We start from the raw sequence: 41,509 nt of genomic DNA on the forward strand, positions 1-41,509 counted from the left end.
CAGAATAAAACCGATATCGCAGCCAATAAAACTGCACTCAAAAAACAGGAAACCGCGATTGTTAACAATCATCTAAATATCACAGAAAACCGCCAAAACATTGCGACTAACAAAACTCGTATTGATGAATTGTATAAATTCAACAACAACTTAAAAACTAGCGTGACACAAAATACTGCGCGGATCAGCAATCTGGAAGGTCGAGTTGATCGACTTGAGAAGAAAATGCAGCGCAACTTTGCATCGCAGGCTGCATTAACTGGCTTGTTCCAACCATATAATATCGGTAAATTTAATCTTAGTGCAGCGGTAGGCGGTTACAACTCAGAAACGGCTTTTGCAATCGGTACCGGTTATCGTTTCAACCGAAACGTTGCCGCCAAAGCAGGGATTGCGATGACGCCAAGTAGCAGCAGCATTAGTTACAATGCTGGCGTAAACTTTGAATGGTAATTCAGCTAAGAATATCGCTTTATATCAACGAGGAGTAAATCAGCCTTAGACAAGCATAAAAAACTACCGGTATCCCGCTAGGATACTGGTAGTTTAATTGTAGATAAAAACCACTGCGGTAAAACATTTAGCGTTTTTTTGCCAGCATATAAAAGTATGCCTTTATTTATCAATTAACGAAATTGCTGGGTCAGCGGCACTTCGGCGTCGGGTTCGTGTGTAATGCGGTTACGCAAGTCACGACGAATCACTTCAATGGTCCAGAACCAGAAAATATGACCGACTAATTCCGAAACATGCTCATACCATGGCCATTCAGACACCGGTGGCGTTAAGCCCAATGCCGGGAATGAAATGTAGTGAACGCATAAATTGGCAATAAGACCGGCGCCGATACCTTGCCAGAATTTGATTTTAGGGAAACGTTCGGCAACCAAACAATAGCCGATAGCAAACACTAAGGAGAAAGTGATATGCGTTACGCCGATCCAGTCAAAACCATAGTCGGCAAAGGTAAATGCAGCCTGAGTGGGATCAATACCAAGATAATCGCGCAAGAAAACATGCGGCGGGTTTAAAAATGCGCGCGAACATTGCTCCAGCGCGGCTGCCTGTGCGGCAACTTGATCCGCGGCGGAATTTAGCGCGTCCAACACTGGCTGCGGACAGGCGGCGGTGAATAAATCTTTTGGACTGCGCGGTGGGAACGGATGTTCTGCACCCCATTTAACAAAGGCAGAAACAAGACCTGCAATAATACCGACAAACACAGCCAAGCCGTAACGGCGACGTGCCGGATCGGTCTGAACAAATAAACCTGACATAGATACTCCGATTTCAATAAAGAAAAGAATAGACTGTATGTAATACAGCGCTCATAAATAATACGATTTTAATAAAAATCGTGCTGATCTTAAGCAATCAGTTAGAATAGTCAAGGGCTTTCTGCCTAGAAGGTGGTAGTAAAACAGCAAAACCCGCCCCTATCAATTGAATTCGTTCAACTTTCGGGGGCGGATTAAAAAACAGTGAAAAATTTCACCGCACTTTTACGGTGGGGCTAATCAGAATTTTGCCGCCAGCATGGCTTCCAGTTTTTCCTGATCAGCGGCGAATTTACGGATCCCTTCCGCCAGTTTTTCCACCGCCATGGCATCGCTGTTATGCTGCCAGTAAAACTCGCTTTCCGTTAATGGTTGCGGTTTAGCCTGCACCTCGCCACAAAAGGCCAGTTTACGCTCAAGTGCGGTTTGATTTTCCTGCAATGCTTTCAGTAACGGCGGCGCAATTGTCAATCGGTCGCAACCGGCAAGTTCGGTAATTTCACCGACATTGCGGAAACTGGCGCCCATCACCACGGTTTGATAGCCGTGTTGTTTGTAGTAATTGTAGATTTTGGTAACCGAAATCACGCCCGGATCTTGCGCTGGCGCATAGTCTTTTTTCTCGCCATTGGCTTTATACCAGTCCAAAATGCGTCCCACAAACGGTGAAATCAAATACACGCCCGCCTCTGCACAAGCGCGCGCTTGCGCTTCGGAGAATAATAAGGTCAGATTACAGTTGATGCCTTCTTTTTCCAGAATTTCCGCCGCGCGGATACCCTGCCACGTGGAGGCGATTTTGATTAAAATACGCTCATTTGAGATGCTAGCTTCATTATAAAGACGAATTAATTTGCGCGCTTTTGCCACCGTCGCCTCGGTGTTGTACGACAATCTGGCATCCACTTCGGTAGAAACCCGTCCCGGCACGATTTTCAGAATTTCTAGACCGATATTCACCGCCAGTTTATCTTCCGCATCAATCAGCTGTTGGGCTTTATCTTGGCTCTGCGTTTTTGCATACGCAATTGCCTCATCGATTAGCGGGGCATATTGCGGCAGGGCGGATGCGCTTAAAATTAATGAAGGATTGGTGGTGGCATCCTGCGGTCGGTATTGTTTGATAGCGTCGATATCACCGGTATCGGCAACTACAACGGTCATACTGCGAAGTGCGTCTAATTGTGTGGTCATAATTTTCCTCATTGATTATGGTTTCATTATGGATAATTGATTATTACAATAACACATCTTTGTTATGATGAAACGGATATTTTGGCTTTAACAGCAATAGGCAGATGCTGTCTGATTTTCAGGTCGCTTATCATAGGCGAAGCCGATAAAAATAACCGTGATCTCAATCACAGTATTTGGAGTAAAACATGGCGATACGTTGTGCTTGGTGCGAAAATGCACAGATTTATCTGGACTATCACGATCAGGAATGGGGCAAACCGCAATACGACAGTCTGAAATTATTTGAAAAACTCTGTTTGGAGGGTCAGCAAGCGGGATTGTCTTGGATTACGGTGCTGAAAAAACGTGAACATTATCGGCGGGCATTTTATGGCTTTGAGCCGACCAAAATTGCGCAAATGCACGAACAGGACATTGATCGGCTGATGCAAAACCCCGGACTTATCCGCCACCGCGCCAAGCTGGAAGCAATTATCAAAAATGCCAAGGCTTATCTGGCAATGGAAAAGTGCGGTGAAAATTTCAGCGATTTTATTTGGTCGTTTGTCAATCATCAGCCGCAAATCAATGACAGACCCGATTTAGACAGCATTCCGACACGCACACCAACCTCCGCATTAATGTCCAAAGCGCTGAAGAAAAGAGGCTTCGTATTTGTAGGCGAGACAACCTGTTATGCATTTATGCAATCGATGGGATTGGTAGACGATCACCTCAACGACTGCTTCTGCAAGCATAAATAACATGCTTTTTAACCGAATTTTCTTTATAATCAAGCAAATTTTACCTCACGGATAAACGGTTAACCGATGAAAAGAAACTATTACACCTTGCTTTCGCTGTCTGTTCTGACCGCATTCTATAGCGCGCACAGCCGGGCGGATTTACAACAACAATGTTTAATCGGCGTACCGCATTTCAGCGGCGAAGTTATTCAAGGCGATCCGAACGATCAGCCGGTTTATATTGAAGCGGATCGCGCGGAACTCAACCAGCCCACCAGCGCACGTTATGAAGGCGGGGTGGATATCAAACAGGGCAACCGTCATCTGCAATCCGCTATTGCGGAAGTGCGGCAATCCGGCGAAGGCGATAACGTTCAGCGTTATGCGTATGCCAAAGGCGGTTTCGATTACAAAGACAATTTAATCAACCTGACCGGCGATAATGCGAAAATTCATTTAAACAGCAAAGACAGCGATATTGAAAACGCCGATTATCAGCTGGTGAACCGTCAAGGGCGCGGAAAAGCAGAGCACGTGGAACTGCGCGGCGATTACCGACTGATGAAAAACGCCACGTTCACATCCTGTCTGCCGAACGATAATGCTTGGGCAATTGATGCCAGCGAAATGCGCCAATATATTCAGGAAGAATATGTGGAAATGTGGCACGCGCGTTTTAAAGTGCAGGGCGTGCCGATTTTCTATACGCCTTATTTGCAGTTGCCGATAGGCGATCGACGCCGTTCCGGCTTATTGATACCCAATGCTGGCAGTTCGAGCCGCGACGGTTACTGGTATTCACAGCCAGTGTACTGGAACATCGCGCCCAACTTCGACGCCACCATTACCCCGAAATACATGTCGCACCGCGGCTGGCAAATGAACGGTGAGTTTCGTTATTTGACCGCGCTCGGCGAAGGAAAAATCGCGGGCGAATATTTAAACGACGATCGCTATAAAGACTTTACCGACGACAACCGTTCCCGCCATTTATTCCACTGGCAGCACAGTTCCCGTTTTCTGAAAGACTGGCGCTTAAATGTGAATTACACCCGCGTCAGCGATAAACGCTATTTCAACGATTTTGATTCCGACTACGGCAGCAGCACCGACGGTTATGCCGATCAAACCGCGCGTATCGCCTATTATCAGCCGAATTATAATCTCGCGATTTCGGCAAAACAGTTCCAAGTGTTTGATGAAGCCAGTATCGGGCCTTACCGTGCTTTACCGCAAATTGATTTTAATTATTACAAAAACAATCTGGCGGACGGCTTACTGGATTTCAAACTGTTCTCACAAGCGGTACGTTTTGAAAACGACAGCTCGCGGATGCCGAAAGCTTGGCGTTTTCACGTAGAACCGAGCCTGACATTACCGCTGTCCAATCATTATGGTAGCTTAAATATTGAAACCAAACTGTACGCCACCCATTACAATCAGACTAAAGGCAGCGCAAGCGATGCGGAAGAAGTGCAAAGATCCGTCAATCGGGTACTGCCGCAAGTAAAAGTCGATTTACAAACCTTGTTGGCAAGCCGACAAAGTTTTATCGACGGCTACACCCAGACCATCGAACCGCGCGTACAATATTTATATCGCCCTTACAAAGACCAAAGCAATATCGGTTCTCAACTAAATTCTCAATATCTGGGCTTCGGTTATGATTCCGTCTTGCTGCAACAGGATTATTATTCGTTATTCCGTGACCGCCGTTACAGCGGCCTTGACCGTATCGCCTCCGCCAACCAGTTCACTGTCGGCGGTACCACTCGTTTTTATGACCAACAAGCCAATGAACGCTTTAACCTGTCACTGGGGCAAATTTACTATATCCGCGATTCCCGCATTGATGACGACGCCCAGAACAGCACGCACGGTTCATCGTCTTCTTGGGCGCTGGAATCAAATTGGCGTATCTCACCACAATGGAATTGGCGCGGCAGCTATCAATACGACACCAGCCTGAACCAAACCTCGCTGGCCAATACCACGCTGGAATTTAACCCGCAGGGCAACAATCTGGTGCAGCTGAATTACCGTTATGCTAGTCAGGCTTATATCGACCAAAACCTGACCTCCAGCATTAACCGCTATAATCAGGATATTAAACAGCTCGGTGTCGTTGCCGCGTGGGAAGTGACCGATAACTGGGCAGTGGTCGGACGTTATTATCAGGATCTGGCACTGAAAAAACCAGTGGAACAATATCTCGGCGTACAATATAACGCCTGCTGCTGGGCAGTCGGTGTTGGGGTAAGACGCTATGTCACCAGCCGCACCAATCAAAAGGATGACGAAGTGTTATACGATCACGGCATCGGTTTCACCTTTGAGCTGCGCGGTTTGGGCAACGATCACCGCAGTGGCATCGAAGACATGCTGAAAAAAGGCAAACTGCCTTATATTCAACCGTTCAGCCTATAAGCGGCAAACAAAAACGGCGGAATACTCATCCGCCGTTTTAGCCGATAGGCACTGCCGAAAAACACAAAAAACCGACCGCACTTTTCTTTTTGCGCTAACCTCTCTAAATAAGATTCGCCGGCAACACTATTCCGCCTGATGCAAATAAATATCAAAACGGTGATTTTTAGTCTCGCGGCTAAAGTGCGGTGCTTTTTGCGCAAGAAAATCGGCATAATCGGAGCGTTTCACCACTACGCGTCGACGCGCCAAACGCAGCGCCGGCAGCAGTAATTGATCTGCATCGTCGTCTGCGCCGACCAAATGCTGAAAAAGGCGCATTTCTTTTTTCACCAAGGCACTTTTCGGTTTATGCGGATACATCGGATCCAAATACACGACATCAGCGCAATCGGCGACAGGATCGAGCGCCGCAATATGCCCGCGCGGCAGCAAGTGCATATTGTGCCGCATCATCGTCCCGATTTCCGCATCCTGATAAGCGCGTCGCAAACCGTCTTGTAACAACAAATAGACCACCGGATGACGCTCCAGCAAACGCACGTGGCAGCCGATGGCAGCCAATACAAAAGCATCGCGCCCCAGCCCTGCGGTCGCATCAATCACCGTCGGCATATAATCTTTTTTGATTCCCACCGCTTTAGCAATGGCTTCACCACGCCCGCCGCCGAATTTACGCCGATGAGCCAGCACACCGCCGACAAAATCCACATAGACCGCCCCCAGTTTCGGTTCGTCCAGTCGGCGCAACTCCAAACGCGCGTCACCGTTGACCTCGCATTGCACCAGCGCCAGCTGACTGCGCGAATCATGAATCAGCCCATTTTGCGCACAAAGTGCGGTGAAATTTTCGCGGTTTTCGGTTTCACAACGCAGTTGAATCGCTATTTTTTGATCAGCCATACGCCGCTTTCCATATGATCGGTATAAGGAAATTGATCGAACAACGCCGCTTTTTCAATGCGGTGTGTACGGCATAAAGTGCGTAAATTTTCGCACAGGCTGTCAGGATTGCAGGAAATATACAAAATGCGCTCATAATGGCTTACCAGCGCCAGCGTGCCGGCATCCAACCCGGCGCGCGGCGGATCCACCAAAATCGTGCTGCATTGATAATCCCGCAGATTAATCCCCTGCAAACGATTAAACGCGCGCACACCGTTCATCGCTTGGGTAAATTCTTCCGCCGACATGCGGATAATCTGCAAATTATCAATGCCGTTTGCCGCAATATTAAATTGCGCCGCCGCAACCGAAGACTTGGCAATTTCCGTTGCCAGCACCCGACGAAAATTGTGCGCCAGCGCAATGGAAAAGTTGCCGTTGCCACAATATAATTCCAGCAAATCGCCCTGACTGTGGCGTGTGCAGGCTTGCGCCCATTGCAGCATTTTGCCGTTCACCGCCGCATTGGGTTGGGTAAAGCTGTTTTCCACCTGCCGATAAATATAATCTTTGCCGTTGACGGTCAGCACTTCGTCAATAAAATCCTGATGTAAACAAAGTTTCTGCTTGCTGGCACGTCCAATCAGTTCAACGGCAAATCCCTGTTGTTGCAAATCCATTTTCAGCTCTGTTGCCGCCTGTAGCCATGTCTGATCCAGTGGCTTGTGATAAAGCAGACTGACAATAATCTTGTTGCTTAAGGTGCTGAGATAATCAATCTGAAACAAACGCCAGCGCAGCACCTCTTGCGCTTTTAGGCGCGGCACAAGCGCTTGCATCATGCGATTGATCAAACGGGATGCGACGGGAAAGTTGTCGATGCGACAACGCCGCCGAGTTTGTGGATCAAACATAATGTGGTACAGATCGTCGTTATCGTGCCACACTCTAAACTCCGCGCGCATACGATAATGTTGCGGCGGCGAGTCAAACACCTCGATCTCCGGCGGATCAAAAGGCGCTAAAAGTGCGGTCAGTTTTTTGTGTTTTTCCGCCAATAGCGCGGTATATTCGTCAATCGGTAAAGTTTGCATGAAAATTATCAACAGTTGCTAATATAAAAAAACAAAAGGCTTGAAATGCTCAAGCCCTTAGTCTGTGTAATGCGCTCTTTATTCCGCAGAAAAGTCGTCCAGATTATCCGCGCCAACCACGCCGGACAAGGTATAGACGCGCTTGGTGCTGGAAATGCGGGAGCGATATTTATTCCACGTTTTTTCAAAGAAGGTTTCTGCCGGACGCTTGCCCTGACAGAATGCCACAAAAGCTTTTTCTTCTTCGGTAACCGGTTTGCGTTCGCCCAGCTCCAAGGCTTTAAACGCCTGACCGTACTGTTCCAGTGCCTGAGATTCTTTAATGGTGTAATCACCGTGGCGTGCGAAACCGCGCGGGTAATGCTTGTCGTCAAAAAAACGACGGGTAACGCTAAAACTTTCAGCCATAATATCCTCAAATTATCAGTAGTAAAAACGGCAGGCATTAAACCAATTTTTTACCGTTTTTGCAATTTTTTTGTTATTTTTGCAGCAAAGCCTTGACAGTTTCCACATATTCCTGCACAAAACCGTCCGCGCTGCGGGTTAAACCTTCCGGATTAACGCGGAACTTGCCGTTTACGTAGAAATCCGGCACGCCATGCACTTGTAATTTCTCCGCCAGTTTAACCTGTTGATTCACCAAACCGTTTACCGCAAAACTGTTGATACCGCCGTCAAACTGTTCTGCGGTTACGCCGTTATCCAAAAAGATCTTACGTACCGCATCTTGTGAAGGTGCGGATTGATCTCTGTCCGCCACCGCTTTTTTGGCAGCTTCAAACAACGGCGCTTTTACTTTATCTTCAACCCCCAGCGCCATCGCCAACGCCCACGCGCGGGTTAAATTTTCAGACTGAAAGCCCAAGAAGGTAACATGATATTGTTTAAACTTCGTGCCTTCTGGTAAGGCGTCTTTCACTTTTTGCGGAATGCCGTATTCCATCTCAAAGGAATAACAGTGCGGGCAATAAAAAGAGAAAAACTCCACCACTTCTGGCTGCAACGAACGCTCCGTATTCAGCGCGATATATTGTTTGCCTTCCGTTAAATCCAATGCCTGCGCATTGGCGATAAATAACAATGATGTTAATGCAAAAAGAAATTTTTTGATCATGAGATTATGTCCTTATTTATTTAAGAATGCCGCGCGCTTTTAATAGCGCGGTTTTAAAATCGTCTTCATAGTCTTTTTTGATTCCCGGAATGGGTTCGCTTTTATCTTTACCGTACATTTTCAGATGATAAATGATCACCTCGTCGGTCAACTCTGAAACGGGTTTATCAAAACCGGCTTCCGCGGCGATTTTCTGCAAAATCTGGATTAAATGCAAATCCGGATCGTTAGACCAGTAGGGTTGTAGAAGTTCCAACACTTCGTGCAAACGATGACATTTCATAAAGTTTTCCTTATTATGTGCAAAATCTTCCCGATCATACTTGAATTACGATGAGAATAAAACATGGCAATCACAATTAGTGCGGTAATTTTAGCCGGCGGACGGGCGACACGCATGGGCGGCGCCGACAAAGGGTTGCAGCTGTTTCGCGGCGAACCGCTGTTTATGCACGTTTATCGCCGTCTGTCCGCTCAAGTCGAGGACATTTCCCTTAACGCCAATCGCAATCGGCAACGCTACCGCGCAAGCGGGCTGCCGGTTTTTGCCGACCGACTGCCGGGTTTTCAGGGACCGTTAAGCGGCATGCTGACCGCGTTGGAGCGGGCGCACACTGAATTTGTGCTGTTCGTGCCCTGCGATACGCCTTTTCTGCCGGCGGATCTGCGCATAAAGCTGCAAAGTGCGGTGGAAAAATCGCACGTTTTTGCCGCCTACGCCCATGACGGTGAACGCGAACACCCCACCTGCTGTCTGCTTGCCGTCGCCTTGAAAGACAAATTAGAGGCTTATCTGCGCCGCGGACATCGTCGGATATTGCAATTTCTGCGCGAAAACGACGCGCAAGCGGTGGATTTCAGCCAACAGCCAACCGCCTTCACCAATATAAATACCACCGCGGATCTGGAAAGGTGATGCAGCTCACATAACGGTAGTACATTTTTGCTTTTTTATCGCCCCTATAATCAGTATAATGCTCGGCATGATTTTCAATCGGGAAGACCAATATGTTTAAGAAATTGTCCATCGTGTTAATGGTTGCCGTGCTTTCTGCATGTTCCGTTTCCTCTTATATTCCGTTTATGGGTGACAAAAAACCCGTCATCAATTTAGATAAAGATCAAATCGATCAAAAATCCTATGCCACAGCCTATGCCGCCACAGTGGAAACTTACTCAGGCCGCGTTAATCAGGATTACGACGTCAACTCTTTCGCCAGCGGCGCTAACGATTGGTATCTCGGACGCATTTTAGTGCCGATCGACAAAGTCAAAGCCAATCTGTACCAGGGCGGGCATGATAGCAATATTTACGCCTATTACAGCGGCGTGGTGTTTGCCTCGGAACTGCAAAACAACTTTAACCGCCTGAGCACCGACTGCTGGCGCCACATTGATCAGCCAAGCGCAACGCAAGGGATTTACGACGCCATGCTGGATTTACAACACAATAAAGTGCGGTCGGAAAACGACGAATATATCGTGCAAGGCAGCGAACAAATCCTGCGGTTGTGCACCGGCAAATAATCAGGACATAAAAAAGCTGTTGATGTCATGCCTATCATATCAACAGCTTTCTATTTTTAATCATAGGCTGAAAGGTTTTTGCTTATAAATTTATTTATCCGCATTTCAGTCAACCTAAAACCATAGACACACATAAGGAGAAGGAATGTTTAATTTACCCGAAGATAACATTCATTTATCTGCACAGGCAAGCAACAAACAGCAGGCGATTGAACTGGCGGCACAAGCATTAGAACAAGCCGGTTACGTGGAAAGCGGTTACTTACAAGGCATGCTGGAACGCGAAACGCAAACATCCACTTATCTGGGTAACGGCATCGCCATTCCGCACGGTACAGTAAATACCCGTTCCATGGTAAAAAATACCGGCGTTCAGGTTTTTCAGTTCCCGCAGGGCATTGAATGGGGCGAAGGCAATACCGCTTACATCGTTATCGGGATTGCCGCCCGTTCCGACGAACATTTAGCGCTGCTGCGTCAGTTAACTCACGTATTAGGCGACGAAGACACCGCGGCAAAACTCGCTACCTTGCAGGATGTCGGTCAATTCCGCGCCATTCTGACCGGCGAACAGGCATTCGGCGTCCAGCCGGACGATCTTAGTCTGAATGTAGAAACACAAAGTCTGCTCACCCTTGTGGCAATCAACGCCGGCAAACTGCAAGCACAAAGTGCGGTAAATAATCACTTCGTTTCCGAAGTGATCGGCACTCCCGCCTTGCCGTTAGGTAACGGCTTATGGCTAAGCGATGCGGTAGCCGGCAATGAAAAAAACGCACTGGCATTCAGCCGTCCGAACACATCGTTTGACAACAACGGCAAACCCGTACGAGGCGTTTTAACCGTTGCCGCCCTAAATGATCAGATTAACCCGACGTTGTTGCGCTTATTAGACGCACAAGTGCAGCAAGCATTGTTAACCGGCAGTGTCGAACAAATTGTCGCGGCGTTAAACGGTACGTCGCAACCGGCAACAAACGTCACGCCAGAAACCACCGCAACAGCGCCGGCCGGCACAGTCACCGGAACATTCACCATTCGCAACGAACACGGTTTACATGCTCGTCCGGCGGCAGTACTGGTCAATGAAGTCAAAAAATTCAATGCTAAAATCACCGTTGAAAATCTCAGCCGCCAAACTGCTGCGGTGAGCGCCAAAAGTCTGATGAAAATCGTCGCGTTAGGCGTCACGCAAGGTCATCGCCTGCGCTTTGTGGCGGAAGGCGAAGACGCCCTACTGGCGGTTGAAGCGATCGGCAAAGTGATTGCAGACGGGTTGGGCGAAGCAGTCTCGGCCGTGCCGCCGCAGCAGGCAGATACGATTGAGACGGCACAGCAGCCGATTCAAACCGCCGCTGCTGTAGAACAGGCGGAAGATGTGCCGTCAGATAGCGTAGAAGGCGTGTTCGTGATTAACAATGAACACGGTCTACATGCGCGCCCCGCTGCTATGCTGGTGAATGAGGTGAAAAAATATAATGCTTCCGTAGCGGTGCAGAATTTGGATCGCGAAGGTCCGCTAGTCAGCGCCAAAAGCTTGATGAAAATCGTCGCACTCGGCGTGGTGAAAGGACATCGACTGCGTTTTGTTGCAAGCGGTGAAGAGGCGCAAAAAGCCATCGACGGTATCGGTGCGGCAATTAATGCCGGCTTAGGCGAATAAGGAGCAGGCTATGGCAACAGTTGCAACAATTACGTTAAATACCGCTTATGACTTGGTCGGTCGCCTTAAACGTATTGAACGCGGCGAAGTCAACAGCGTAGAAACGCTCGGCTTGTTCCCGGCGGGCAAAGGCATTAATGTGGCAAAAGTTCTGAAAGATTTAGGGCTGGACGTTGCGGTCGGCGGTTTTCTGGGGCAAGACAATCAGGGAGATTTTGAAGCCATGTTCAGCCGCCTCGGGCTGGAAGATAAATTCCACCGCGTTGCTGGCAAAACCCGGATTAATGTCAAAATTACCGAAACCGAAGCCGATGTAACAGATTTGAATTTTTCCGGTTATCAAATCGACGCGGCAGATTGGCAGGCGTTCGTACGGGATTCACTGAGCTATTGCCGAAATTACGACATTATTGCGGTATGTGGCAGTCTACCCCATGGTGTTTCGCCGCAACAGTTCGCCGACTGGTTACAGCAACTGCATGACGCCGGCGTAAAAGTGGTGCTGGACAGCAGTAATCAAGCACTCACCGCCGGTTTGCAGGCTAATCCTTGGCTGGTTAAACCGAATCATCGCGAATTGGAGGCTTGGATCGGACATTCGCTGCCGACCCTTGCGGATATTATCGCGGCAGCCAAGAAACTGAAAGCGCAAGGCATCGCTAATGTGATTATTTCCATGGGGGCGGAAGGTTCTTTATGGTTAAGCGACAAGGCTATCATTCAAGCCCGCCCACCGAAATGTAAAAATGTTGTCAGCACCGTGGGGGCTGGCGATTCTATGGTTGCCGGTCTAATCTACGGGTTCAGTAAGCAACTTGCGCCGCAGGAAACGCTCGCCTTTGCCAGTGCGGTGTCCGCGTTCGCGGTGTCGCAAAGTAATGTCGGAGTCAGCGATCCGGCATTATTAACGCCAATTTTAAACGACGTACAGATCAAATTAATCGAAGGGTAAATTTCAATGAACATTTTTCTTACCAACGCAGCCAATATCGGTAATGCAAAAGCATTTTTACTCCGACAAACCGTCGCCACCGCGGCACAACAGCAGGGTCATCAGATTGTTGAAGATGCTGCGCAGGCGGAGTTAGCTATCAGTTTCGGCGGTATGGCGAATAACCCGCAATTAGCGGGCAAAAAGGTCTTTGTCGCCGATCCGCAGCAGGCTTTCAGTGCGCCGGAAGCGTGCGTGCGCCAGGCATTGACTGAAGCCGTAGATTATACTGCGCCAAGCGCCGAAAGTGCGGTCAATTCCGGCGCAGCTTCCGCTAGCGGAGTGAAAAACATCGTGGCGGTCACTGCCTGCCCGACCGGCGTAGCGCATACGTTTATGTCGGCAGAGGCGATTGAAACTTACGCCAAAGCACAGGGCTGGAATATCAAAGTGGAAACCCGCGGTCAGGTGGGTGTCGGTAATCCGGTTTCGGCGCAAGAAATCGCCGCGGCGGATCTGGTCTTTGTCGCCGCCGATATTGATGTGGACTTAAGTAAATTCAGCGGTAAACCGATGTATCGTACCTCAACCGGTCTGGCATTGAAAAAAACTGCACAGGAATTCGCAAAAGCCTTTAGCGAAGCACAAATCTACAACGGCGCCGCGCAATCAGCGGTGAAGAGCGAAAGTGAAAACAGCACGCAAGAGAAAAAAGGACTTTACCGTCACTTAATGACCGGCGTTTCTCACATGTTGCCGTTAGTTGTGGCGGGCGGTTTACTGATCGCCATTTCCTTTATGTTCGGGATTGAAGCCTTTAAAGATCCGAATATTGCCGGCGGTTTACCGACTGCGTTAATGGAGATCGGCGGCGGTGCGGCATTCCACCTGATGATCGCGGTATTCGCCGGTTACGTGGCGTTTTCAATCGCGGATCGTCCGGGGCTGGCGGTCGGTCTTATCGGCGGTATGCTTGCTACTACGGCGGGTGCAGGGATTTTGGGCGGAATTATCGCCGGTTTTCTGGCGGGCTATGTGGTGAAATTACTAAACGACAGCATTCACCTGTCGCCGAGTCTCAGCTCACTCAAACCGATTTTAATCCTGCCGTTGCTGGGTTCCGCCATTGTCGGGCTGGCCATGGTATATATTATCAACCCGCCGGTGAAAGCCTTGATGGACGCGCTGGTGAACTGGCTCAACACTATGGGACAGGTTAATGCGGTGTCACTGGGTGTCATCCTCGGTGCAATGATGTGTGTGGACATGGGCGGTCCGGTCAATAAAGCGGCCTACACGTTCGGTACCGGCTTAATCGCCTCCGGCGTTTATACTCCGATGGCGGCGGTGATGGCAGCCGGTATGGTACCGCCAATCGGCATGACCATCGCAACGCTGCTGGCGCGCCGTAAATTTACCGTTAACCAGCGTGACGCCGGCAAAGCCTCTTTTGTTTTAGGGTTATGCTTTATCTCTGAGGGCGCATTGCCGTTTGTGGCGGCGGATCCTATCCGCGTGATCGTATCGAGCATTATCGGCGGCGCAACTGCCGGCGCGATTTCATTAGGCTTGGGCATTACGTTACAGGCGCCGCACGGCGGGTTATTCGTGATTCCGTTCGTTTCGCAGCCGTTAATGTATCTGGCAGCGATTGCAATCGGCGCAGTGGTAACCGGTGTAATTTATTCAATCATCAAACCGAAAATCGCCTAAAAAACCACCGCACTTTTCTGAATAAACCCGGCTTATCGTCGGGTTTATTTTTCCTGAATATTTACAGGTTACGCCGTCGTTGTTACTATTAGCGCGTTTGCCTCACAAAGGAAAAAGAATGGATAAATATAATAAATTTCGGATTGAATGGGATTGTCGGCGCGGGATGCTGGAGCTGGATAAAGTGATTATGCCGTTCTTCCAACACCATTTCGACGATTTAGCGGATGAAAAAAAAGACGTTTTCCTGCGCCTGTTAACCGCCACCGACTTACAGCTGTTCTCATGGTTTTTCAATCGGGTGCCGGCGCCTGACCTTGAATTACGGCAAATGGTGACCTATATACAGGAAAAATTAAATTTAACGCATTAGTCGATCTTTACAAAAAAGATTGAACTTTTTACAGTTTACATTCTCTAACTAACTGCAAGAGCTTGCTGTCTTTATATTAAGGCTTGTTAGAGGTGATATAAGAGGTTATATGGCTGAACAGCTAACGGATCAGGCTTTGGTAGAAAGGGTGCAGCAGGGAGATAAGAAAGCGTTCAATTTGTTGGTATCGCGTTATCAGAATAAAGTTGCCGGGTTACTGACCCGATATGTTTCACAAAATGATATTCCCGATGTTGTGCAAGAATCGTTTATTAAGGCATATCGCTCAATAGATTCTTTCCGCGGCGACAGCGCTTTCTACACTTGGCTATATCGAATCGCAGTCAATACTGCAAAGAATTATTTAACCGCGCAAGGGCGTCGACCGCCGAATGAAGATATTCTGGCAGAAGAGGCGGAAACCTATGATGTGGGTACGAACTTAAGGGATGTGGATACGCCCGAAAATGAAATGCTATCCGGCGAACTGAAAAAAATTGTATTCGATACCATTCACGGATTGCAGGAAGATTTAAGAACCGCCATTACCCTGCGGGAAATTGAAGGGTTAAGTTATGAAGAGATTGCAGGTATTATGGATTGCCCGGTGGGCACGGTGCGTTCCCGTATCTTTAGAGCTCGGGAAATTATCGAAAGCAAAATCCGCCCGTTTCTTCAGCGTTAAAACGAAAACAGCGTAACAGACAAAACCAGACTTTGGAGTTTAATATGCAAAAAGAGTTACTTTCAGCATACATTGACGGTGAACAGGTAAGTAACGAATTGACCGACGAACTTTGCCGCGATGCGGATTTACAAAAATCTTGGGCGGCATATCACACCATTCGTTCGGTCATGCGTCAGGAAACCGAAGTGCTGTTGGGCGCAGACTTCACCGCCAAAATGGAAGCGCTGATTGAGCAGGAAGAGCGACAGGCTACCGAACCGCTGGTTGCCCAACCAACAGTCGAAGAGGTCGAAAAATCACCGTTCGCACAAAAACTGAGAGCATGGTTCGCACCGATGGTACAGGTTGCGGTCGCCGCCGGAGTTTGTCTGGTGGCGGTTATCGGCGTACAGAGTTTTAACAACGCCAGTGGCACAAAAGACGCACCGGATACACCGGTGTTGCAAACTTTGCCGTTTAACGATTCGGTGCAGGAGGTCAGCTATAATGCGCCAAGCAAGGATGTGGTCACCTCTGATCAACTGGAGCAGAAAAACAAACGTATCGGCGCCATGTTACAGAATTATGAATTACAACGCCGTGTTTATGCCGATGATTTGAGTCTGCGCAACGATAACAGCAAATAATTTGTTTCAGCTGTCGGAATATTCACCACCATTTTTGGTGGTGAATTTATTTTAACTATAACGGTTATATTGATATACGATGTTAAAAATATCTCCCAAAATCACCGCACTTTTCTTTACCTTGATGTTTTCAGTTACCCTGTCTGCGCAAGAAGCCCTTGAGCCGAAACAGCTGCTGGAGAAAATGCACGCCGCCAAAGAGCAGCTGAATTATGAAATTGCCTTTGTGCAGACCACACCGATTAATATGGAATCTCTACGTTACCGTCATCTCAATGCCGACGGCAAAACCTATGCCCAGCTCATCACACTGGACGGCGTGCCGCAGGAAATTATTCAGCGAGATAGTCTAATCAGTTATTTTCAGCCCAATTATCAGGCATTTTCCATTACCGGCAGCAATATCATCGACAGCTTGCCGTCAATTCTGTACAGCAACCTGGATAATCTAACCAAATACTACGATTTCATCAATATCGGGCGCAACCGCGTGGCGGATCATGTGGTGCAAACCCTGCGCATTCTGCCGAAAGACGACTTCCGTTATCAATATTTGGTTTTTATCGACGAACAGAATCACCTGCTATTGCGCAGCGATATGTTGGACAGAGAAGGCAACCTGCTGGAACAGTTTCGAGTGGTCAATCTGTATGTGGGCGATGGTTTGAACGAACTGTCAAATTATCTCAACAATATCGTGTTTCCACCGTTACTGAACGAACAGATCAGTAAAAAATCCGCTGAGGTAAAATTAAGTTGGCGCCCAAGCTGGGTGCCGAATGGCTTTAAACTGATTACCAGCGGACAACAAAAAGACGGCGATGTCACCATAGAAACCCAGTTATACAGCGACGGGCTATTTTCGTTCACTTTGTACAGCGCCAACACGATTATCCCGAATGAGGCGGAAAATGCCTGGAAACAAGGACCGCTGACTTTTTACAGTGAAACTCGAGAAGGTAAAGAACTGACATTTATCGGTCAATTGCCGATCTCCACCGCTAAACGAATCGTGCAGGACATTCAATTAAAATAAGCCTATGTTAACAGAAAATGCAGTCGTGATAGATTACCATGCCGGCATCGCTACGGTAAAATGCCTTTCTCACAGCGCCTGCGGACAATGCGCGGCAAAAAGTGCCTGCGGTTCCGCCGCGCTGTCCGAACTCACCGGCAGCGCGGTGGAACACATTTTCAGCATTGAAACCATCACGCCGCTCAAGCCCGGTCAAACAGTGGAAATCGGGTTGTCAGAACGTTCCTTACTGTTATCCACGCTGCTGATGTACTTGCTGCCGTTACTCAGCCTTGTACTCAGCACACTGTGTGCCGAATCACTGTTCACACATGAATTATATGGCGCGGTTTTTATCTTTTTTTGCACCGCACTTGCCTTTATTGCCGTTCGTCTTTATGCTAAAAAGCTACAATCAAAATCCAGTTACCGACCGGTTCTGCTCCGCGTTCTGTAACAGCAAACACAAGGACAAAATATGCTTCCACTGCTCGGCATCAGCGGTTACAGCGGCAGCGGCAAAACCACATTACTGGAAAAGCTGCTGCCGCATTTAGCGCGTTTAGGACTACGCGTTGCGGTTATCAAACACAGCCACCACAATGCGCAGGTGGACAAAGTGGGCAAAGACAGCTGGCGTATGAAAGAAGCCGGCGCCACACAGGTTGCCATGGTTTGTGACCAGCGCTGGGCGCTGATGACGGAAACCGCGCAGCCCGTCAGTCTGCACTATCTGGCGCAGCAATTCGATCCGCAGCTCACTGACTTGATACTGGTCGAAGGATTCAAACAAGAACCTATCGACAAAATTTTGCTGCATCGCCAATCCATGTCCCGTCCTTTGCCGCAGCCGGACGCATACATGCGGGCGATTGCTACCGATTACCCGCTGCACACGCCTCTGCCACATCTGAATATTAACGATACCGCTCAAATCGCCACCTTTATTCTGGATTGGTATCAGCAAAAGTGCGGTGAAAAATCGGATAGTTTTTATGAGTGATAGCAAATCCTATCACGGACTGGCGTGGATTGCCGCTACTGCATTTTTTATGCAAACGCTGGATGCAACTATTCTGAATACCGCGTTGCCGGCCATTTCTCGCAGTTTGAACGAATCGCCGCTGGAAATGCAAATGGCGATTATCAGCTATGCGTTGACCGTCGCGTTGTTTATTCCGCTCAGCGGCTGGCTGGCGGATAAATACGGTACGCTGACAGTTTTCCGACTAGCTGTTGGTATCTTTGTGCTGGGGTCAATTGCCTGTGCCACATCCAATTGTCTGAATACGCTGGTTGCTGCCCGCATTTTGCAAGGCTTTGGCGGGGCGCTGATGATGCCGGTGGCACGCTTGTCGATTATTCGCAGCGTGCCGAAAACCGAGCTGCTCAATGCGTGGAACATTATGGCGATGGCGGGCTTAATCGGTCCGATTTTAGGTCCGATTCTCGGTGGTTGGCTGGTAACCTACGCTAGTTGGCACTGGATTTTTCTGATTAATATTCCAATCGGATTACTCGGCATCATTATCGCCGGTGCATATATGCCGAACCGCAAAGCCGAAGTGCGTAAGCTAGACTGGGTCGGTTTTATTCTGTTTGCCGGCGGACTGGTGGGCTTAACCCTCGGGCTGGATTTGGTGGCGGAAAATATGACCTCGGCAATCACCACGTTTTTGATTTTAGCTGTCGGGTTGATGTTTCTGTTCGCTTATTACTTTTATGCGTGCGCCGTGGACAACGCTTTATTGCCGTTGGCATTATTCCGGATCCGTACCTTTCGCCTCGGATTTGTCGCCAACTTGTTTATTCGCCTGTGCGGTTCCGGCATTCCGTTTCTGTTGCCGTTAATGTTACAGGTGGTATTTCATTACAGCGCAGAAATCGCAGGCTGGCTGATGGCACCAATTGCGGTGAGCTCGGTAATGTTAAAGGCGTTTATTCGTCGGATTTTGTCCCGTTTCGGCTATAAACACACGCTGATACTGGCGTCGCTCGGCATGAGCATCGTCATCGCCGCAATGAGTCTGTTGCACCAAGCTATGCCAGTCTGGCAGATTATCGCTATATTAATCTGTTACGGCGCCTGTATGTCGATTATTTTTACCGCCATTAATACGCTGACCATCAGCGATCTGCCGGATCACTACGCCAGCGCGGGATCGACCATGCTAAGTGTGATTCAACAGGTCGGTATCGGAGTCGGCATCGCGGTCTCGTCGGTAATACTTGGCTTATACCGCAATGCTTTCGGCGACAACGGTGAACAATTACAACAGGCGTTCAGCTATACATTTCTGACCTCAACGGTTTTCGGGCTGGTTTTGATTATCGTATTGTCCCGCCTGAAAAGCCACGACGGTGAACATTTACAACAACGCAAAGGCAGAACATAACATGGACTTGCATAATATCCGCGAAGAATACAGCAAACAGGAGTTATCCAAAAAACAATGTGCCGATAACCCGCTCACACAGCTGGAGCAATGGCTGAATGACGCCATCAAGGCGCAGGTTAACGAACCCACCGCAATGAATCTGGCAACCGTCGATAGTGACGGAAAACCCAGCAGTCGGATCGTGTTATTGAAAGAAATCAACGCGCAGGGCATTGTCTTTTTTACCAATTATCACAGCCATAAAGGCAGAGCGATTAGCAGCAATCCCTACGTGGCGCTGAATTTTTTCTGGCCGGAATTGGAACGCCAGATACGCATTGAAGGACGAGCGGAAAAATTGCCAGCACAGCAGTCGGACGACTATTTTGCCAGCCGCCCTTACACCAGTCGCATCGGTGCTTGGGCTAGCGAACAAAGTGCGGTAATTCCCGGCAAACACAGTTTACTCAGCAAAGCCGCCCTTATTGCAGCTAAACATCCGCTGCATGTTCCGCGTCCGCCACATTGGGGCGGTTATTTGATCGTGCCGCAGCTAGTAGAATTCTGGCAAGGACGTCCAAGCCGATTGCACGATCGAATTCGCTATCTGCGCACCGACAACGGTACATGGCAAAAAGACAGATTGTCGCCGTAATGCGCGCACCTTAACAAGCCGTAACAGCGGGCGATGCTATTCCGTGACAAATATCATCGCGCCGCGCCATATGGCATTGGCGTCATCGACGACTTATAACGTAACGCCAGTTTTGAAAATCGCCAGTTCTCGGAATTCGTTCAGTTCGTTTTTGGTCGGTGCGCCGTTGACAATTTCCACCACCAGCGCAATGAAATCTTTTAATAGTTGTGTCATGGAAACATCGTAAACTAGGCGCCCGGCATCAAAATCAATCCAGTGTTTTTTCTTATGCGCCAGTTCGCTGTTTGTCGCAATTTTTATTGTCGGAACAAATCCGCCGTAAGGCGTACCGCGTCCGGTGGTAAACAACACAATATGACAGCCAGCACCCGCTAAAGCGCTGGTCGCTACCGCATCGTTGCCCGGTGCGCTCAATAAATTCAATCCCGCCTGCCGTAATCGCTCACCGTATCGCAACACATCAACGACCTGACTGTTGCCCGCTTTCTGAGTACAACCGAGGGATTTATCCTCCAACGTAGTGATGCCGCCGGCTTTATTGCCCGGTGATGGGTTTTCATAAATCGGCTGTCGGTGGCGGATAAAATACTGTTTAAAATCATTTATCATTTGTACGGTTTTATGGAAAACCGCCTCGTTGCGACAATGGCTCATCAGAATACGTTCCGCGCCGAACATTTCCGGCACCTCGGTTAACACCGTAGTACCGCCGTGGCTGATTAAATAGTCGGAAAACCGACCCAACATTGGATTCGCCGTAATGCCGGAAAAGCCATCCGAACCGCCGCACTCTAAGCCGAATTTTACTTCGCTCAGCATACCTGGCCGACGGCGGTCATAACGCATGGTCTGATAAAGGCGCTCCAATAACGCCAATCCGCCTTCCACTTCGTCATCATCATGCTGACAAACCATAAATTTTACTCGGTTTTCATCATATTCGCCGAGACTGTCACGAAATGCGCCGACTTGATTATTTTCACAACCCAGTCCGATCACCAGCACCGCGCCGGCGTTCGGGTGTTTCACCATATTCTGTAACATCACTTTGGTGTTTTCGTGATCATCGCCCAACTGCGAACAGCCGTAACTGTGATTAAAGGTGAAAACACCGTCGATATCTGCCAAAGCATGTCGCTGCATAAAACGTTTTCTAATTTGATTAGCGATACCCACCACACAGCCTACCGTCGGCACAATCCACAGTTCGTTGCGCACGCCAATATCGCCATTTGGGCGCCGATAAATCTGCACCGCACAATCCGGCAACTGCGGCGCAAGCGCCGTTGATGTCGGCAAATACCGGTAATCATTAATCTCGCTTAAATTGGTTTTGACATTATGGGTATGCGCATGCTCGCCGGGCTGAATATCCGTTCGCGCATGACCAATCGAATAGCCGTATTTCACTACATTGCTGTCTTTGGCGATGGGACATAGCGCAAATTTATGCCCCCTGCCGATATCTGAAAGCAGTGTGACGGTTTGCCCGTCAACCTCCAGCGACGTTCCACGCGCCAGATCCTGCAACGCCACCGCCACATTATCCGCCGCACGGATTTTGATAAACCGCTTCATAATCAATCTCCGCAATAATGTGCCAGCGCCGCTCTCATGCCTTTTTCCAGAATCATATTCAGCTGTTCTGCTACCCGCTCAACTAACTGCGGCACTTGAGTTAAATCCTGTTGCCAATGGTCTTTCTGCTGCAAGACGTGCTGTACCAATTGATACAGCGTTAAATCGCCGTCGGCAAACTGTCGCCACCATTGTTTATAGCGCGTCAACCAGATCGCATCGTCTTGTAGCACAATCGGCTGACCATTGCGTTCACCGCGATAAAACGCAATTAATGCCGCCAGTGCAAAGGTCAAGTGCGGTGGTAATTTTTGATATTTCCGCACATAAGCCAATAACTGCGGTAAATTGCGGGTACGGTATTTGGTCATACTGTTTAAGGCAATAGACAACAATTGATGCTGAATAAACGGATTTTGGAAACGTTTGATGACCGCTTCGGCAAATTGCCGTAGCTCATCTTGCGGCAGAGAAAGCACAGGAATAATCTCATTTTCCACCGCACTTTGCACAAATCGACGTAGTGCCGGATCATTCATCGCCGCGCCCACCGTATCCACCCCGGCAAGATATGCCACCGGAACCAACGCCGTATGCGCGCCGTTTAAAATCGCAACTTTACGCTCTTTATAGGGTTTGATGTCGTCCACGATTAATACGTTTAAATTCGCTTGATCCAAACGCAACATTTGGGTTAGCGATTGTGGTCCTTGAATCACGAACAGATAAAAATACTCCGCCGTATCCAAAAAACTATCTTGATAGCCCAATTCCGCTTCCAGTTCAGCAACTTCGTTGCGCGGATAACCGGTTACAATCCGATCAACCAACGTGGAACAGAACGTATTCGCCGTTTCCAACCATTGCATAAATTCGTCAGAAAGCTGCCATTCGCGAGCATATTTCAAGACTAACGCCTTTAGCTGCTCGCCGTTATAGTCGATTAACTCACACGGCAGCAAAACAAAGCCCTGATGCACATCACCGCCCGCCGCAGTAAAACGCTCAAACAGCAAACGGGTTAATTTAGCCGGATAGCTGACCGGCGGGCGATCGTCAAAACGGTCGCCTTCATGATAACTAATGCCAGCTTCAGTGGTATTGGAAAAAATAAATTTAATCTCCGGATTGTGCGCCAGCGCCAAATAGTCGTCATAATGCTGATAAATATTGATTTCATTATTCACCGAACGGATGATACGGCTTTGCTTCACCACTTCGCCGTTTTCATTCAAACCACGGATAATCGTGGTATATAGCCCGTCCTGCATATTCAGCAGCGGTGGAAAATCGGTATTAATCGGGCGCACAATCACCACCCCGGCATTTAAATCGGTTTGCTCATTCAGCACATCAATCTGCCAATCGATAAAAGCGCGCAGAAAATTGCCTTCACCAAATTGAATGATTTTGGTCGGATATTGTTTACCGGGAAAGTGGGTTCTGTTTAGGGGGATCATTTCGTTATTCTCCTGCGGTTAATTTAGCTCAATTCCAAAATAGTTTTTCGCATTATCGAAACAAATATCTGTTACCATTTGTCCCAATAGTTGAATATCTTTTGGTGCTTCTCCGTCACGCACCCAATGACCGATCATCCGACACAGAATACGGCGGAAATATTCATGGCGAGTATAGGACAAAAAACTACGGCTGTCGGTTAGCATACCGACGAAATGGCGTAGCAAACCTAACTGGCTGAGTTGAGTCAGCTGGCGAATCATGCCGTCTTTCTGATCATTAAACCACCAACCGGAACCGAACTGCATTTTAGATTTAATACCTGCCTGCTGAAAGTTGCCTAACATCGTCGCCAACACTTCGTTATCGCGCGGATTTAGGCAATATAGAATGGTTTTCGGTAACATATTATTGCTACCTTGTGCGTCCAATAAACAGGAAAGCGCCTGTGCGACAGGTTCGTCATTAATAGAATCAAACCCGGTATCTGGACCTAACTGTCTGAACATCAAAGAATTATTATTTCTTAATGCGCCGATATGGTATTGCTGCACCCAATTGCGTTTATGATATTCTGCACCGAGAAAAACCAGTACGGCGGTTTTAAATTTCGCTATCTGTGAGCTATCCAGCTTCTCACCGGACAGTCTTGCCGCCAGAATTTGATTCAATTCCCGCTCCGTTGCGTTTTCATATAACACTACGTCCAGCGCATGATCCGAAACTTTGCAACCGTGCTGTGCAAAGTAATCGATGCGTTTTACCAAAGCACTGCATAAATCGGCAAAGGATTTAATTTCAATATCTGCCGCCACACCGAGTTTTTGTATATAGTTATTAAAGGTATCCTGTTCAATATTAAAGGATTTATCCGGACGAAAGCTTGGTGCCACTTTAGTTTTAAAGTTTTTATCCTGCGCAATAATTTCATGGTACTCCAGACTGTCTATGGGATCGTCCGTAGTGCCGATAAATTTTACGTTCATGCGGGCAATAATACCTTTAGCGGAAAAATCTTCCTGCTGTAAAAGTGCGGTGCATTTATCCCAAATTTCTTTACCCGTTTGCGACGATAATAATGTACCGGTAATACCGAACGGACGGCGTAATTCCAGGTGTGTCCAATGATATAATGGATTTCCTATGGTGTAAGGTACGGTTTCACACCAAGCCTGAAATTTCTCATAATCAGTGGCGTCCCCGGTGCAAAAACGTTCATCAATACCATGAGTACGCATTGCACGCCATTTATAGTGATCACCTTTCAGCCAGATGTCATACAGGTTTTTAAATCGATAGTCGTCAGCAATTTGTTTCGGCGGCAAATGACAATGATAATCAAAAATAGGCTGATTCTCCGCATAATTAAAAAATAATTCTTTTGCAATATCAGTATCCAGTAGGAATTCTTCAGTTAAAAAGCTGCTCATTTGGTTTCTCCATATTATGCCATGTATCACTAACGCAATATGTTATACCAAAACAAGATCTGTAATAGCTATTTTTTTGTGACACAAGTCTCAATTTAAGAAATTTGTATGATATGTTTTTATATTTAAATGATAGGATTCACAGTGTCACCAATTTATGTCAACTGTTCCGCTATAGTTAGACATAGTGTAATGAAACTGTCAGATACCCTAATCCGGAGATTATTATGAAACTTAACAAATTATTTTTGTCCAGTTTATGTGTTGCATTACCGATTTTTACGCTCTCATCTAACGCATTTGCAGCAAAAATCACCTTAAAGCTAGCACATAACCTTGAGCAATCTCACGTCGTCCATCAAGCCTTATCCGAAATGGCGAAAGAAGTGCAAAAAAAATCAAACGGAGAATTAAAAATTCGCATCTATCCAAGCGGTCAAATGGGTGGTCCGCGAGAAACTATCGAGTTAATTCAAAATGATGCGTTAGATATGACGAAAGCCAGTGCCAGTGAAATGGAGTCTTTCGTGAAGGAATTTTCTGTATTCAGCTGCCCATATTTATTCGACGATGAAAACCACTTCAAGAAAGTCTTATTCGGCGACATAGGTAAGACCCTTGCGGATAAAACCCAAAAGAGCGGTTTTAATATTATTGCATCTTATGTCGCCGGTACTCGCAGTTTCTATGCGAAAAAACCTATTCGCTCGCCGGTAGATATGAAGGGGTTAAAAATTCGTGTCGTTTCTACACCAACAACCAATAAAATGATTGAATTATTGGGAGCCTCTCCCGCACCTATTCCATTCGGTGAAGTCTACACCGCATTACAACAAGGAGTGATCGATGGCGCGGAAAATAATATTCCCTCTTACTATCAGACTAGACACGTTGAAGTAGCAAAATTCTATATAGAAGATCAGCATACCAGCGTACCTGACTATCTGATTATTTCCTCTAAAACTTGGGCTAAATTGGATGATAACCAGAAAAAAATCTTAGCGGAGGCGGCTAAAAATTCCGAAATTTATCAGCAAAAACTATGGGATGAAGAAACAGCTCGTTCTCGTGCAGAAGCAGAAAAAGTCGGTGCTACCTTTATTCAGGTGGATAAACAACCGTTCCGTAATGCACTGCAACCGCTATATTCTGAATTTGCCAAGAATCCAGAGTTGGAAAAAATTATTGATGCCATCAAAGCACAGGGAAAATAATACGCTTACCTCCTTATCACATACGATAAGGAGGGTTCAACACAATTGTTTTAATTATTTGGGGTGAATCAATGCTATTAGAGAAATTAAAAAAACCGGTTGATACGTTTATTTCAACCTTTTCCATCATTGTAATGGTTCTTCTGGTAATTTGTGTCACATGGCAGGTTTTTAGCCGCTATGTCCTACAAATACCGAGTACCATAACTGATGAAGTTGCCCGCTTCAGTATGATTTGGGTCGGCTTATTAGGAGCAGCTTATACTGTCGGACTGCAAAAACATTTATCCATCGACTTATTTACACACAATCTAACTCACCGTAAAAAAGCCATTAGTAATATTTTCATTAACATTTGTATTTTCGCTTTTTCACTTGGCGTTATGGTATTCGGCGGCTTCACTCTGATTACCAATGTTTATAACTCCGGTCAGATTTCCCCGTCAATGCAAATTCCGATGGCTTATATTTATGTCGCACTACCGCTCAGCGGTATTTTAATGCTGTTTTACAGCACATTATTTCTAATAGAAAATATCTCGGCTTTAAAGGAGAATAAATAATGGAATGGCTACTTAACTGGGAATGGTTTGTTCCTTTGCTGATGTTTTCATCTTTTTTCATATTGGTCTTTCTCGGCGTACCAATTTCATTTTCTATTGGTATCGCGACTATTTTAGCCGCCTCTTTTATGCTGCCGTTTAAGACAACCATGATCGTCTCCGGACAAAAAATCGCTACAGGACTGGATAGTTTTTCGTTACTCGCCATTCCATTCTTCATTCTTGCTGGCTCATTGATGAACAGCGGCGGTATTGCCACTCGTCTGATTAATTTCTCCCAAGTATTGGTTGGTCGTATTCCCGGCTCCTTGGGCCATGTTAACGTCATGGCGAATATGATGTTCGGCTCTATTTCCGGTTCTGCCGTTGCCGCAGCGGCCGCCGTAGGCGGTACAATGGCACCATTGCAAAAGAAAGCTGGTTACGATCCGGCATATTCTGCAGCGATTAACGTGACTTCCTGTATCAGCGGGCTTTTAATCCCTCCCTCTAACGTAATGATCGTATATGCCCTAACCGCCGGAGGTATTTCTGTTGCCACTCTCTTTATGGCCGGCTATATTCCGGGCCTTATGATGGGTCTCGGGATCATGATCGTTAACTATGTTATTGCGAAAAAACGTAACTATCCCGTATCGGAGAAGCCGACACTGGCATTAATCATTAAATACGCACTGGAAGCCATTCCAAGCCTGTTAATGGTGGTTGTGGTTATCGGTGGAATCTTGGGCGGCATATTTACCGCAACCGAAGCCTCTGCCATTGCGGTAGTCTATACCTTTGTATTATCTGTGATTATTTACCGTGAAATTAGATTGTCACAATTACCGAAAATTATCCTGGACTCCGTGGTAACTACTGCAATCGTCCTCTTTCTGATCGGCGTATCCGTTGCAATGTCTTGGGCAATGACCAATGCTGATATTCCTTACATGGTGAACGAATTACTGATTAGTGTATCCGACAACCTTATCGTTATTTTACTGATTATCAATGTACTGTTATTACTTATCGGCGTATTCATGGATATGACACCGGCCGTGCTAATCTTTACCCCGATTTTCTTACCTATCGTAAACGAACTAGGCATGGATCCAGTACACTTCGGAATAATGATGATTTTCAACCTCTGTATCGGATTATGTACTCCGCCGGTAGGTAGCGCCTTATTCGTCGGCTGTTCCGTTTCCGGAGTAAAATTACAGGATTTAATTAAACCGATGCTACCGTTTTTTGCGGTTTTACTCATTACATTATTTCTAGTAACCTACATACCACAACTGTCATTATTCCTACCAAAATTACTAGGTATATGATAACTCTGAAAGATTGCCGTTATCTATTACAAGATATCGGCAATTACGCATATAATATTCTTACAATTCAATCAGGCTATGTTACAATTCAGACATTAATTATCCAGTAAGTACAATCTATGAAATTAACGGACAATCAACGCCTTTATCAACAATTAGCTCAAAAACTCAAAAACAGAATCACGACCGGAGTATATAAAGTAGGTGAAAAACTTCCTGCCGAACGTTTTATTTCAGAGGAAATGAACGTCAGTCGTACAGTTGTGCGCGAGGCGATTATCATGCTGGAGGTAGAAGGTTTTGTTGAAGTAAAAAAAGGCTCCGGCATCCATGTTATTTCCTCTACAGCTAAAAATGCGTTAAGCACAGATAAAAACAGAGGATTGGAATTTTCAGAATGCGGTCCATTCGAATTACTACAAGCCCGCCAACTTATTGAAAGTATTGTCGTAGAATTTGCCGCGACGCAAGCAACTAAAGAAGATATTATCGAAATTATGGAAATTCAAAAAAGCGCCCGTGAAGAAGATCATTTCCGTGACTCACAGTGGGATTTGAAATTCCATACTAAAATTGCCCAAATTACCCGCAACAGCGCATTAATTACTATTGTACAGGAAATGTGGCGTCAACGCGTATTAAATCCATACTGGCGCAAATTACACGAACATATTGACGCTCGCTCTATCGACAGCTGGTGTGACGAACATGATGAAATTCTGCAAGCATTAATGAATAAAGATCCGCATGCGGCAAAAATGGCAATGTGGAAACATCTCGAGAATACTAAACAAATGTTGTTTAATGGCGCTAATGATGATTTTGAAATCAGTATAGATAAATATCGTTTTTCAGAAAATCCCGTGATTCATCTGACAGACAGTATTTCATCACTGAACAAATAGCCTACATATAAACACGGATACCCGTCCGGTAAGACATACACGGACGGGTTAGCACTTCTTACAATTACCCCACAACCTCAACATACTCTCCGCGCACAATCAGATCTTTGATCCGATGTGCTTCGGACAGTACCTGCGCTAATAAGGCCTGTACGTTTTCCAGCGTGGCGATAGGGCTAAGTGTGGTCATTTTTAACGCCTGTACCCTCCCCACTTTAGTCACGCCGATATTCGCTTCGCCGCGGGCGAAAAGTTCATCTGCGACATGCTGGTTCAAGGCGTCCAGCAGATCCGCCGGGTATCCCTGTGGTACTACTCGGAATAATACGGACGCAAATTGCGGTTGAACCAGCAGCTCCAGTTCGTCTGCAGCATGAATATAATCCGCCACGGCACGGGTTAATTTAACACCGTGATCAATCATTGAGCCATACAATTCCTCGCCCAGCGCTTCAAGGCTGAACCACAGTTTCAGCGCATCGAAACGGCGCGTGGTTTGCAACGATTTAGAGACTAAATTCGGTACGCCGTGCTGTTCGTCATATTCTGAATTAAGATAATCCGCCTTATAGTCGATAAAACGGTAATTCGCCGCATCTTTTAATAAAAATGCGCCGCAGGAAATAGTTTGGAAAAACTGTTTATGAAAATCCAGTGTCACCGAATCAGCCAATGCCAGACCGTCCAGCCAGTGCCGATATTCGTTCGATAACAACAAGGCGCCGCCCCAAGCCGCATCCACATGCAGCCAAGCATCATATTGATCCGCCAACGCCCGTATTTCCCTCAGCGGATCAATCGCACCGGCATCGGTCGTACCTGCAGTTGCGACGATACAAGCAATAATATTGCCCTGTGCAGTCAAGGTCGCCAATTGTTGTGCCAATGCCTGCATATCCATTTGCGCATTGGCATTGCAAGGAATCGTAACCACAGATTGAAACCCCATCCCCAGCATCGCCATATTTTTCTGTACGGAAAAATGGGCGTTTTCCGAACAAATCACTTTTACCTTACGCAGTGCTTCAGCTGGCATCCCATCCTGCTGCACCGACCATGCCTTGCCTTCAGCATTTTTCCAATGTTTAGCAATACAGGCATCGCGCGCCAACAATACCCCCATTAAATTCGATTGCGTACCGCCGGAGGTAAATACCCCGGCATCTCCGGCGGCATAACCTACTTTCTGTCGCAGCCATTCGATTAAGCGCACTTCCATTAACGAGCCAGCCGGACTCTGATCCCAAGAGTCCATGGATTGATTAGTTGCGTTAATCAAAACCTCTGCGATTTGGCTGCTGACCATCGTTGGGCAATGCAAATGCGCCAGTGAATGCGGATGATGTACCTTTAAACTGTTATGTAAAAATAATTCGACTAGCCGCTGTAAGGATTGCTGAAGTCCTAAACCCTGCTTGGTGGGATTAAACGCAATTTCCGCACGCAGCTGTTTAACGCTGCCGCCGGTGTACATTTTCTCATTTTTAAGCCAATTTCCGACCGCACTTACCGCCTCCGCCATGGCGGATTGATAATCTGCCACGGATTGCGGATCGTTGCATAACAGCGCCTGTTTATGTTTGGCAAAATCGACCATGTTTTCTTTCCTCAAATAAAGCCTAAATAGCGCAAACGGCGCTCGGTAAAAGACAAGCGCCGTCGCACGGAAATTAACCCCGAACCGAGTTTAACGCATCCGTCACGGAAGCGGCGAAACGGGCGATCATTGCTTCGCATTCGCTCTGCGTGATAATCAACGGGCACAGAATACGCACCACATTACCGCCGCGTCCGCCACGTTCCAGTAATAATTTATTGTTAAAACAGGCCTTCTGAATTGCCGCAGCCAGTTCGCTGTCTGCCGGATATGCGCCGAGGCGATCTGCCGCGCGGCGCTCATCCACGATTTCAATACCAATCATTAAACCGCGCCCGCGTACATTACCGATACAAGGGAATTCGTGTGCCAGTTGTCTCAGTGCGGTTTGCAAAAACTCACCGCGCTCACGGGCATTCTGCGCCAGATTTTGTTCGCGCATGATTTTTAGCGATACATAACCGGTTGCCATCGCCAGTTGATTACCACGGAAAGTGCCCGTATGTCCGGCAGGTTGCCAAGCATCGAATTCTTTTTTAATCGCCAATACCGCCAGCGGTAAACTGCCACCGACCGCTTTAGACATCACTACAATATCCGGTTCGATTCCCGCATGTTCAAAGGCGAACATTTTACCCGAGCGACAAAAGCCCGCCTGCACTTCGTCTAGAATCAGAACAATGCCGTGCTTACGGGTAACCTCACGGATTTTTTGCAACCATTTTACCGGGGCGACAACCACACCGCCTTCACCTTGAATCGCTTCCAAAATTACGGCCGCCGGTTTCACCACACCGCTTTCCACATCTTCAATAAAATTCTCGAAATAATAGGTTAACGCCTCTACTCCCGCCTCTCCACCGATTCCAAGTGGACAGCGATATTCATGCGGATACGGCATAAACTGCACGCCCGCCATTAAGTTCTGCACCGCATTTTTAGCGCCTAAATTGCCGGTTATCGACAATGCGCCGTGTGTCATACCGTGATACCCGCCGGAAAACGCAATCACGTTACCGCGACCGGTATAGGTTTTCGCCAGTTTGATCGCCGCTTCCGTACTGTCAGCGCCGGAAGGACCGCAGAATTGGAGGCGATAGGCGTCTTTCGGGAAAAACGATAATAATTCCGCCGTAAACGCATCTTTTAACGGCGTGGTTAAATCAAGGGTATGCAACGGCAAACCGCTGCTTAAAACGTCGTGAATGGCTTGAATCACCGCCGGGTGATTGTGTCCAAGCGCCAGTGTTCCTGCACCTGCTAAACAGTCGAGGTAATCATTGCCCTCAACATCAGTGACCCAGCAGCCTTGTGCCTTTGCAATCGCTAACGGCAGTTTGCGCGGATAACTGCGAACATTAGATTCCATCTCGTTCTGACGAGTTAAATAATATTCATTGGTCGCATGCTTGATTGGATTTACAGGAGTGATTGTCATTATTAAAACATACCTTCTCTATGAGGTTAAAAAAATAAGTCGGGTGCCTTGCGGGAAGCCTAAGCTTTCTTATTCTTGAAAATAAGATGCCATGGGGCATTTGACTCGCTACTTATTAAAAAAAGCGTTGCAGCTTTTTTACATTTTCCGGAACGGAAAGATCGGACTTATCACGCGGGTTTATCGGCGCGGATAAGGTCGGCATATAGTACTCTGTTTAATCAGAAAGGAAAGCGGTTTTTCACGGTTAAACCGTATTATCAGCAAAAAAAGGGGAACAGTTTATGTTCCCCGTAAAATTCTTCGCTGGTAATCAGCCCTTTTTACGCACGCTATTAACCGCACTGAGCAATGTCTGCACCTCAGGGTCGGCAAATATCTGCGCAACATCCGCTGTTAATCGACGGCGCCAGTTGGCATACTGGGTGCTGGTGCCAGGGATATTGACCGGCTCGCTCATATCCAGCCAGTCTTCTGGCTGTAAACCGAACAGCGCACTGCTTACATTCGCCACGTAGCGCTGTAACCGGTGATTGAAGGTTTTGCTAACGGCGGAAGATAAGGTTTCGTCAATACCGTCTTCAACCTCAATATGATTTTCTTTTAAGCGCGCAAGGATTTTCGCTTTGGCATTAATGCGATCCTGTTTTAAGATTGCCAGCACTTTCGGATTCGGATACACGCCGAATTGCTGCCCCAGTTCGAAATCATAACCGCGCCAGTAACCGTTGATTGTTGGCAAATCATGAGTGCTCAGCGTCGTCATCGCCTGATACGGATAATCCTGCAAGTTACGACTTTGCCCCTGTTGGTCAAATTCAAAGTAGAAAATTTTATAAGACAAAATACCGGCGTTTTTCAGCTTACTGACGATTTCTTTCGGCACGGTACCCAGATCTTCGCCGATAATCAGGCTTTTATGACGCTGACTTTCCAATGCCAGAATGGCGATCAGATCGTCCACCGGGTAACGCACATAGGCTCCGTTTACGGCGCTGTCGCCTTTTGGAATCCACCATAAGCGCAACAGCGACATAATATGGTCAATACGCAGTGCGCCACAGTTTTTCATATTGGCACGCACCAGCTCAATAAACGGTTGATACGCCAGCTGTTTCAGCACATGCGGATTCATCGGCACCAATCCCCAGTTCTGCCCCTGTGGTCCGAGAATATCCGGCGGCGCACCGACGGAGGCGTCTAGACAGTAAAGATTTTTATCGCACCAAGTTTCCGCACCACTGCCGGTAACGCCGACCGCTAAATCACGATACATGCCGATAGTCATTTGATTGGCTTTACAGATTTCATTACATTCAGCAAGTTGCTGATCGGCGCAAAACTGTAGCCAAGCATAGAACAGTACTTCATTGGCGTATTTTTTACGGAATTTTTGTACCGCCTCGGCATGGTAATCCCGATATTCTTCCGCCCAAAAATCCCAGCCCCATTGTTCGCTGAAATGGTTGCTCAGATACTGATGCAGCGCATCAAAGGTCGCCTGTACCTGCAAACTTTCACCGCCTTGCTGCACAAATTGCTCAAACGCCTGCTGACGAAGTGCGGTCGGATTTTGCTGAAAATAATCGAATGCCAGCGCCAACCCCTGCAATTTTAACTGCATGACCTGCGGATAATTTATCCAACAATCCGACCGCACTTTAGCTAATTTCTGCTGCACTTCCGCGCTATTAAACCATTGCTGTGCGATATCGCTTTGTTGAAATTCAGGCAACTGATTAATATCAATATAAATAATGTTCAGCCATTGCCGTGAAGATGGGCTGTACGGACTGGCGGAATCAGGATTTGCCGGGAACAGCGCATGAATCGGGTTCAGCCCGATAAAATCCGCCTGATAAGGCTGCATATTGTGCAAAAATGCCTTCAAATCTCCAAAATCGCCCACACCCCAGTTTTGTTCGGATTTCAGCGTATAAAGCTGAAGAAAAGAACCCCACAGTTTTTTCCCCTGCGCCAGTTCAGCGGGCTGATAACAGCGGGTCGGCGCAATAATAATCCGGCATTGATACGTTTTGTTTTGGGTTTTCAACACCAAATTATGATAGCCCAGCGGCAAATCACGCGGTAACTCAATGCCGTTGCGTTTGATTTTGCCCTCAATCACCTGTGATGAGTTTTCCAGTTGTAGCTGCCAGCTGCCCCGTAAAGGATGTTTTTTATCGGCATGCTTCAGCGGCAAAAAGTGCGGTCGGTTTTGGTAGAAGATTTTTACTTCCGGTAACGGCGTGGTTCGCGCCGATAAGTTGCCGTGAAAGGTGTTAAGCAGTCGTTGCTTGATCTGATGCGGCGCTCGTTTCTTTAATCCGCGTTCATCAAAGAAATACGGCATAATACCCGCTTGATCAAATTTTTTTTGTTGTTTTGCTGCAATACTCATTGCTAACTCCTTAATTAAACGGCTCTTTTCATAAGGTATGAAAAGAAAATCAATTAGGTTGTAAATTTGAAAAGCTCCCTCCGCGCGGGAGGGAGAAAACTACTAGAGAATAAACGTCGTTATAATTTATCGTTCGTTGCTTAAAACGCCCTATTTTTTCAACCAGATACGTGCTTGATAATCACGAATCGAACGGTCGGAACTGAACATACCTAAGCGCGCGGTATTTAAGATTGCACTACGCAGCCAAGCGTCCCTATCCAAATAAGCCCGTCCGATGCGCTGTTGCGCCTGACGATAGCTGTCGAAATCGGCGAAGACCAAGAACGGATCGCGCTCAAGCAGGCTTTCCAGCATCAAATTAAAGGTGGCTTTGTCACCATTTGAGGCTTTACCTTTCGCCAAGAAGTCCACCGCATTTTTCAATACCGCGTCGTTCTTATAATAATCTTTCGGTTTATAACCTTTCGCCAGTAATTCGCGCACGCTTTCAACGGTATGACCGAACAGGAAGATATTTTCCTCACCCACCATATCGGCAATTTCCACATTGGCGCCGTCCAGCGTACCTAAGGTCAACGCACCGTTTAACGCCAGTTTCATATTACCGGTACCGGAGGCTTCTTTACCCGCCATAGAAATTTGTTCGGACACATCCGCCGCCGGAATGATTTTTTCCGCCAAAGAGACGCGGTAATCCGGTAAAAATGCCACCTGTAGCTTATCTTTTACCTGTTTATCATTATTAATAATGTCGGCAACGTTATTGATCGCATGAATAATATTTTTCGCCAAATAATAACCCGGCGCCGCTTTACCGGCAAACACAAACAAACGCGGGGTATAATCCTGATTTGGATTATCTTTCAGCGATTGATAGGTAGCAATAATGTTCAGCAGATTTAAATGCTGGCGTTTATATTCATGGAAACGTTTAATCTGAATGTCAAACACCGCATCCGGATTAACCGTAAAGCCCAAACTGCGTTCGATTTCGTCCGCCAGCACGGATTTGTTCACCTGTTTAATCCGGCGATATTCTTCACGGAAACCGGCATCGTCTACATACTCTTCCACGCCGCGCAGCAATTCCAGATCTTTGGTCCAGTCCGCTTTTAAGGTGCGATCCAGTAAATCGCTTAACTGCGGGTTGGCTTGACGAATCCAGCGACGCGGTGTAATCCCGTTGGTCACGTTGCAGAATTTGCTCGGGAACAGTTTGTTATATTCTGGGAATAAATCCGTTACCAGTAAATCGGAGTGAATCTGCGCCACACCGTTGACCGCAAAACAGGTCACGACGCACAAATTCGCCATCCGCACACGATAATCGAACAGGATAGCCAGTTTTTCCCACACGTTGTTGTCTTCACCGAATTCGGCAATCACACGGTTGTGGAAAATATCGTTAATTTTTTCCACAATCTGATAATGGCGTGGCAGCAGGCGTTTAAACAAACGTTGATCCCATTGTTCCAGCGCTTCCGGCAGCAGGGTGTGGTTGGTGTAGGCGAAGGTGTTGGCGCAAATCGACCAAGCCTCGTCCCAAGTTAGTTCGTATTTATCCAGCAACAGACGCATTAATTCCGGAATCGCCAGTGTCGGGTGGGTGTCATTCAGCTGAATTACCTGACGGGTTGCAAAATCCGATAGCTCATAGCCTTCGGCGAAATGGCGTTCCAAAATATCCGCCACCGAGCAGGCGCAATGGAAATATTGCTGCATTAGACGCAGTTTTTGTCCGGCTTTGTGATTATCATTCGGGTACAGAACCTGGGTAAGTGCGGTCGCATTTACAATTGTTTTATCCGCCGTTAAGAATTTGCCGTCGTTAAATTTCGCTAAATCAAAGGATTGATCGCTGTCCGCCTGCCATAAACGCAACGGTTGGATAATGTCATTTTGATAACCGACAATTGGCAAATCAAAGGCTTTGCCCTGAATGGTTAAAGACGGTGTCCATTCATATTTATCCCCGTGGACTAATTTAATTCTACCGCCGAAATGCACATGCTGGGTTTTGGACACGTTATAGCTGTGCCACGGGTAATGATCTCTGTCCCAAGTATCCGCACTTTCTTTCTGTTCGCCCTGTTCGAAAGACTGTTTAAATAAACCGTATTGATAATGCAAGCCGTAACCTGTGGCATTTTGCCCCAATGCCGCCATGGAATCCAGAAAACAAGCGGCTAAACGTCCCAAACCGCCGTTGCCCAGCGCCGGGTCACGTTCCTGTTCCAGTACGTCCACCAGCTCCACCTGAAACTGTGCCAAATAGCTTTTAATCTGTTCATAACAACCTAAATTCATCAGGTTGTTGCCGGTTAAACGACCGATAAGAAACTCCATGGAAAGATAATTGACATGGCGTTCTTCCGTGCCTTTCACCGCCGGTTTGGAATAAACCAGATCCAGTGCACTTTGTGCAATAATCTGATACCATTGTTGTAAAGAGAGTTGTTCCGGCGACTCTACATCGAAATAACGGCAGAATTTTCGCACGCTGCTGTCGAACAACGCCATATCGTTAAGATTGAACTGAGACATAAACACTCCTTTTGGAAATTGACGAATATTAAAATTTCTATGCCTTATTATGAGTAATTGCGGAAAAACAAAATCCTCCCTGCTATAATCTTATGAGTATGATAAACAGGAAGTAATTTAAATGCTAAGGGAGGAGTACCTCCTACTCAAATAAAAAGGATTAATCCAGTATGCTGATTCCGTCAAAATTAATTTGTTCTTATCGGCTGCAAAACAGTGTTGAACGCACAAATTTATTACAATTGCTTGATAAGGCTAAACATTATCCGCTGGTATTAATTAATGGTCCGGCGGGTTATGGCAAAACCACCCTGATCTCGCAATGGTGTGCCAATAAGAAAAACATCGGCTGGTATTCACTGGACGAAAGCGATAATCAAACGGAACGCTTCGCCACCTATTTCTGTGCCGCCTTATACCGAGCAATCAATCAGGAGCTGCCGGATGAAGAAAACATCGCTCGCCAATCGAATCTGGCCTCGTTGCTCAGCCAGCAACTTGTCAATATTTCCACCATTACTGAACATTTCTATCTGATTATTGACGACTATCATTTGATTTATAATGATGAAATTCATGACGCGCTGAAATATTGGATTCGCCACCAACCACAGGCGATGACGCTGATTCTGATTTCCCGCTCCGTCCCGCCGCTGGGCATTGCCGGACTACGTGTGCAGGAACAATTGCTGGAAATCGACGCTCACCAACTGCCGTTTAATCATCAAGAAAGCATTGAATTTTTTCAATCGCGCGTGGAAAAGCAATTAACCGAGCAGGAAATTACCGCACTTTGTGACGAAGTGGAAGGCTGGCCGACCGCGCTGCAATTAATCAGCCTATCTGCCAAACAACAGAAAAAGCCCTTGCAAGATGCGGCAAAGCGGCTGTCCAAAGTAAATAATTTTCATATTAACGATTATCTGAACGATGAAGTGTTAAACCGTGTGGATCCCGCAACTCGGCGATTTATTCTGCAATGTTCCATTCTGCGCTCCATGAACGAAACGCTGGTGCAGGAAGTCACCGGATTAAGTAATAGTCGAGCGAAACTGGAGGCGTTGGAAAAGCAGGGTTTGTTTTTGCAGCAAATGGATTCGGAAGACAACTGGTGGCGCTTTCATCCGCTATTCGCCTCTTTTCTCGCCCATTGCTGTCAAACGGAGCTAAGCGCCGAGCTGCAACAACTGCATCAGCGCGCTGCCCACGCCTGGTTGCAACTGGGTTATGTGACCGAAGCACTTTATCACGCCACGCAACTTGATGATCATCAAGTGTTATTGGATATTCTATCCAATAACGGCTGGAATTTATTTCATCAGGGCGAACTGAAATTACTGGAAGAAAGCCTGTCGCATCTTGATGATGACAACTTCGCCCGCTTTCCGAATTTGATTTTGCTAAAAGCATGGCTGGCGCAAAGTCAGCATCGTCACGCGGAAGTCGGCGGTATTTTTGCCCATTTCGATCGGGTGCTGGCGCAAAATAACGTCCGCCTCAGCAGCGCAGATCAGGCGGAGTTCGACGTTTTACGCGCACAAGTGGCGATCAATCAAGGCGATGAAAACACCGCACTGTCCTTGGCATCCAAGGCGCTGAACACGCTGCCGGATAACGCCTATTATGCGCACATTGTTGCCACTTCAATTATCGGTGAAGCGCATCATGTGCAGGGCAATTTCACCGAAGCGCTAATTATGCTGCAAAAAGCGGAAAAAATGGCGCGCCAATATCATACCTCGCACAATATTCTATGGGCGCTGTTGCAGCAATCGGAAATTTTAATCGCACAGGGGTTCCTGCAAGCCGGCTACGATATGCTGGATAAAGCCACGCTGTTCGTAAAAGAAAACCATCTGCAAAAAGTGCCGATGTACGAATTTCTGCTACGTTTAAAAGGGCAGATTTTATGGGATTGGTATAATCTGGACAAAGCGGAAGCCATGGCGAATGCCGGTATTGCCGTGCTGAATAAGGATGAAGACCGCCTACAATGCCTGGCATTGTTATGCAAAATCTCTATTGTGCGCGGTGATCTGGACAACGCCTCGCGCCTGTTAAAACAGATTACTCAGCTGCAAAATGCGCACCATTACCATTCCGACTGGAACGCCAACGCCGATCAGGTTAAAATCGTTCTGTGGCAAATGACCGAGGATCTGGACGCCGCCGAGGCTTGGCTGATACAAAATCAACGTCCGACCACGGATAAGAACCATTTCAGCCAGGTGCAATGGCGCAATATCGCCCGTGCACAGATTTTATTAGGTCAATACGAACAGGCAAAAGACGTACTTAATCGCTTAATCGGCACCGCGGAAAAACTGAAACTGGTCAGCGATTTAAACCGCGCATTAATTTTACGCAACCGTCTGTATTTTATGCTGGGTGACAAAGAGGCGGCGCAGCAGGATTTAGTGACTGCATTGCATTTAGGGCGCCAGACCAATTTTATCAGCGTTTTCGTGATAGAAGGCGAAAGCATGGCGCAACAAATCCGGCAATTATTGCAAGGCAATATGTTAGACGAACTGGCACAGCATAAAGCACAATTTATTCTGCGCAATATTAACCAGTATTACCGCCATAAATTCGCGCATTTTGATGAACAATTCGTGGCAAAATTATTGGAAAATCCGAAAGTGCCGGAATTGCTGAAAATCAGCCCGTTGACTCAACGAGAATGGCAAGTACTAGGGCTGATTTATTCCGGTTACAGTAATGAACAAATATCCGACGAATTACAGGTCGCCACCACGACGATTAAAACTCATATTCGGAATTTATATCAAAAAATCGGCGTAGCAAACCGTAACGAAGCGATTAGTTATACACGGGATCTGCTAAAACTGATGGGGTACAACTAACCAACAACGCTCACATCACTCAAAAAAGGAAGAGGTAAACACTGCATGAAAGCATCTTATTTATTAACCACAGCCTTTGTCATCGGGCTGATACCGCAAGCGGTACAAGCGGAAGAACAAGAAAACACATGGGTTGACGAACAACATACCGGCGTAAAAACCACCTTGCACAGTTGGGCGAATACTATCGATGGCTGGATAGGCGATCCCGACCCGGATCATCCCGCCAGCGCGAGCTTACGCGTCATGTTGGACAGCCAATGGAATCGCTATGATCATTTTTCAATCAAACCGCGTGTGCGCGGTAAAATTCGTTTACCGACCTTAAAGAAACATCTGAGTTTAGTATTCGGGGATGAAGATCTGGAAAACCAAGCAAGCGACAAAAACCACATCGGCAATGTTTATAACAAGCCGCTAGAAAACAATAAACATTACGACCGCAGTCAAGCGCGTAATGACAATGCCTCCGTCGGTCTGCGCTGGTCGGATAGCATTAAACAATTAGGCATCGACACCGACCTTGATCTCGGCGTACGTTCCGGCGCCGACGTTTACGTGCGCTTTAAAGCCAACAAAGAATGGCAGATTAACGACGAGTTATCCACCCGACTGGAGCAAATTTACCGTTACGGCAGCAACAGTAAACATTATGCGCGCACCAATTTTGAAACCAAATATCAGGATTCGGACAACACCTTTATCGGCAATAGCCTGTATTTGCAATACGAACATGATATTGACGAAGAAATTTCATGGGGCAACAGCATTTATCGCCAGCATGACTTTGCCAATCATAAACGCCTGAACTACGGTATTTTTGTCGGCGGCGATCTGGACGATAAAAAATTCGACATCAATCAATACGGTCCGTTTATCAGCTGGCGCCAGCCAATATGGCGCAACTGGTTATTCATTCAGCCGGAATTGAACTACTACAATGACAGAAATCAGGATCGCAGCCATCATCTCGGCGCTTTCCTTCGTGTGGAAGCGATTTTCTAACATCGAACATCAACATAAAAAGTGCGGTGAAAATAATTGAAATTTCCACCGCACTTTTACCATCAACCTTGAACGGTCAAACGTTCCCAAAAACCGCCGCAAAAAAACGGCGGTTTTTACCTGACAGAGGCAATCGGATTACCATTGATAACCGATACTGCCGCCCCAGTTAACATCATTGCGCGAGTTAATGCCAGCACCGACTTTAATCGAAATCTTATTATTATAAGAATTGCGCGCATAACCTACCGCAACGGCAGACTCGCCTCGATATGAACCGACACCCACAGAGACAATACTGCGACCCGGAGCATTAGGACGTTGCAAGAATCCGATTGCGGTCGCCCCAGCAATACCGGCGCGCAGATCCTTATCAACTTTATCAACATGCTCGCTTAATTTAACTACCGCATGATTGGTTTTATTGATGTCTCTGGACAACTGGTCCAGCTGGGATTTATTCACCGCATCAGTAGCATTTACACCGTTTGCCACGTGAGTAATACGACGTTCGTTACCGCTACTTCCCACCGACACAGTATTATCCTCGCTAGCAACCGAATTAGCGCCAAGCGCAACGGCATTACGCCCGCTCGCTTTTGAGCCTCGCCCGATAGCCGTACTGTTTTGCCCGCTTGCCTGCGCGCCTTGACCAACCGCCGTAGTATTTTCCGCCGTCCCCTGCGCTTTATTACCGAAAGCGGAGGCATTGGTTGCCGACGCCTTAGAATCAACCCCGTAGTTGGTTGTCGAATCATCACCGTCATCTTCGCCTAACACTTTCTCAACAATGGTTTCCGCTTTATTAGCCGAAGAAGCCGCTGCCGTGGCAGAACTTGCAGCCGCACCTGCGGAATTACTTGCTTCTGTGGCAGAACTTGCTGCGGCGGTCG

At 47.1% G+C, this 41,509-nt stretch carries 37 protein-coding genes; 22 read left to right on the top strand and 15 right to left on the bottom strand.

The genetic code is table 11. The features are described 5' to 3' along the window. Window positions 1-453, top strand: a 453-nt coding sequence (locus tag BN3349_RS08395; protein ID WP_040976875.1) for a YadA C-terminal domain-containing protein, incomplete at its 5' end; no start/stop codon positions are given. Between the two features lie 173 nt (window positions 454-626). On the opposite strand, the gene BN3349_RS08400 is transcribed toward BN3349_RS08395, so the two are convergent. Both BN3349_RS08400 and tal read right to left on the bottom strand, forming a co-directional pair. Then, a complete protein-coding gene (locus BN3349_RS08400; RefSeq protein WP_040976876.1) occupies window positions 627-1,277 on the bottom strand; it encodes a YagU family protein in 651 nt (216 codons plus the stop codon). A 240-nt stretch (window positions 1,278-1,517) separates the two neighbouring features. Next, complete coding sequence (tal, locus tag BN3349_RS08405) at window positions 1,518-2,471, bottom strand: transaldolase (protein WP_040976877.1); 954 nt, start codon at window positions 2,469-2,471, stop codon at window positions 1,518-1,520. Window positions 2,472-2,659: 188 nt separating this feature from the next. On the opposite strand from tal, the gene BN3349_RS08410 reads away from it, so the two are divergent. Next, window positions 2,660-3,217, top strand: a complete 558-nt coding sequence (locus BN3349_RS08410; protein WP_040976878.1) for a DNA-3-methyladenine glycosylase I — start codon at window positions 2,660-2,662, stop codon at window positions 3,215-3,217. A gap of 66 nt (window positions 3,218-3,283) precedes the next feature. Then, window positions 3,284-5,626 (top strand): LPS assembly protein LptD, encoded by a 2,343-nt coding sequence (gene lptD, locus BN3349_RS08415; RefSeq protein WP_040976879.1) that lies wholly within the window; start codon window positions 3,284-3,286, stop codon window positions 5,624-5,626. Window positions 5,627-5,752: 126 nt separating this feature from the next. On the opposite strand, the gene BN3349_RS08420 is transcribed toward lptD, so the two are convergent. From BN3349_RS08420 to BN3349_RS08440, 5 genes are all read right to left on the bottom strand, one after another. Continuing rightward, window positions 5,753-6,529 carry a class I SAM-dependent methyltransferase gene (locus tag BN3349_RS08420; protein WP_040976880.1) on the bottom strand — a complete coding sequence of 259 codons (777 nt, stop codon included), beginning with the start codon at window positions 6,527-6,529 and terminating at the stop codon, window positions 5,753-5,755. Continuing rightward, a complete protein-coding gene (trmA, locus tag BN3349_RS08425; protein WP_040976881.1) occupies window positions 6,511-7,605 on the bottom strand; it encodes a tRNA (uridine(54)-C5)-methyltransferase TrmA in 1,095 nt (364 codons plus the stop codon). Before trmA ends, BN3349_RS08420 begins: the two co-directional genes overlap by 19 nt. Window positions 7,606-7,683: 78 nt before the next feature. After that, a complete protein-coding gene (locus tag BN3349_RS08430; protein ID WP_040976882.1) occupies window positions 7,684-8,013 on the bottom strand; it encodes a MaoP family protein in 330 nt (109 codons plus the stop codon). 73 nt (window positions 8,014-8,086) lie between these two features. Further along, window positions 8,087-8,719 carry a thiol:disulfide interchange protein DsbA gene (gene dsbA, locus BN3349_RS08435; RefSeq protein WP_040976910.1) on the bottom strand — a complete coding sequence of 211 codons (633 nt, stop codon included), beginning with the start codon at window positions 8,717-8,719 and terminating at the stop codon, window positions 8,087-8,089. 19 nt (window positions 8,720-8,738) lie between these two features. After that, the gene (locus BN3349_RS08440; protein WP_040976883.1) at window positions 8,739-9,005 is read right to left on the bottom strand and encodes a YihD family protein; all 267 of its coding nucleotides are present in this window, start codon (window positions 9,003-9,005) and stop codon (window positions 8,739-8,741) included. 63 nt (window positions 9,006-9,068) lie between these two features. Between BN3349_RS08440 and mobA the strand changes: the two genes are divergently transcribed. The 13 genes from mobA (at window position 9,069) to pdxH (ending at window position 20,291) form a co-directional block, all read left to right on the top strand. Then, window positions 9,069-9,638, top strand: a complete 570-nt coding sequence (gene mobA, locus BN3349_RS08445; protein ID WP_040976884.1) for a molybdenum cofactor guanylyltransferase MobA — start codon at window positions 9,069-9,071, stop codon at window positions 9,636-9,638. 92 nt (window positions 9,639-9,730) lie between these two features. Then, on the top strand, window positions 9,731-10,249 hold the full coding sequence (locus BN3349_RS08450; protein ID WP_040976885.1) for an HI_0449 family lipoprotein: 519 nt from the start codon (window positions 9,731-9,733) through the stop codon (window positions 10,247-10,249). Between the two features lie 145 nt (window positions 10,250-10,394). Continuing rightward, on the top strand, window positions 10,395-11,912 hold the full coding sequence (gene fruB / locus BN3349_RS08455; protein ID WP_040976886.1) for a fused PTS fructose transporter subunit IIA/HPr protein: 1,518 nt from the start codon (window positions 10,395-10,397) through the stop codon (window positions 11,910-11,912). Window positions 11,913-11,922: 10 nt separating this feature from the next. Continuing rightward, window positions 11,923-12,864 carry a 1-phosphofructokinase gene (fruK, locus tag BN3349_RS08460; protein ID WP_040976887.1) on the top strand — a complete coding sequence of 314 codons (942 nt, stop codon included), beginning with the start codon at window positions 11,923-11,925 and terminating at the stop codon, window positions 12,862-12,864. Between the two features lie 6 nt (window positions 12,865-12,870). Then, window positions 12,871-14,556, top strand: coding sequence for a fructose-specific PTS transporter subunit EIIC (locus tag BN3349_RS08465; protein WP_040976888.1), 1,686 nt, complete (start codon window positions 12,871-12,873; stop codon window positions 14,554-14,556). Between the two features lie 118 nt (window positions 14,557-14,674). After that, window positions 14,675-14,929 (top strand): FAD assembly factor SdhE, encoded by a 255-nt coding sequence (locus tag BN3349_RS08470; protein WP_040976889.1) that lies wholly within the window; start codon window positions 14,675-14,677, stop codon window positions 14,927-14,929. A 109-nt stretch (window positions 14,930-15,038) separates the two neighbouring features. After that, a complete protein-coding gene (gene rpoE, locus BN3349_RS08475) occupies window positions 15,039-15,614 on the top strand; it encodes an RNA polymerase sigma factor RpoE (protein WP_040976890.1) in 576 nt (191 codons plus the stop codon). Between the two features lie 44 nt (window positions 15,615-15,658). Next, window positions 15,659-16,243, top strand: coding sequence for a sigma-E factor negative regulatory protein (locus BN3349_RS08480; RefSeq protein WP_040976891.1), 585 nt, complete (start codon window positions 15,659-15,661; stop codon window positions 16,241-16,243). Window positions 16,244-16,322: 79 nt separating this feature from the next. Beyond that, on the top strand, window positions 16,323-17,279 hold the full coding sequence (rseB, locus tag BN3349_RS08485) for a sigma-E factor regulatory protein RseB (RefSeq protein ID WP_040976892.1): 957 nt from the start codon (window positions 16,323-16,325) through the stop codon (window positions 17,277-17,279). A 4-nt stretch (window positions 17,280-17,283) separates the two neighbouring features. Beyond that, window positions 17,284-17,715 carry a SoxR reducing system RseC family protein gene (locus BN3349_RS08490; protein ID WP_040976893.1) on the top strand — a complete coding sequence of 144 codons (432 nt, stop codon included), beginning with the start codon at window positions 17,284-17,286 and terminating at the stop codon, window positions 17,713-17,715. A 21-nt stretch (window positions 17,716-17,736) separates the two neighbouring features. Continuing rightward, the gene (gene mobB / locus BN3349_RS08495; RefSeq protein WP_040976894.1) at window positions 17,737-18,261 is read left to right on the top strand and encodes a molybdopterin-guanine dinucleotide biosynthesis protein B; all 525 of its coding nucleotides are present in this window, start codon (window positions 17,737-17,739) and stop codon (window positions 18,259-18,261) included. Continuing rightward, window positions 18,254-19,654 (top strand): DHA2 family efflux MFS transporter permease subunit, encoded by a 1,401-nt coding sequence (locus BN3349_RS08500; RefSeq protein WP_040976895.1) that lies wholly within the window; start codon window positions 18,254-18,256, stop codon window positions 19,652-19,654. The genes mobB and BN3349_RS08500 overlap by 8 nt, the downstream gene beginning before the upstream one ends. 1 nt (window position 19,655) lies before the next feature. Continuing rightward, entirely contained in the window at window positions 19,656-20,291 is a 636-nt protein-coding gene (pdxH, locus tag BN3349_RS08505; protein WP_040976896.1) for a pyridoxamine 5'-phosphate oxidase, read from the top strand. Between the two features lie 93 nt (window positions 20,292-20,384). On the opposite strand, the gene BN3349_RS08510 is transcribed toward pdxH, so the two are convergent. Genes BN3349_RS08510 through uxaC form a run of 3 tightly spaced genes read right to left on the bottom strand, consistent with a single transcriptional unit; the run spans window position 20,385 to window position 24,763 of the window. Then, window positions 20,385-21,872, bottom strand: coding sequence for a UxaA family hydrolase (locus BN3349_RS08510; protein WP_040976897.1), 1,488 nt, complete (start codon window positions 21,870-21,872; stop codon window positions 20,385-20,387). 2 nt (window positions 21,873-21,874) lie between these two features. Beyond that, window positions 21,875-23,332: a tagaturonate reductase gene (locus BN3349_RS08515; protein ID WP_040976898.1), complete on the bottom strand. Its 1,458-nt coding sequence runs from the start codon at window positions 23,330-23,332 to the stop codon at window positions 21,875-21,877. An 18-nt stretch (window positions 23,333-23,350) separates the two neighbouring features. Then, window positions 23,351-24,763, bottom strand: coding sequence for a glucuronate isomerase (uxaC, locus tag BN3349_RS08520; protein ID WP_040976899.1), 1,413 nt, complete (start codon window positions 24,761-24,763; stop codon window positions 23,351-23,353). A 227-nt stretch (window positions 24,764-24,990) separates the two neighbouring features. Between uxaC and BN3349_RS08525 the strand changes: the two genes are divergently transcribed. The 4 genes from BN3349_RS08525 to exuR all read left to right on the top strand — a co-directional run bounded on the left by BN3349_RS08525 (window position 24,991) and on the right by exuR (window position 28,761). Then, window positions 24,991-25,977 carry a TRAP transporter substrate-binding protein gene (locus BN3349_RS08525; RefSeq protein ID WP_040976900.1) on the top strand — a complete coding sequence of 329 codons (987 nt, stop codon included), beginning with the start codon at window positions 24,991-24,993 and terminating at the stop codon, window positions 25,975-25,977. Window positions 25,978-26,048: 71 nt separating this feature from the next. After that, window positions 26,049-26,540: a TRAP transporter small permease gene (locus tag BN3349_RS08530; RefSeq protein ID WP_040976901.1), complete on the top strand. Its 492-nt coding sequence runs from the start codon at window positions 26,049-26,051 to the stop codon at window positions 26,538-26,540. After that, entirely contained in the window at window positions 26,540-27,856 is a 1,317-nt protein-coding gene (locus BN3349_RS08535) for a TRAP transporter large permease (protein ID WP_040976902.1), read from the top strand. Before BN3349_RS08530 ends, BN3349_RS08535 begins: the two co-directional genes overlap by 1 nt. 119 nt (window positions 27,857-27,975) lie before the next feature. After that, entirely contained in the window at window positions 27,976-28,761 is a 786-nt protein-coding gene (gene exuR, locus BN3349_RS08540) for a transcriptional regulator ExuR (RefSeq protein WP_040976903.1), read from the top strand. Between the two features lie 64 nt (window positions 28,762-28,825). Here the strand turns inward: exuR and BN3349_RS08545 are convergent, their stop codons facing one another. The 4 genes from BN3349_RS08545 to glgP all read right to left on the bottom strand — a co-directional run bounded on the left by BN3349_RS08545 (window position 28,826) and on the right by glgP (window position 36,744). After that, complete coding sequence (locus BN3349_RS08545; protein WP_040976904.1) at window positions 28,826-30,358, bottom strand: pyridoxal phosphate-dependent decarboxylase family protein; 1,533 nt, start codon at window positions 30,356-30,358, stop codon at window positions 28,826-28,828. Window positions 30,359-30,431: 73 nt separating this feature from the next. Continuing rightward, entirely contained in the window at window positions 30,432-31,796 is a 1,365-nt protein-coding gene (locus tag BN3349_RS08550) for a diaminobutyrate--2-oxoglutarate transaminase (RefSeq protein ID WP_040976905.1), read from the bottom strand. Window positions 31,797-32,109: 313 nt separating this feature from the next. Then, window positions 32,110-34,197, bottom strand: a complete 2,088-nt coding sequence (gene malQ, locus BN3349_RS08555) for a 4-alpha-glucanotransferase (protein WP_040976906.1) — start codon at window positions 34,195-34,197, stop codon at window positions 32,110-32,112. Window positions 34,198-34,347: 150 nt separating this feature from the next. Beyond that, window positions 34,348-36,744 (bottom strand): glycogen/starch/alpha-glucan family phosphorylase, encoded by a 2,397-nt coding sequence (glgP, locus tag BN3349_RS08560; RefSeq protein WP_040976907.1) that lies wholly within the window; start codon window positions 36,742-36,744, stop codon window positions 34,348-34,350. Window positions 36,745-36,914: 170 nt separating this feature from the next. Here glgP and malT point away from each other — a divergent pair, with 170 nt between their 5' ends. Both malT and BN3349_RS08570 read left to right on the top strand, forming a co-directional pair. Further along, the gene (malT, locus tag BN3349_RS08565) at window positions 36,915-39,611 is read left to right on the top strand and encodes an HTH-type transcriptional regulator MalT (RefSeq protein ID WP_040976908.1); all 2,697 of its coding nucleotides are present in this window, start codon (window positions 36,915-36,917) and stop codon (window positions 39,609-39,611) included. Window positions 39,612-39,656: 45 nt separating this feature from the next. After that, on the top strand, window positions 39,657-40,616 hold the full coding sequence (locus BN3349_RS08570) for a hypothetical protein (RefSeq protein WP_040976909.1): 960 nt from the start codon (window positions 39,657-39,659) through the stop codon (window positions 40,614-40,616). 138 nt (window positions 40,617-40,754) lie between these two features. Here the strand turns inward: BN3349_RS08570 and BN3349_RS12060 are convergent. Continuing rightward, on the bottom strand, window positions 40,755-41,509 hold a 755-nt coding region (locus BN3349_RS12060), incomplete at its 5' end, for a YadA family autotransporter adhesin (RefSeq protein ID WP_052461932.1).

It is taken from the genome of Necropsobacter massiliensis (assembly GCF_000827595.2).
In the GTDB taxonomy this organism is placed as follows: Bacteria; Pseudomonadota; Gammaproteobacteria; order Enterobacterales; family Pasteurellaceae; genus Necropsobacter; species Necropsobacter massiliensis.

What these genes read in the sequence shown, in the direction of transcription:
- BN3349_RS08400 (WP_040976876.1), bottom strand. Translation starts at nt 1,277, where the DNA reads ATGTCAGGTTTATTTGTTCAGACCGATCCGGCACGTCGCCGTTACGGC.
- tal (WP_040976877.1), bottom strand. Translation starts at nt 2,471, where the DNA reads ATGACCACACAATTAGACGCACTTCGCAGTATGACCGTTGTAGTTGCC.
- BN3349_RS08410 (WP_040976878.1), top strand. Translation starts at nt 2,660, where the DNA reads ATGGCGATACGTTGTGCTTGGTGCGAAAATGCACAGATTTATCTGGAC.
- lptD (WP_040976879.1), top strand. Translation starts at nt 3,284, where the DNA reads ATGAAAAGAAACTATTACACCTTGCTTTCGCTGTCTGTTCTGACCGCA.
- BN3349_RS08420 (WP_040976880.1), bottom strand. Translation starts at nt 6,529, where the DNA reads ATGGCTGATCAAAAAATAGCGATTCAACTGCGTTGTGAAACCGAAAAC.
- trmA (WP_040976881.1), bottom strand. Translation starts at nt 7,605, where the DNA reads ATGCAAACTTTACCGATTGACGAATATACCGCGCTATTGGCGGAAAAA.
- BN3349_RS08430 (WP_040976882.1), bottom strand. Translation starts at nt 8,013, where the DNA reads ATGGCTGAAAGTTTTAGCGTTACCCGTCGTTTTTTTGACGACAAGCAT.
- BN3349_RS08440 (WP_040976883.1), bottom strand. Translation starts at nt 9,005, where the DNA reads ATGAAATGTCATCGTTTGCACGAAGTGTTGGAACTTCTACAACCCTAC.
- mobA (WP_040976884.1), top strand. Translation starts at nt 9,069, where the DNA reads ATGGCAATCACAATTAGTGCGGTAATTTTAGCCGGCGGACGGGCGACA.
- BN3349_RS08450 (WP_040976885.1), top strand. Translation starts at nt 9,731, where the DNA reads ATGTTTAAGAAATTGTCCATCGTGTTAATGGTTGCCGTGCTTTCTGCA.
- fruB (WP_040976886.1), top strand. Translation starts at nt 10,395, where the DNA reads ATGTTTAATTTACCCGAAGATAACATTCATTTATCTGCACAGGCAAGC.
- fruK (WP_040976887.1), top strand. Translation starts at nt 11,923, where the DNA reads ATGGCAACAGTTGCAACAATTACGTTAAATACCGCTTATGACTTGGTC.
- BN3349_RS08465 (WP_040976888.1), top strand. Translation starts at nt 12,871, where the DNA reads ATGAACATTTTTCTTACCAACGCAGCCAATATCGGTAATGCAAAAGCA.
- BN3349_RS08470 (WP_040976889.1), top strand. Translation starts at nt 14,675, where the DNA reads ATGGATAAATATAATAAATTTCGGATTGAATGGGATTGTCGGCGCGGG.
- rpoE (WP_040976890.1), top strand. Translation starts at nt 15,039, where the DNA reads ATGGCTGAACAGCTAACGGATCAGGCTTTGGTAGAAAGGGTGCAGCAG.
- BN3349_RS08480 (WP_040976891.1), top strand. Translation starts at nt 15,659, where the DNA reads ATGCAAAAAGAGTTACTTTCAGCATACATTGACGGTGAACAGGTAAGT.
- rseB (WP_040976892.1), top strand. Translation starts at nt 16,323, where the DNA reads ATGTTAAAAATATCTCCCAAAATCACCGCACTTTTCTTTACCTTGATG.
- BN3349_RS08490 (WP_040976893.1), top strand. Translation starts at nt 17,284, where the DNA reads ATGTTAACAGAAAATGCAGTCGTGATAGATTACCATGCCGGCATCGCT.
- mobB (WP_040976894.1), top strand. Translation starts at nt 17,737, where the DNA reads ATGCTTCCACTGCTCGGCATCAGCGGTTACAGCGGCAGCGGCAAAACC.
- BN3349_RS08500 (WP_040976895.1), top strand. Translation starts at nt 18,254, where the DNA reads ATGAGTGATAGCAAATCCTATCACGGACTGGCGTGGATTGCCGCTACT.
- pdxH (WP_040976896.1), top strand. Translation starts at nt 19,656, where the DNA reads ATGGACTTGCATAATATCCGCGAAGAATACAGCAAACAGGAGTTATCC.
- BN3349_RS08510 (WP_040976897.1), bottom strand. Translation starts at nt 21,872, where the DNA reads ATGAAGCGGTTTATCAAAATCCGTGCGGCGGATAATGTGGCGGTGGCG.
- BN3349_RS08515 (WP_040976898.1), bottom strand. Translation starts at nt 23,332, where the DNA reads ATGATCCCCCTAAACAGAACCCACTTTCCCGGTAAACAATATCCGACC.
- uxaC (WP_040976899.1), bottom strand. Translation starts at nt 24,763, where the DNA reads ATGAGCAGCTTTTTAACTGAAGAATTCCTACTGGATACTGATATTGCA.
- BN3349_RS08525 (WP_040976900.1), top strand. Translation starts at nt 24,991, where the DNA reads ATGAAACTTAACAAATTATTTTTGTCCAGTTTATGTGTTGCATTACCG.
- BN3349_RS08530 (WP_040976901.1), top strand. Translation starts at nt 26,049, where the DNA reads ATGCTATTAGAGAAATTAAAAAAACCGGTTGATACGTTTATTTCAACC.
- BN3349_RS08535 (WP_040976902.1), top strand. Translation starts at nt 26,540, where the DNA reads ATGGAATGGCTACTTAACTGGGAATGGTTTGTTCCTTTGCTGATGTTT.
- exuR (WP_040976903.1), top strand. Translation starts at nt 27,976, where the DNA reads ATGAAATTAACGGACAATCAACGCCTTTATCAACAATTAGCTCAAAAA.
- BN3349_RS08545 (WP_040976904.1), bottom strand. Translation starts at nt 30,358, where the DNA reads ATGGTCGATTTTGCCAAACATAAACAGGCGCTGTTATGCAACGATCCG.
- BN3349_RS08550 (WP_040976905.1), bottom strand. Translation starts at nt 31,796, where the DNA reads ATGACAATCACTCCTGTAAATCCAATCAAGCATGCGACCAATGAATAT.
- malQ (WP_040976906.1), bottom strand. Translation starts at nt 34,197, where the DNA reads ATGAGTATTGCAGCAAAACAACAAAAAAAATTTGATCAAGCGGGTATT.
- glgP (WP_040976907.1), bottom strand. Translation starts at nt 36,744, where the DNA reads ATGTCTCAGTTCAATCTTAACGATATGGCGTTGTTCGACAGCAGCGTG.
- malT (WP_040976908.1), top strand. Translation starts at nt 36,915, where the DNA reads ATGCTGATTCCGTCAAAATTAATTTGTTCTTATCGGCTGCAAAACAGT.
- BN3349_RS08570 (WP_040976909.1), top strand. Translation starts at nt 39,657, where the DNA reads ATGAAAGCATCTTATTTATTAACCACAGCCTTTGTCATCGGGCTGATA.